General features: G+C 72.3%; 49 protein-coding genes and 1 pseudogene (1 of these 50 running past the window's edge). 23 read left to right on the top strand and 27 right to left on the bottom strand.

Annotated features, from left to right (window positions below; translation table 11 throughout):
* Nucleotides 1-425, bottom strand: partial view of a helix-turn-helix domain-containing protein gene (locus tag B073_RS0110110; protein WP_018537977.1) — the 5' portion only. Its footprint begins 409 nt before the window's first position; the window shows 425 of its 834 coding nt (coding positions 1-425); it begins with the start codon at nucleotides 423-425; its stop codon lies beyond the left edge, outside the window.
* Between the two features lie 105 nt (nucleotides 426-530).
* On the opposite strand from B073_RS0110110, the gene B073_RS0110105 reads away from it, so the two are divergent.
* The 4 genes from B073_RS0110105 (at nucleotide 531) to B073_RS0110090 (ending at nucleotide 2,654) form a co-directional block, all read left to right on the top strand.
* Nucleotides 531-725 (top strand): hypothetical protein, encoded by a 195-nt coding sequence (locus B073_RS0110105; RefSeq protein WP_018537976.1) that lies wholly within the window; start codon nucleotides 531-533, stop codon nucleotides 723-725.
* 8 nt (nucleotides 726-733) lie between these two features.
* Entirely contained in the window at nucleotides 734-952 is a 219-nt protein-coding gene (locus tag B073_RS0110100; RefSeq protein WP_018537975.1) for a hypothetical protein, read from the top strand.
* A 37-nt stretch (nucleotides 953-989) separates the two neighbouring features.
* Complete coding sequence (gene recO / locus B073_RS0110095) at nucleotides 990-1,736, top strand: DNA repair protein RecO (protein ID WP_018537974.1); 747 nt, start codon at nucleotides 990-992, stop codon at nucleotides 1,734-1,736.
* Nucleotides 1,737-1,835: 99 nt separating this feature from the next.
* Complete coding sequence (locus tag B073_RS0110090; protein ID WP_026247234.1) at nucleotides 1,836-2,654, top strand: isoprenyl transferase; 819 nt, start codon at nucleotides 1,836-1,838, stop codon at nucleotides 2,652-2,654.
* A gap of 98 nt (nucleotides 2,655-2,752) precedes the next feature.
* On the opposite strand, the gene B073_RS0110085 is transcribed toward B073_RS0110090, so the two are convergent.
* From B073_RS0110085 to B073_RS0110070, 4 genes are all read right to left on the bottom strand, one after another.
* The gene (locus tag B073_RS0110085) at nucleotides 2,753-3,196 is read right to left on the bottom strand and encodes a Fur family transcriptional regulator (protein WP_018537972.1); all 444 of its coding nucleotides are present in this window, start codon (nucleotides 3,194-3,196) and stop codon (nucleotides 2,753-2,755) included.
* 174 nt (nucleotides 3,197-3,370) lie between these two features.
* Complete coding sequence (locus tag B073_RS0110080) at nucleotides 3,371-4,267, bottom strand: metal ABC transporter permease (RefSeq protein ID WP_026247233.1); 897 nt, start codon at nucleotides 4,265-4,267, stop codon at nucleotides 3,371-3,373.
* Nucleotides 4,268-4,279: 12 nt separating this feature from the next.
* A complete protein-coding gene (locus B073_RS0110075; protein ID WP_018537970.1) occupies nucleotides 4,280-5,119 on the bottom strand; it encodes a metal ABC transporter ATP-binding protein in 840 nt (279 codons plus the stop codon).
* 118 nt (nucleotides 5,120-5,237) lie between these two features.
* Entirely contained in the window at nucleotides 5,238-6,200 is a 963-nt protein-coding gene (locus B073_RS0110070; RefSeq protein ID WP_018537969.1) for a metal ABC transporter substrate-binding protein, read from the bottom strand.
* A gap of 221 nt (nucleotides 6,201-6,421) precedes the next feature.
* Here B073_RS0110070 and B073_RS0110065 point away from each other — a divergent pair, with 221 nt between their 5' ends.
* The gene (locus tag B073_RS0110065) at nucleotides 6,422-7,804 is read left to right on the top strand and encodes a glycine--tRNA ligase (protein WP_018537968.1); all 1,383 of its coding nucleotides are present in this window, start codon (nucleotides 6,422-6,424) and stop codon (nucleotides 7,802-7,804) included.
* A 70-nt stretch (nucleotides 7,805-7,874) separates the two neighbouring features.
* On the opposite strand, the gene B073_RS0110060 is transcribed toward B073_RS0110065, so the two are convergent.
* The 3 genes from B073_RS0110060 to B073_RS0110050 all read right to left on the bottom strand — a co-directional run bounded on the left by B073_RS0110060 (nucleotide 7,875) and on the right by B073_RS0110050 (nucleotide 11,778).
* Nucleotides 7,875-8,456 carry a TetR family transcriptional regulator gene (locus tag B073_RS0110060; protein WP_018537967.1) on the bottom strand — a complete coding sequence of 194 codons (582 nt, stop codon included), beginning with the start codon at nucleotides 8,454-8,456 and terminating at the stop codon, nucleotides 7,875-7,877.
* A 681-nt stretch (nucleotides 8,457-9,137) separates the two neighbouring features.
* Entirely contained in the window at nucleotides 9,138-10,142 is a 1,005-nt protein-coding gene (locus tag B073_RS0110055; RefSeq protein ID WP_018537966.1) for an aldo/keto reductase, read from the bottom strand.
* A 163-nt stretch (nucleotides 10,143-10,305) separates the two neighbouring features.
* Nucleotides 10,306-11,778 carry an MFS transporter gene (locus tag B073_RS0110050; RefSeq protein ID WP_018537965.1) on the bottom strand — a complete coding sequence of 491 codons (1,473 nt, stop codon included), beginning with the start codon at nucleotides 11,776-11,778 and terminating at the stop codon, nucleotides 10,306-10,308.
* A 101-nt stretch (nucleotides 11,779-11,879) separates the two neighbouring features.
* Here B073_RS0110050 and B073_RS0110045 point away from each other — a divergent pair, with 101 nt between their 5' ends.
* The gene (locus B073_RS0110045; protein ID WP_018537964.1) at nucleotides 11,880-12,806 is read left to right on the top strand and encodes a helix-turn-helix transcriptional regulator; all 927 of its coding nucleotides are present in this window, start codon (nucleotides 11,880-11,882) and stop codon (nucleotides 12,804-12,806) included.
* Nucleotides 12,807-12,838: 32 nt separating this feature from the next.
* On the opposite strand, the gene B073_RS0110040 is transcribed toward B073_RS0110045, so the two are convergent.
* A complete protein-coding gene (locus tag B073_RS0110040) occupies nucleotides 12,839-14,296 on the bottom strand; it encodes an MFS transporter (RefSeq protein ID WP_018537963.1) in 1,458 nt (485 codons plus the stop codon).
* A 93-nt stretch (nucleotides 14,297-14,389) separates the two neighbouring features.
* On the opposite strand from B073_RS0110040, the gene dusB reads away from it, so the two are divergent.
* Nucleotides 14,390-15,568: a tRNA dihydrouridine synthase DusB gene (gene dusB, locus B073_RS0110035; RefSeq protein WP_106731817.1), complete on the top strand. Its 1,179-nt coding sequence runs from the start codon at nucleotides 14,390-14,392 to the stop codon at nucleotides 15,566-15,568.
* Nucleotides 15,569-15,594: 26 nt separating this feature from the next.
* On the opposite strand, the gene B073_RS39615 is transcribed toward dusB, so the two are convergent.
* Nucleotides 15,595-16,518, bottom strand: coding sequence for a helix-turn-helix transcriptional regulator (locus B073_RS39615; protein WP_018537961.1), 924 nt, complete (start codon nucleotides 16,516-16,518; stop codon nucleotides 15,595-15,597).
* A gap of 102 nt (nucleotides 16,519-16,620) precedes the next feature.
* On the opposite strand from B073_RS39615, the gene B073_RS0110025 reads away from it, so the two are divergent.
* The 3 genes from B073_RS0110025 (at nucleotide 16,621) to B073_RS0110010 (ending at nucleotide 23,216) form a co-directional block, all read left to right on the top strand.
* On the top strand, nucleotides 16,621-18,135 hold the full coding sequence (locus B073_RS0110025) for an MFS transporter (RefSeq protein ID WP_234025041.1): 1,515 nt from the start codon (nucleotides 16,621-16,623) through the stop codon (nucleotides 18,133-18,135).
* A 495-nt stretch (nucleotides 18,136-18,630) separates the two neighbouring features.
* The gene (gene ppdK, locus B073_RS0110015) at nucleotides 18,631-21,366 is read left to right on the top strand and encodes a pyruvate, phosphate dikinase (RefSeq protein ID WP_078507953.1); all 2,736 of its coding nucleotides are present in this window, start codon (nucleotides 18,631-18,633) and stop codon (nucleotides 21,364-21,366) included.
* Nucleotides 21,367-22,376: 1,010 nt separating this feature from the next.
* Nucleotides 22,377-23,216: an ArsR/SmtB family transcription factor gene (locus B073_RS0110010; protein WP_018537957.1), complete on the top strand. Its 840-nt coding sequence runs from the start codon at nucleotides 22,377-22,379 to the stop codon at nucleotides 23,214-23,216.
* Nucleotides 23,217-23,249: 33 nt separating this feature from the next.
* On the opposite strand, the gene B073_RS0110005 is transcribed toward B073_RS0110010, so the two are convergent.
* Nucleotides 23,250-24,188 carry a TauD/TfdA dioxygenase family protein gene (locus B073_RS0110005; RefSeq protein ID WP_018537956.1) on the bottom strand — a complete coding sequence of 313 codons (939 nt, stop codon included), beginning with the start codon at nucleotides 24,186-24,188 and terminating at the stop codon, nucleotides 23,250-23,252.
* A 609-nt stretch (nucleotides 24,189-24,797) separates the two neighbouring features.
* Here B073_RS0110005 and B073_RS0110000 point away from each other — a divergent pair.
* Nucleotides 24,798-25,355 (top strand): hypothetical protein, encoded by a 558-nt coding sequence (locus B073_RS0110000; RefSeq protein WP_018537955.1) that lies wholly within the window; start codon nucleotides 24,798-24,800, stop codon nucleotides 25,353-25,355.
* 254 nt (nucleotides 25,356-25,609) lie between these two features.
* On the opposite strand, the gene B073_RS0109995 is transcribed toward B073_RS0110000, so the two are convergent.
* From B073_RS0109995 to B073_RS0109970, 6 genes are all read right to left on the bottom strand, one after another.
* Nucleotides 25,610-27,493: an APC family permease gene (locus B073_RS0109995; RefSeq protein ID WP_018537954.1), complete on the bottom strand. Its 1,884-nt coding sequence runs from the start codon at nucleotides 27,491-27,493 to the stop codon at nucleotides 25,610-25,612.
* Nucleotides 27,494-27,695: 202 nt separating this feature from the next.
* Complete coding sequence (locus B073_RS0109990; protein WP_018537953.1) at nucleotides 27,696-28,634, bottom strand: oxidoreductase; 939 nt, start codon at nucleotides 28,632-28,634, stop codon at nucleotides 27,696-27,698.
* A 42-nt stretch (nucleotides 28,635-28,676) separates the two neighbouring features.
* Entirely contained in the window at nucleotides 28,677-29,033 is a 357-nt protein-coding gene (nirD, locus tag B073_RS0109985; RefSeq protein WP_018537952.1) for a nitrite reductase small subunit NirD, read from the bottom strand.
* Complete coding sequence (nirB, locus tag B073_RS0109980; RefSeq protein ID WP_018537951.1) at nucleotides 29,030-31,657, bottom strand: nitrite reductase large subunit NirB; 2,628 nt, start codon at nucleotides 31,655-31,657, stop codon at nucleotides 29,030-29,032. The genes nirD and nirB overlap by 4 nt, the downstream gene beginning before the upstream one ends.
* Entirely contained in the window at nucleotides 31,657-32,913 is a 1,257-nt protein-coding gene (locus B073_RS0109975; RefSeq protein ID WP_026247231.1) for an NAD(P)/FAD-dependent oxidoreductase, read from the bottom strand. Before B073_RS0109975 ends, nirB begins: the two co-directional genes overlap by 1 nt.
* A 336-nt stretch (nucleotides 32,914-33,249) precedes the next feature.
* Complete coding sequence (locus B073_RS0109970) at nucleotides 33,250-35,271, bottom strand: glycoside hydrolase (protein ID WP_026247230.1); 2,022 nt, start codon at nucleotides 35,269-35,271, stop codon at nucleotides 33,250-33,252.
* A 474-nt stretch (nucleotides 35,272-35,745) separates the two neighbouring features.
* On the opposite strand from B073_RS0109970, the gene B073_RS47705 reads away from it, so the two are divergent.
* Nucleotides 35,746-36,045, top strand: a complete 300-nt coding sequence (locus B073_RS47705) for a hypothetical protein (protein WP_018537948.1) — start codon at nucleotides 35,746-35,748, stop codon at nucleotides 36,043-36,045.
* Nucleotides 36,046-36,599: 554 nt separating this feature from the next.
* On the opposite strand, the gene B073_RS0109960 is transcribed toward B073_RS47705, so the two are convergent.
* From B073_RS0109960 to B073_RS0109945, 4 genes are all read right to left on the bottom strand, one after another.
* Nucleotides 36,600-37,442 carry an IS5 family transposase gene (locus B073_RS0109960; RefSeq protein ID WP_026247229.1) on the bottom strand — a complete coding sequence of 281 codons (843 nt, stop codon included), beginning with the start codon at nucleotides 37,440-37,442 and terminating at the stop codon, nucleotides 36,600-36,602.
* Nucleotides 37,443-37,543: 101 nt separating this feature from the next.
* On the bottom strand, nucleotides 37,544-38,755 hold the full coding sequence (locus tag B073_RS0109955; protein WP_018537946.1) for a M20 metallopeptidase family protein: 1,212 nt from the start codon (nucleotides 38,753-38,755) through the stop codon (nucleotides 37,544-37,546).
* A gap of 34 nt (nucleotides 38,756-38,789) precedes the next feature.
* Nucleotides 38,790-39,077 (bottom strand): DUF397 domain-containing protein, encoded by a 288-nt coding sequence (locus B073_RS0109950; RefSeq protein WP_018537945.1) that lies wholly within the window; start codon nucleotides 39,075-39,077, stop codon nucleotides 38,790-38,792.
* On the bottom strand, nucleotides 39,074-39,904 hold the full coding sequence (locus B073_RS0109945) for a helix-turn-helix domain-containing protein (protein WP_026247228.1): 831 nt from the start codon (nucleotides 39,902-39,904) through the stop codon (nucleotides 39,074-39,076). Before B073_RS0109945 ends, B073_RS0109950 begins: the two co-directional genes overlap by 4 nt.
* 206 nt (nucleotides 39,905-40,110) lie before the next feature.
* On the opposite strand from B073_RS0109945, the gene B073_RS0109940 reads away from it, so the two are divergent.
* Complete coding sequence (locus B073_RS0109940; protein ID WP_026247227.1) at nucleotides 40,111-40,413, top strand: hypothetical protein; 303 nt, start codon at nucleotides 40,111-40,113, stop codon at nucleotides 40,411-40,413.
* A gap of 16 nt (nucleotides 40,414-40,429) precedes the next feature.
* Here the strand turns inward: B073_RS0109940 and B073_RS0109935 are convergent, their stop codons facing one another.
* Together B073_RS0109935 and B073_RS43780 are read right to left on the bottom strand one after the other, a co-directional pair.
* A complete protein-coding gene (locus tag B073_RS0109935; RefSeq protein ID WP_018537942.1) occupies nucleotides 40,430-40,729 on the bottom strand; it encodes a hypothetical protein in 300 nt (99 codons plus the stop codon).
* Between the two features lies 1 nt (nucleotide 40,730).
* Entirely contained in the window at nucleotides 40,731-41,819 is a 1,089-nt protein-coding gene (locus tag B073_RS43780; protein ID WP_324608785.1) for an aldo/keto reductase, read from the bottom strand.
* Between the two features lie 121 nt (nucleotides 41,820-41,940).
* On the opposite strand from B073_RS43780, the gene B073_RS0109925 reads away from it, so the two are divergent.
* Nucleotides 41,941-42,729 carry a sulfite exporter TauE/SafE family protein gene (locus tag B073_RS0109925; protein WP_018537940.1) on the top strand — a complete coding sequence of 263 codons (789 nt, stop codon included), beginning with the start codon at nucleotides 41,941-41,943 and terminating at the stop codon, nucleotides 42,727-42,729.
* Nucleotides 42,730-42,792: 63 nt separating this feature from the next.
* Here the strand turns inward: B073_RS0109925 and B073_RS0109920 are convergent, their stop codons facing one another.
* Together B073_RS0109920 and B073_RS39610 are read right to left on the bottom strand one after the other, a co-directional pair.
* The gene (locus tag B073_RS0109920; RefSeq protein ID WP_078507952.1) at nucleotides 42,793-43,743 is read right to left on the bottom strand and encodes a class I SAM-dependent methyltransferase; all 951 of its coding nucleotides are present in this window, start codon (nucleotides 43,741-43,743) and stop codon (nucleotides 42,793-42,795) included.
* Between the two features lie 88 nt (nucleotides 43,744-43,831).
* On the bottom strand, nucleotides 43,832-44,209 hold the full coding sequence (locus tag B073_RS39610) for a hypothetical protein (RefSeq protein WP_018537938.1): 378 nt from the start codon (nucleotides 44,207-44,209) through the stop codon (nucleotides 43,832-43,834).
* Nucleotides 44,210-44,509: 300 nt separating this feature from the next.
* Here B073_RS39610 and cutA point away from each other — a divergent pair, with 300 nt between their 5' ends.
* Nucleotides 44,510-44,884 carry a divalent-cation tolerance protein CutA gene (gene cutA / locus B073_RS39605; protein ID WP_018537937.1) on the top strand — a complete coding sequence of 125 codons (375 nt, stop codon included), beginning with the start codon at nucleotides 44,510-44,512 and terminating at the stop codon, nucleotides 44,882-44,884.
* Nucleotides 44,885-44,993: 109 nt separating this feature from the next.
* Nucleotides 44,994-46,280 carry a trypsin-like serine peptidase gene (locus tag B073_RS39600; RefSeq protein WP_199788125.1) on the top strand — a complete coding sequence of 429 codons (1,287 nt, stop codon included), beginning with the start codon at nucleotides 44,994-44,996 and terminating at the stop codon, nucleotides 46,278-46,280.
* Nucleotides 46,281-46,363: 83 nt separating this feature from the next.
* Here B073_RS39600 and B073_RS0109900 read toward each other — a convergent pair whose 3' ends face one another.
* Complete coding sequence (locus B073_RS0109900) at nucleotides 46,364-47,041, bottom strand: SanA/YdcF family protein (protein WP_026247225.1); 678 nt, start codon at nucleotides 47,039-47,041, stop codon at nucleotides 46,364-46,366.
* A 226-nt stretch (nucleotides 47,042-47,267) separates the two neighbouring features.
* On the opposite strand from B073_RS0109900, the gene B073_RS0109895 reads away from it, so the two are divergent.
* Together B073_RS0109895 and B073_RS0109890 are read left to right on the top strand one after the other, a co-directional pair.
* Entirely contained in the window at nucleotides 47,268-47,723 is a 456-nt protein-coding gene (locus B073_RS0109895; RefSeq protein ID WP_018537934.1) for a gamma-glutamylcyclotransferase family protein, read from the top strand.
* A 107-nt stretch (nucleotides 47,724-47,830) separates the two neighbouring features.
* The gene (locus B073_RS0109890; protein ID WP_018537933.1) at nucleotides 47,831-48,841 is read left to right on the top strand and encodes an adenosine deaminase; all 1,011 of its coding nucleotides are present in this window, start codon (nucleotides 47,831-47,833) and stop codon (nucleotides 48,839-48,841) included.
* Here the strand turns inward: B073_RS0109890 and B073_RS39595 are convergent.
* Nucleotides 48,814-51,080 (bottom strand): annotated as a pseudogene (locus B073_RS39595) (molybdopterin oxidoreductase family protein); the annotation flags it as partial. The gene B073_RS0109890 and the pseudogene B073_RS39595 overlap by 28 nt on opposite strands.
* Before the next feature lie 161 nt (nucleotides 51,081-51,241).
* Here B073_RS39595 and B073_RS0109880 point away from each other — a divergent pair.
* From B073_RS0109880 to dnaG, 5 genes are all read left to right on the top strand, one after another.
* Entirely contained in the window at nucleotides 51,242-52,240 is a 999-nt protein-coding gene (locus B073_RS0109880) for a sirohydrochlorin chelatase (protein ID WP_018537930.1), read from the top strand.
* A complete protein-coding gene (locus B073_RS0109875) occupies nucleotides 52,237-53,571 on the top strand; it encodes a deoxyguanosinetriphosphate triphosphohydrolase (protein WP_018537929.1) in 1,335 nt (444 codons plus the stop codon). The genes B073_RS0109880 and B073_RS0109875 overlap by 4 nt, the downstream gene beginning before the upstream one ends.
* Before the next feature lie 236 nt (nucleotides 53,572-53,807).
* A complete protein-coding gene (locus B073_RS0109870; RefSeq protein WP_018537928.1) occupies nucleotides 53,808-55,070 on the top strand; it encodes an NAD(P)/FAD-dependent oxidoreductase in 1,263 nt (420 codons plus the stop codon).
* 9 nt (nucleotides 55,071-55,079) lie between these two features.
* Nucleotides 55,080-56,111, top strand: coding sequence for a pyridoxal-phosphate dependent enzyme (locus B073_RS0109865; RefSeq protein WP_018537927.1), 1,032 nt, complete (start codon nucleotides 55,080-55,082; stop codon nucleotides 56,109-56,111).
* 101 nt (nucleotides 56,112-56,212) lie between these two features.
* Nucleotides 56,213-57,671, top strand: a 1,459-nt coding sequence (dnaG, locus tag B073_RS0109860) for a DNA primase (protein ID WP_078507957.1), incomplete at its 3' end; no start/stop codon positions are given.

The following is a 57,671-nucleotide window of genomic DNA, read 5'->3' as shown; positions in this document are numbered from 1 at the left end:
AGACGAGCACGCACCTTCTCGTCGACGTACTCGTCCGTGGCGAAGGGGTTGCCTGCCAGCGTGAGGGCTTTCGCGTACGCCGCGGTCTGCAACAGCCCCGGCACCACCATCGACTCGAAGTCGCAGATCTTCGTCGCCTGGGCCTCCAGCTCCACCACCTTCGCGAAGTAATCCGCGTACCGCTGGTCGTCGATCAGCTTCCGCCACGTCCGCTCGAAAAAACCGTCGGTTTGTAGCACCTGGTCGATGCGGATCGCGACATCCAACTGCGGCCGACGGATCGCCTGCTCGAACTGCCCGATATATCCGCCGGAGACGAACACCTTCTCTCCCAGCATCTCCTGGGTTAAGGCGGCGTTCTCCCGGTGTCGCTTGAGTTCCGCGCCCCAGTACTCCCAAAGTACTTGGCGTGAGGCGTTGGCCATCGTCTACTCCCTTTCCCTGCCTGGCAGTTGCAGCGCCGGTCCTGTTGCTCAGGCTAGCTCTACGGCGTCACGCTTTCGCTGTGAATCGTGAAAAGGAGGTCGCCGGTGAAGAATCGCGCTGAGGCGGAAGTGGTGATCACGGAATTGCGCGAAGCTTTGGCCCGGGCTGGCATCATTTTGCCGTCGCTCGGCCTCGACGCGGTTTCGTACGCGCATCGCAGCATGCCCCCGCTCGTGGAATTGGGGCGCTGCAATATGGACACCGCCCGGCAGCTGGCGAAGGTGCTGGGGGAGCAGTGAGGGCGCCGGTGACGACCCCGGCGTTCGGGACGTACGTGATCGACATCCGGGACGGGCGGGTCGGGCGGGTGGTCGGCCGGGAGGGGCCGCGCCTCTGGCTGCGGCCCGTCGGGGGCGGGCCGGAGTGGGCCTGCGCCCCTGAGGTCACCCGGTGCGCCACCGCCGCCGAGCGGCTGCGGGCCGAGACCGGCTACGTCAATGCCCGCAGCCGCGGCGAGCGGGCCTGAGGGCGGCCCGGCCCGGCGGGTGCGGGAGAATGGCCGCATGACTCTGTTCCGCGACGACGGCATCGTGCTGCGCACCCAGAAGCTGGGTGAGGCGGACCGGATCATCACGCTGCTCACCCGTGGCCACGGCCGGGTGCGGGCCGTGGCGCGCGGGGTGCGGCGCACGAAGTCGAAGTTCGGGGCCCGGCTGGAGCCGTTCTCGCACGTGGACGTGCAGTTCTTCGCCCGCGGCGGGGAGCTGGTGGGGCGCGGGCTGCCGCTGTGCACGCAGAGCGAGACCATCGCCGCGTACGGTGGCGCGATCGTCAGCGACTACGCCCGCTACACCGCCGGGACGGCGATGCTGGAGACCGCCGAGCGGTTCACCGACCACGAGGGCGAGCCGGCCGTGCAGCAGTATCTGCTGCTGGTCGGCGGGCTGCGGACGCTGGCCAACGGGCTGCACGCGCCGCACCTGGTGCTGGACGCGTTCCTGCTGCGCTCGCTGGCGGTGAACGGTTATGCGCCGAGTTTCGACGCCTGTGCCCGGTGCGGAATGCCCGGTCCGAACCGGTTCTTCTCCGTGGGGTCGGGCGGGGTGGTGTGCGGTGACTGCCGGGTGCCCGGAAGCGTCGTACCCTCCTCAGAGGCCATCGGGCTCCTGAGCGCGCTGCTGACCGGCGACTGGGAGACCGCGGACGCCTGCGAGGCCCGCCATGTCCGGGAGGGCAGCGGCCTCGTCGCGGCGTATCTGCACTGGCACCTGGAGCGCGGCCTGCGGTCCCTGCGTTATGTGGAGAAGTGAGCAACAGCGCCGGACGCGACCGTCGGCCACGACGACACCGTGAACACACGTGAACACACGGCCATCGACAATCGATATTGCATAGGAGACGTGGGGCGCATGGCAGTACGCGGGATTCTGGGGCGTAATCGACGTGAATACCAGACGCCCGAGCCGCACCCCTCGGGTGCGCGTCCGCCGAAGATCCCCGGCGAGCTCGTTCCGAACCACGTCGCGATCGTGATGGACGGGAACGGGCGGTGGGCCAAGGAGCGCGGACTGCCGCGCACGGAGGGCCACAAGGTCGGCGAGGGCGTGGTGCTGGACGTCCTCAAGGGCTGTATCGAAATGGGCGTGAAGAACCTCTCGCTCTACGCCTTCTCCACCGAGAACTGGAAGCGGTCGCCGGACGAGGTGCGTTTCCTGATGAATTTCAACCGGGACGTCATCCGGCGGCGCCGGGACGAAATGGATGCGCTGGGTATCCGTATCCGGTGGGTGGGCCGGATGCCGAAACTCTGGAAGTCGGTCGTCCAGGAACTCCAGATCGCCCAGGAACAGACCAAGAACAACGACGCGATGACGCTGTACTTCTGCGTCAATTACGGCGGCCGGGCCGAGATCGCGGATGCCGCGGCGGCCATCGCGGCGGACGTCCGGGCCGGGAAGCTGGACCCGTCCAAGGTCAACGAGAAGACCGTGGCGAAGTACATGTACTACCCGGACATGCCCGATGTGGACCTGTTCGTCCGGCCGTCCGGTGAGCAGCGCACCTCGAACTACCTGATCTGGCAGAGCGCCTACGCGGAGATGGTGTTCCAGGACATCCTTTGGCCGGATTTCGACCGCCGGAACCTCTGGGAGGCGTGCCTGGAGTACGCGAAGCGGGACCGCCGGTTCGGTGCGGCGCCGCTGGAGTCGGGCGAGACGGCGACCTGAGAACGGGCCCGCGCGATGGGCCGGTGAACGGCGGACGGGCCGCCTCCCTGCGCGGGAGGCGGCCCGTCGTGCTCTGTTCCCCGGGGCGTCAGGGGCCGTCAGGGGCGCCTGCCGCCGGTCCCCGACTCCGCCTTCTCCGCGCACTCGCCGCAGGTGCCGAAGATCTCGACGGTGTGCGCCACATCGCGGAAGCCGTGCTCGGCGGCGATCTGGTCGGCCCACTTCTCCACCGCCGGGCCCTCGACCTCCACGGCCCGGCCGCAGCCGCGGCAGACCAGGTGGTGGTGATGGTCGTCGCTGCTGCACCGGCGGTAGACGGCCTCGCCGTCGCTGGTGCGCAGCACGTCGACCTCACCGGCGTCGGCGAGGGACTGAAGCGTCCGGTAGACGGTGGTCAGCCCCACCGAGTCGCCCCGGTGCTTGAGCATGTCGTGGAGTTCCTGCGCGCTGCGGAACTCGTCGACCTCGTCGAGTGCGGCCGAAACCGCGGTGCGCTGCCGCGTCGACCGGCCGCGGACCGGAGATCCCGCGCTCGTCGCCACCGTTGCCTCCCTAGGACGTCAGGACTTGACCCGCGCATGCGTTTGGCCATTGTGCCAGGTGATGACCGGGAGCCCTGTTCGGCGCTTACCTCTTTCTCCCTTATGTATCCCTCGGCCCGGGCGCCCGACACCGCCGCCGACGGCTTCCGGACGGCCGCGCGGCCGTCCCACCGCTCAGACCCTGACGTCGTCCTCGGTGGGGCGGCTGCCCGGTATCTCCAGGGTGCACCCCTTGCCGGCCGTCGCGGCGGCCGCCGCCGCGCGCCTCCGGGCCAGCGGGGCGGCCAGCGCCGTGAAGACCACGAACAGTGCGATGGCGAACAGCACGATGGTCGCGCCGGACGGCACGTCGACGTAGTACGAGGCGGTGGTGCCGGTGAGGGTCACCGCGACGCCGATCGCCACCGCGGTCACGAAGGTCACCGCGAAGCTGCGGCTGATCTGCTGGGCGGCCGCGACCGGGATCACCATCAGCGCACTGACCAGCAGCAGGCCGACGACCCGCATGGCGACCGTGACGGTGACCGCGGCGGTCACCGCGACCAGGAGGTTCAGCAGCCGCACCGGCAGGCCGGTGACCCGGGCGAACTCCTCGTCCTGGCAGACCGCGAACAGCTGGCGGCGCAGCCCCACCGTGATCGCCAGGACCAGCGCGGCCAGTACGCAGATCGTCGTCATGTCCTGTGGCGAGACGGTGGTGATCGAGCCGAACAGATACGTCCCCAGGTTGGCGCTGGAGCCCGCGTCCGAGAGGTTCATCAGCATCACACCGCCCGCCATGCCGCCGTAGAACAGCATGGCCAGTGCCAGGTCGCCGCGGGTCTTGCCGTACCAGCGGATCAGCTCCATCACGACCGAGCCGGCCACCGCGACCAGCGTGGCGGCCCACACCGGGCTGGTGTTGAGCAGGAAGCCCAGGCCGACGCCGGTCAGCGCGACATGGCCGATGCCGTCGCCCATCAGGGCCTGGCGGCGCTGGACGAGGTAGATGCCGATGGCGGGTGCGGTGACGCCGACGATCAGGGCGGCGATCAGCGCCCGCTGCATGAAGGCGAAGTCGAGCATTTCCATGGTGGCGGGCCCCTAGCTCAGCAGGCCGGTGCGGAGCGGCTCCGCGGCGGCGTCGGCGTGCGGGTGGACGTGGTCGTGGCCGGGCAGGGCGTGCTGCCCGACCGCCTCGGGCGGTGGGCCGTCGTGGACGACGCAGCCGTCCCGCAGCACCACGGCGCGGTCGATCAGCGGCTCCAGCGGGCCCAGTTCGTGCAGCACCAGCAGGACCGTGACGCCGCGGGCGACCTGCTCGCGGAGGGCCGAGGCCAGCACCTCCTGGCTCGCCAGGTCGACGCCGGCCATCGGCTCGTCCATGATCAGCAGATCGGGCTCACCGGCCAGCGCCCGGGCGATCAGCACCCGTTGGTGCTGTCCTCCCGACAGGGCGTTGACGGAGTCCCGGGCCCGGTCCGCCATCCCGACCAGCTCCAGCGCGTGGTGCACCGCCGCCCGGTCCGCCCTGCGCAGCAGGCCGAGCCGCGTCCGGGCCAGCCGGCCGGCGGTGACCACCTCGCGGACGGTGGCGGGCACCCCGCCGGCCGCGGTGGTGCGTTGCGGCACGTAACCGATCCGCGCCCAGTCCTTGAAGCGGCGGAACGGCGTCCCGAAGAGCGCCAGCTCGCCGTCGGTCAGCGGGACCTGGCCGATCACCGAGCGGACGGCCGTGGACTTGCCCGAGCCGTTGGCGCCGAGCAGCGCGACGACCTCGCCGGTCCGCACGGTCAGGTCGATCCCGCGCAGTACGGGCCGGGCCCCCAGCGACGCGGTGGCCCCGCGCAGTTCGATGACGGCCGAGAGGTCCCGGGCGGGCGGGTCCCCGGCGGGCCGGTCCGCGGCCTGCGGGGCTATGACGGGCTGGCCGGTGTCCTTCATCTGCTGACCTCCGTCGTGCGGTGCGTCCTGGGGAGCGGGGTGCGCGGGGTGCGCGCGGGATGGGCGTGGTGCGGGGCGTACGGGCTGGGCCCGGGCCGCGGGTGGGGTGCTCGGCCGGTCACTTGGTGCCGAGCGCCTTCTGCAGCGCGGCGAGGTTGGCGCGCTGCACCGAGAAGTAGTCGGTGCCGCGGGACTTGCCGGTGATGCCCTCCAGCGGGTCCAGCACGTCCGTCTTCAGGTGCAGGTCGCCGGCGAGCGTCTTGGCGGTGGCCGGGTTGGCCAGCGTCTCGAAGAACACCGTGGAGACGTGGTGCTGCGCCGCGAGGGTGTGCAGGTCCTTGATGCGGTTGGCGCTGGGCTCGGACTCCGGGTCCAGGCCGCTGATCGCCTCCTCGGTCAGGCCGTAGCGCTCGGCGAGGTAGCCGAAGGCCGCGTGCGTGGTGATGAAGGTGTCCGAGGCACGGTTCTTCAGCCCGTCCGCGAACTCCTTGTTCAGCGCGTCCAGCTTCTTCACCAGGGCGTCGGTGTTCTTCTGGTAGTCCGCCTTGTGCGTGGGGTCGGCCGCCGCGAACGTGGTGTTGACCCCCTTGGCGACCTGGGCGAACTTCACCGGGTCCAGCCAGACGTGCGGGTCCAGGCCGGGCTCGGACTCGGAGTGCGAGTGGTTGTCGCCGGTGGTGTGGTGGTGCCCGTCGACCTCGGGGCCGTGCGTCTCCAGGCCGGTCAGCTTCGCCGCGTCGGCGATGTGCTTGACCCCGGACTGGGCGATCGCGTCGTCCACGGCGGGCTGCAGGCCCTTGAGGTAGACGACCGCGCCGGCCTCGCTGAGGCGGCCGGTCTGCTGGGGGGTGAGCGAGAGGTCGTGCGGCTCGACGCCCGGCTTGGTGAGGTTGGACACCTCGACATGGGACCCGCCGATCTGCTCGGCGAGGAACTGCATCGGATAGAACGACGCCGTCACCTTCAGCTTGCCGTCGTCGGTGCGCCCGGAGGCGTCGGTGGAGCAGGCGGAGAGGGTCAGCAGACCGAGAACCGCGGCTCCGGCGACGGCGGCGGTGGATATGCGGCGACGTATGTTCATGACACTCATTTTCAACAAAGGTGGAAATGATTGTCAACAAAGTGCGCGCCAGGTCACAGGCCGCCGACAACCGGCCGGAACCGATCCCGAATCGATTTGGTCCGGGGGGTACGCCCGCCGCTACCCTGAACTATTCGCCCAGCCGTCTCGCGATCACCACACCTCACCGAGGCGCAGCGCGCCCCCTACCCACTGTCCGACGTCGTACTGAAGAGAGCACCGTGGCCGCCGACAAGATCGATACCATCGTCAGCCTGAGCAAGCGCCGTGGCTTCGTCTACCCCTGCAGTGAGATCTACGGCGGCTCCCGCGCTGCCTGGGACTACGGTCCTCTCGGCGTCGAGCTCAAGGAGAACATCAAGCGCCAGTGGTGGCGCGCCATGGTCACCTCCCGCGAGGACGTGGTCGGCATCGACTCGTCGGTGATCCTGGCCCCCGAGGTGTGGCAGGCGTCCGGCCACGTCGCCACCTTCACCGACCCGCTCACCGAGTGCACCTCCTGCCACAAGCGCTTCCGCGCCGACCACCTGGAGGAGGCGTACGAGGCCAAGCACGGCAGGCTCCCCGAGAACGGCCTCGCCGACGTCAACTGCCCGCACTGCGGCAACAAGGGCGGCTTCACCGAGCCCAAGCAGTTCTCCGGTCTGCTCTCCACCCACCTCGGCCCCTCGCAGGACACCGCGTCCATCGCCTACCTGCGCCCCGAGACCGCCCAGGGCATCTTCACCAACTTCGCGCAGGTCCAGCAGACCTCCCGGAAGAAGCCCCCGTTCGGCATCGCCCAGATGGGCAAGTCCTTCCGGAACGAGATCACCCCGGGCAACTTCATCTTCCGCACCCGCGAGTTCGAGCAGATGGAGATGGAATTCTTCGTCAAGCCGGGCGAGGACGAGCAGTGGCACGAGTACTGGATGGAGCAGCGCTGGAACTGGTACCGCGACCTCGGTCTCCGCGAGGAGAACGTCCGCTGGTACGAGCACCCCAAGGAGAAGCTCTCCCACTACTCCAAGCGCACCGCTGACATCGAGTACCGCTTCCAGTTCGGCGGCTCGGAGTGGGGCGAGCTGGAGGGCGTCGCCAACCGCACCGACTACGACCTCAACGCGCACGCCAAGGCGTCCGGCCAGGACCTCTCCTACTTCGACCAGGAGGCCGGCGAGCGCTACACCCCGTTCGTCATCGAGCCGGCGGCCGGTGTCGGCCGCACCATGCTCGCCTTCCTCCTCGACGCCTACACCGAGGACGAGGCGCCCAACGCCAAGGGCAAGCTGGAGAAGCGCACCGTGCTGCGCCTCGACCCGCGCCTGTCGCCGGTGAAGGTCGCGGTCCTCCCGCTCTCCCGCAACCCGCAGCTCTCCCCGAAGGCGAAGGGCCTCGCGGCGGACCTCCGCAAGTTCTGGAACATCGAGTTCGACGACGCGGGCGCCATCGGCCGCCGCTACCGCCGCCAGGACGAGATCGGCACCCCGTTCTGCGTCACCGTCGACTTCGACACCCTCGACGACAACGCCGTCACGGTCCGCGAGCGCGACACCATGAAGCAGGAGCGCGTGAGCCTGGACCAGATCCAGTCGTACCTGGGTGCGCGACTGCTGGGTTGCTGACCCGTCGGCCATGACGCCGGCCGGTCCCCGAGCAGGGGACCGGCCGGCGTCGTGTTTTTGCCGCGCCCGGCTAGCCGCGCAGGCCGCGGAGTACGAGGTCGCGGACGGCCTCGAAGTCGGCGGTGATCTCCGGGCGGGACCACTCGGGCGCGTAACACGGGTCGTGGAAGCGGCCGGTGGCGGCGAAGACCGCGTGCGCGGTGGTGGCGGGGGCGTCGGCGCGGAAGGCGCCCTCCGCGACACCCGCCTCGATGATCTTCGTCAACTGCGCTTCGAGATCGCTGACATGCTGGTCGACCACGCCCCCGCTCTCGCCGATCAACGTCATGTAGGTGGCGAAGAGTTCGGGATCATCGCCGGCCTTGTGCCGCTTGGTGTCGAAGAGCGTGGCCAGCCAGTGGCCCAGCCGGTCCTCGGCGGGCCCCGTGTCGTCGACGATCGCCGCCAACTGCTCGCTCGTACGGTCCAGCCAGCGCGCCGTGACCGCCTCCCGCAGCGCCGTCTTCGTACGGAAGTGACGGTAGACGCTGCCGTGGCTGACCCCCAGCGCCCGCGCGACATCGACCACCGTCGCCTTGGCCGGCCCGTACCGGCGCAGCACCTCCTCGGTGGCTTCGAGGATCCGCTCGGGCGTCAACGTCTCGGGTGGCATGATGCCTTTCTCCTGCGGATGGCTGGGCCTACGTATGGAAGGTACCTTCCCACGTTGTCGGCGTTCCCGCCGTGGGGGTTCGCGCTTGCGCCTGACGGCGCGTTTCCCGGCCCGCTTCGCGGGCGATGCGATTCCGCTGCGCGGGGCTGTTGGGTGCGGTGCCGGGTCTGCGGGGCAGGGGGTGTGTCCGGACTGCTTCGCTTTACGTCCGGACACACCCCCTGCCCCTCCGACCCGTCCCCTCCCGTGGGTGGTCATGGAAGACGGTGGGTGGGGGCTGGCCTGAGTGGTCCCGTGCCGGTCGCCCGACAATTGCGGTCACCCATCAGTCCAGAGCCTGCACCGGCCCACCGGATATGAGCCCCAACTCACCTGCAATTCGACCCTCAACGGGAGGGGGCGGGTCGGAGGGGGTGGTGTGCCGGACGTAAAGCGAAGCAGTCCGGCACACCACCCCCGNAGGCCCGTCCCCGCACCCGAAAGCCCCGCGCAGCGGACAACAATCCCGCCGCCAGGCGGGCACCGCGCCGCACCCGGCACTGTACGACCGAGCTTCGCGCAGCGGCGGGGCGCCGCCAAGCGCAGCGGACGGGCGAACCCCTACGGCGGGAAAGCCGGGTACGTGGGAGGCCGGCCAAGCGCAGCGGACAGGCCAGCAACGTGGGAGGCAGAGCCAAGCGCTCAGCGCTCGCTGTCCAGGTGCGCCATCTGCGACGACGGATAGCGGGTGCCGGAGGCCGCCCCGGCGGGGATCGCTCGTTCTATGGCGGTGAGGTCGGTGGGGGTGAGGGGGGTGTCGAGGGCGCCGAGGGCCTCGGTGAGGCGGTCGCGGCGGCGGGCGCCGATGAGGGGGACGATGTCCTCGCCGCGGGAGAGGACCCAGGCGATGGCGGTCTGGGCGACCGTGATGCCCTTCTCGTCGGCGATCTTGCGGAGGGCGTCGACGAGGTCGAGGTTGCGGTCGAGGTTCTCGCCCTGGAAGCGGGGGGACATGCCGCGGAAGTCGTTGGCGGCGAGCTTGCGGTCGCGGCTGAAGTGGCCGCTGATCAGGCCGCGGGAGAGGACGCCGTAGGCGGTGATGCCGATGCCCAGCTCGCGGGCGGTGGGCAGGATCGCGTCCTCGATGCCGCGGGAGAGCAGGGAGTACTCGATCTGGAGGTCGGAGATCGGGGCGACGGCGGCGGCCCGGCGGAGGGTGTCCGCGCCGACCTCGGAGAGGCCGATGTGGCGGACGTGGCCGGCCTCGACCAGCTCGGCGATGGCGCCGACGGTCTCCTCGATCGGGACGTCCGGGTCGACGCGGGCGATGCGGTAGATGTCGATGTGGTCGGTGCCCAGGCGCTGGAGGGAGTAGGCGGCGAAGTTCTTCACCGCGTCGGGGCGGCCGTCGTAGCCGCTGAAGCCGCCCTCGACGGTGCGCAGGGCGCCGAACTTCACGCTGAGCAGGGCCTTTTCGCGCCGGGCGGCGGGGGCGGTGCGGAGCGCCTCGTTGATGAGGAGTTCGTTGTGGCCCATGCCGTAGAAGTCGCCGGTGTCGAGGAGGGTGATGCCCGCTTCGAGGGCGGCGTGGAGGGTGGCGAGGGATTCGGTGCGGTCGGCGTCGCCGTAGAGGGCGGACATGCCCATGCAGCCGAGGCCGAGGGCGGAGGTCTGCGGGCCGGTGGTGCCGAGGGTGCGGGTCTGCACGGCGTGCTCCTGGGGGTGGAAGGGGCGAGGGGAGGCGTCGGCGGGATGGCCCGTCGCGCCGTGCATCCACCATGGCATGACGGCTGACAGATTTCAATATTTGTCATTTGTGAGGGTGGGGGGTGCCTGCCTCGGCGGGGCCGTCCCGGGGCCCCGCCGCAGGTCAGCGCATGATGCGGGGCAGCCGGAAGCCGAGCAGGGTGGTGCCCAGGACGATCACCAACTGGGCCAGGACGGTGATGAGGAGCGCGTCGCGGATGCCCGCGGAGGGGAGCAGGGCGAGGAAGAGCGTGCCGAGCGTCGCCACGCCCAGCGCCAGCCCCGACTGCTGGGTGGTGACCATCACGCCGCCGCCGACCCCGGCCTGCGCCACCGGCAGCTCGCTCAGCACGATCCGCAGCAGCACCGGCAGGACCAGCCCCTGGCCGAGGCCCAGCACGGTCATGCTCGGCGCGAGCGCGGCCACCGGGATGTCGGGCCAGCCCGCCCGGGCGGTCAGGACGAGGACGAGGAGCCCGGTGCCCTGGATCAGCGAGCCGGTGATCACCACCTTGCGTCCGAAGCGCTGCACGAGCCGGGGCCCGGCCAGCGAGGAGAGGAAGAAGGCGAGGCAGAGCGGGGCCAGGGCGATGCCCGCGGCCAGCGGCCCGTAGCGCAGTCCGCTCTGGAGGGCGACCGCCACCACGAACATGAAGCCGCCGAAGCCCACCGAGAACGGGACGATCATGGCCAGCCCGCTGCGGACCGAGGGGATGCCGAAGAGCGACGGCGGGACCAGCGGCGTGCGCCCGGCGCGCTCCGCGCGGCGCTCCACCACGACGAACGCCACGGCGGCGAACGGGAAGACGGCCAGCAGCACCCAGGACCACAGGGGCCAGCCGGCGGCGCGGCCCTCGGTCAGCGGCAGCAGCAGCGTGACCAGCGCGGCGGCCAGCAGCACGGTGCCGGGCACGTCCACCCGGCTGGGGTGCGGCGACCGCGTCTCGGGCACCGTACGCGCCGCCAGCAGCCAGGCCACCGCGGCGATCGGGACGTTCACCAGGAACACCGCGCGCCAGCCGCTGCCGGCCAGGTCGACCGAGACCAGCAGCCCGCCGAGCACCTGGCCGACGGCGCTGGAGACCCCGGCCGTGCCGCCGTAGAGGCTGACGGCCTTGGCGCGCCGCTGGCCCGTGGTGGTGGCCTGGATGGTGGCGAGCACCTGGGGCAGCAGCAGTGCGGCCGCCGCGCCCTGGGCGACCCGGGCGGCCACCAACGTCCAGGCGTCCGGGGCCAGTCCGCAGGCCAGGGAGGTCAGGCCGAACGTCGCCAGTCCCCAGAGGAAGAGGCGGCGGCGCCCGACCATGTCGCCGAGCCGGCCGCCGAGCACCAGCAGCGTGGCGTAGGCGACGCCGTAGCCGGCCACCACCATCTCCAGCGTTGCGGAGCCGGCGTGCAGATCGCGGTCGATGGTGGGCAGGGCGACGTTGACGATAAAGAAGTCGATCATCGGCAGGGCGGCGCCCAGCAGGACGGTCAGCAGGCCGAGCGGGGTGAGCAGCGGGGCGGCCGCGGGGCGGGGCCGGGCGGCGGACCCGGTGGGAGGGGTGGGGGACGGGGCGTCCAACGTGGCGGAGGCGATGGGTGTTTCACTCACGGGTAAGAGAATCCCGGGGCGCTCAGCCGGGTACCAGAGTGTCCTTATCCTGGTACCAGCGCTACCTGGCAACCGGCTGCGGGCTGCGGCACGCTGGACGCATGACGGTGGATGTGGGCGAGGCGGCCGGGGCGGCGGGCACGAGCGGTGCCGCGGGGACGGTACCGGGCCGCGACGGGCACCGCGCCCGCGACGCGGTCCGGCGGGCGGAGCTGGCCGCCTTCCTGCGCAGCCGGCGCGAGCGGATCACCCCCGAGCAGGTCGGGCTGCCGCGCGGCACCCGCCGCCGCACCCCGGGCCTGCGCCGCGAGGAGGTCGCCCAGCTCGGCGCCGTCGGCGTCACCTGGTACACCTGGCTCGAACAGGGCCGGGACATCCACGTCTCGCCCCAGGTGCTGGACGCCGTCGCCCGCGCCCTGCTGCTGGACCGCGCCGAGCGCAGCCACCTCTTCGCGCTGGCCGGCGCGGTCGATCCACTGCCGGGCAAGGAGTGCACCGGCGTCCCCCGCGCCCTACGGGACGTCCTGGAGCAGCTCTCCCCGTATCCCGCCGTCGTCCAGAACAGCCGGTTCGACATTCTCGCCTACAACCGCACCTACGGGCAGCTGTTGTGCGACCTGGACGCGCTGCCCGACGAGGACCGCAACTGCATGTGGCTGGCGTTCACCCACGCCGGCTGGCGGACGGGGCTGGCCGACTGGGAGGCCACGGTCCGGACGATGACGGCCAAGTTCCGTTCCGCGATGGCCGAGCACGTCGCGGAGCCGGCCTGGAAGGCGCTGGTGGCCCGGCTGACGGAGGCGTCGCCGGAGTTCCGCGAGATATGGGCGCAGCACGAGGTCGAGCGTCCCAGGGGTGCGGTCAAGGTCTTCCGGCACCCGGTCGTCGGCGTCCTCCAGCTGACCGGCACCAATATGTGGCTGGGCCCCAATCCAGGGGCGAAGGTACTGGCGTACACGCCGGTGGACGAGGCGAGCCGGGAGCGGCTGCAGGACTTGGAGAAGCTGGCGCACGCGGTGGCGGCGTAGGGCGCTGTTCCCGGTTGCCGCAGGCGCTCCCGTCAGGCCCCGGTGCCCGCCCGGCTGTGGTCGCGGGTGCCCTCGTCCTCGAAGAGGGCGGCGGTGTGCCGGGCGGTCGCACGGGCCCAGCGGCCCGTGGTCAGGGCCCCGAGGAGCAGGATGGCGCCGCCGCAGCCGACGAGGATCCACCAGGCCGGGTGGGCGGCGGCCAGGAACTCCGGGCGGGTGGCGCCGGCGTGCGCCCCGCCGGCCAGTACGGCGCCGAACACCGCGACGCCCAGCGACTGCCCGACCTGTCGGCTGGTGGAGGCCACAGCCGCTGCGACGCCCGCCTGGGTGCGCGGCATACCGGACACCGCGGTGTTGGTGATCGGGGCGTTGACCAGCCCGAATCCGATGCCGAAGAGGACGTATCCGGTGAGCAGCAGCGAGGTAGCCGACGCGGTGTTGAAGGCCGCGAAGAGGATACCGCTGGCGGCCATGGCGCAGCCGGCCAGCAGCAGCGGCAGCCGCGGCCCGCGCCCGCCCACCAGCCGCCCGGACAGCGGCGCGAAGATCAGCGTCATCCCGGCCATCGGCAGCATGTAGAGCCCGGCCTGGAGGGCGGACAGACCGCGGATGTTCTGCAGATAGAGGGTGTTGACGAAGAGGAAGCCGCCGAGCGCGGCGAACGCGCAGACCGCTATCACGGTGGCGCCGGCGAACGGGGCGCTGTGGAAGAACCGCAGGTCGATCAGCGGTTCCCGGCGCCGCCGCTCGTAGCCGATCAGGGCCGCCAGGGAGGCCAGCGCCACCACCGCGAACGTCAGGATCTGCGCCGACCCCCAGCCCGCGTCCGGCGCCTCGATGATCGCGTACGTCAGCGAGCCGAGCAGCGTGATCACCAGCAGCTGGCCCACCGGATCGACCCGGCGCGGCCGGGGCGCACGGGACTCGGGCACCCAGCGGAGGGTGAGGACGAGGGCCAGGGCGCCGATCGGGACGTTGATCCAGAAGATCGAGCGCCAGCCGACGCTCTGCACCAGCAGCCCGCCGATCACCGGCCCGGCGGCCATGCTGATGCCGACCACCCCGCCCCACACCCCGATGGCGCGGGCCCGCTCCCGGGGGTCGGTGAAGGTGTTGGTGATGATCGACATGGCGACGGGGTTCAACATCGAGCCGCCGACCGCCTGCACCATCCGGAACACCACCAGCCAGCCCAGGCCGGGCGCCAGGCTGCACAGCAGCGAGCCGAGCGAGAAGACCACCAGGCCGGCCATGAAGACCCGGCGGCGGCCCAGGCGGTCCGCGGTCGAGCCGGCGAGCATCAGGAGCGCGGCCAGCACCACGGTGTAGGCGTCGATCGTCCACTGCATACCGGAGACCGAGGCGCCCAGTTCGTGCTGCATCGACGGCAGGGCGACGTTGAGGACGGTGTTGTCGAGACTGACGATCAGCAGGCTCAGGCAGCAGATCGCCAGGACGAGCAGACGCCGCCGGCGGCTGAGGTCGGTCATGGTTGAACGCTACAACGATCCCGGCCGGGCAGCCCCTGGCGGGGTGACCGGTCAGGTGCGGGACAACCGGCCGGGTGCGGGACAATGGGATTCATGACTTCGCTGCAGATCGGCCCGCACACGGTGCAGCCCCCCGTGGTCCTGGCACCGATGGCCGGGATCACCAACGCCCCGTTCCGGACGCTGTGCCGGGAATTCGCCGAAGGCGACGGCTGGGGGTCCGGGGGTCGTCCCCCGGGAGATCGCAGCAGTGGCGGCAAAGGGCTCTTCGTCAGCGAGATGATCACGACTCGGGCGCTGGTCGAGCGCAACGAGAAGACCATGCAGCTGATCCACTTCGACGCGAGTGAGCGGCCGCGCTCGATCCAGCTCTACGGCGTGGATCCGGCCACCGTCGGCAAGGCCGTCCGCATGATCGTCGAGGAGGACCTGGCCGACCACATCGACCTGAACTTCGGCTGCCCCGTCCCGAAGGTGACCCGCAAGGGCGGCGGCTCCGCCCTCCCGTACAAGCGGCCCCTGCTGCGCGCCATCCTCCGCGAGGCGGTCAGCGGCGCCGGTGACCTGCCGGTGACGATCAAGATGCGCAAGGGCATCGACGACGACCACCTCACCTACCTCGACGCCGGCCGGATCGCCGTCGAGGAGGGCGTCACCGCCGTCGCCCTGCACGGCCGCACCACCTCCCAGCACTACGGCGGCACCGCCGACTGGGACGCCATCGCCCGGCTGAAGGAGCACGTCCCGGAGATCCCGGTGCTCGGCAACGGCGACATCTGGTCGGCCGGCGACGCGGTGCGGATGATGCGGGAGACCGGCTGCGACGGTGTCGTGGTCGGCCGCGGCTGCCTGGGCCGCCCCTGGCTCTTCGGCGATCTGGTCGCCGCCTTCGAGGGCACCGGCGCGCCGAAGGCCCCCGCCCTGCGCGAGGTTGCCGCCGTCATGGTGCGGCACGCCACCCTGCTCGGCGAGTGGCTGGGCGACGAGGCCCGCGGGGTGATCGACTTCCGTAAGCACGTCGCCTGGTACCTCAAGGGCTTCGCGGTCGGATCCGAGATGCGCAAGCGGCTGGCGATCAGCTCGTCGCTGGCCGAGCTCGAGGAAGGGCTGCACGAGCTCGACCTGGATCAGCCGTGGCCGGCCGGCGCCGACGGCCCGCGCGGCCGGACCTCCGGCAACAACCGCGTGGTGCTCCCGGACGGCTGGCTGCGCGACCCGTACGACTGCGCCGGCGTCGGCGAGGACGCCGAGCTGGACACCTCCGGCGGCTGACGGGCGCCCCTCGGACGGCCGGGCGCTCAGGCCCCGGGCCGGGCCCGGCCCGCCGCCCCGGCCAGCAGCCCGGCCGCGCCGACCTCCCGGTAGCGCGCCAGCAGCTCGTCGAGCACCCGCGCCGCGTCCGGGTCCGCCGGCGTGTAGATCCACATCTTGGCGTCCGGCGCCTCGGCGCGGGTGAAGCCGGTGGCGACGACGGTGACGTGGCGGCCGTCGACCGCCCGGAACGTCTTGCGGTGCGCGGCCGGCGCGGAGACGTCATGGCGCGCCCACATCTCCGCGAAGCGCGGGGACGCCTCGGAAAGCCGCCGGATGTACGCCTGCCACTGCGGGTCCTGGAGCCGGCGGCCGAACTCGTTCCGCAAATGTCCCAGCATGACGGACACTTCACGCTCCCAGTCCACCAGCGGCTGGGATTCCTCGTCCGCGGTGAACAGCCGCCACAGCACGTTCCGTTCCGCCGGCGGCAGCAGCGCCACCCGCGGATCGAGCGCGGCATAGGCGTCGTTGAAGGCGAGGACGTCGTAACGGGCGCCGACCAGGCCCGCCGGCAGCGGGTTCAGCGCGTCGAGGATCGTCTGGAGCGTGCGCTCGCCGGGCGGCGGGTCGACGGGCGCGGGCGCGGCGGCGGCGCCGGGGACGTCGGCGAGCCGGTGCAGATGCGCGCGCTCCGCCGGGTCGAGCAGCAGCGCCCGGGCGATCGCGTCCAGCACCTGCACGCTGGGGTTGATCGGCCGCCCCTGCTCCAGCCACGTGTACCAGGCCACCCCGACGCCCGCCCGTTCGGCGACCTCCTCGCGGCGCAGCCCCGGGGTGCGGCGCCGCGGGCCGACGGGCAGCCCGACGTCCTGGGGGGCGAGGCGTTCCCGGCGGAGCCGGAGGAACGCGGCGAGTTCAGCGCGCCGGGCGGCTGCGGTGACGGCGGGGCGAAGGGTGGTCGCGGACACCGCACCATCATCGGCGACGCCCGCGGACGTCTGCCAGATACCACCGGTACCAGGATCACCGCGTCCTGGTACCCGCATGCGCCGCCGATGATGATCGCCGTCATGAACGGAACAACGCACGCCCCCGGAAGGGGAATTGCCGGGGCGCCGACGCACGATTCACCTTCGGCACACCGCGACACCGGAATTCTCGTCGTCATTCTCGGTGCGGTCTTCATGGCGCTGCTGGACGCCACCGTCGTCAACGTCGCGACCCCGGCAATCCGCGGCGATCTGCGTACCACCGGCTCCGCGCTGCAGCTGATCGTCTCCGGCTACACCCTGGCGTACGCGGCGCTGCTGATCACCGGGGCCCGGCTCGGCGCCCGGCACGGCTTCCGGACCGTCTTCCTGCTGGGCCTGACGGTCTTCACCCTCGCCTCGGCCGCCTGCGGGCTGGCGCCGGGGGCGGCGGCGCTGATCGGCGCGCGGGTGGTGCAGGGGCTGGGCGCCGGGCTGATGGTGCCGCAGATCTACAGCCTGATCCAGGTCACCTTCGAAGGACGGGCGCGGGCCCGGGCGTTGAGTCTTTATGCGACGGCGATCGCGGCGGCGGTGGTGGTCGGGCAGGTCACCGGCGGGCTGCTGGTCAGCGCGGACCTGTTCGGCACCGGCTGGCGCCCGGTCTTCCTGATCAACGTGCCGGTCGGGGCGGCGCTGCTGGCCGCCGCGGCCCGGCTGCTGCCGCGGGAGCCGGCCCGCACGGCCAGGGCGCTGGATCTGCCCGGTGTGGTGACGCTGACCGCCGCGCTGCTGTTGCTGGTCGTCCCGCTGGTCCTGGGGCACGAGCGGCACTGGCCGCGGTGGACGGGGGCGTGCCTGGCCGCCGCGGTACCGGCGGCGGTGCTGTTCGTCCTCGTCGAGCGGGCGGTGGCCCGGCGCGGGGGCGCGCCGCTGGTCCCGGCGCGGGTGCTGCGCTCACCGGACCTGGTGTGGGGCGCGACGGCGCTGTTCTTCTGCATGTCCGGCTATGCCGGCTTCCTGTTCGCCTTCTCCCAGCATCTCCAGACCGGCCTGGGGGAGTCCGCGGTGCGCGCCGGGCTGACCTTCGCGCCGCTGGCGGTGGGGGTGGCCGCGGGCAGTCTCACCTGGCGGCGGCTGCCCGCCCGTTGGCACCTGCCGATGATCGCCGCGGCCTGCGCCCTGGCCGCGGCCGGCTATCTCGGCCTCGGCCTGGTCCTGCGCGGCGGCGGCACCGGCGGCCCGGCCCTGCTGCTGCTCCAGCTGGTCTGGGGGCTGGGCCTGGGCTTCACCACCAGTCCGCTGCTGACGCTGGCGCTGTCCGGGATCGCCCCGGCCGACGCCGCCGACGCCAGCGGGGTGTTGACCACCGTCCCGCAGCTCGCCCAGGTGATCGGCGTCGCCGGGTACGGCAGTGTCTTCCTGACCGGGGCGGCGGGCCCGGGCGGCCGGGCGGCGGCCTCGGCGCACGCCCTGTACGCGACCGCGCTCCCGGTGGCGGCCGGCAGTCTGCTCGCCGGGCTGGCGGTGCTGCCGCTGCTGCGCCGGTCCTCCGGTATACGACTCCGGACGCCGAGCCGGCGTTCCCGCAGGCGGCGAACTATGGCCCGATCCTGATGCCCGGCGTGTGGCGGCCGGCGCCCGTCCGCCCCGGAGCGGCCGGTGGCCGAATTGCGCGCCGATCTGCCGCCGTTCGAAATCGGGCCCGCGTTCCGGTCGCCGCGTTTCTTGATCACGTGGCCGTGCAGGGTCCAGATGATGGACCTGCCTCACACATGAGCGCGTGATTCTCGCCACCCCTGATAGGGGTTGCGCTCAGATGAGCGCCAAAGGTCGGGCTCCATCTCTCGCAATGGTGGCACCCGGTGCCACCATTGTTTCGTTCAACCCATCAAGTGAACCGTGCCGTTCCGTAGTCATCACGGCTATCGCGACTACGGAGTGCAGCAATGCATTCAGGTTGTAAACGATGATCGAAACGCATGATCACTTTCGATCTGCTGGCTGACACCGGGTTACGCACGTATGTCGACCAAGTGGACGTACCCATACGCCTTCGATCTGGGTATGTTCCTCGCCGTCAGGGCAGCCCGTCGGCGAGGAGTCAGAGCCGTGCCGGAAACACAAGATCCCCACGTAAGCCAGTCTTCTTCCGTGAAGTTCGTCTACGACTTCACCGAGGGCAACAAGGACCTCAAGGACCTCCTTGGCGGCAAGGGCGCCAACCTCGCGGAGATGACCAACCTGGGGCTTCCCGTCCCGCCCGGCTTCACGATCACCACCGAGGCGTGCAAGGTCTACCTGGAGAGCGGCAGTGAGCCCGAGGCACTCCGTGCCGAGGTCTCCGAGCACCTCGACGCCCTCGAGCGGAAGATGGGGAAGAAGCTCGGCCAGGCCGACGACCCGCTGCTGGTCTCGGTCCGTTCCGGTGCGAAGTTCTCGATGCCCGGCATGATGGACACCGTCCTCAACATCGGCCTCTCCGATGCGTCGGTTTCCGGCCTCGCCGCGCAGGCCGGCGACGAGCGGTTCGCCTGGGACTCCTACCGCCGCCTCATCCAGATGTTCGGCAAGACCGTGCTGGGCGTCGACGGTGAGCTCTTCGAGGAGGCCCTGGAGGACGCCAAGCGCACCAAGGGCGTCACCGTCGACGTGGACCTGGACGCCGCCGACCTCCGGGGGCTGGTCGACAGCTTCAAGCAGATCGTCACCAAGGAGACCGGCCGGGACTTCCCGCAGGACCCGCGCGAGCAGATGGACCTCGCCGTCCGCGCGGTCTTCGACTCCTGGAACACCGACCGCGCCAAGCTCTACCGCCGCCAGGAGCGCATCCCCGGCGACCTCGGCACCGCGGTCAACGTCTGCTCCATGGTCTTCGGCAACCTCGGCCCCGACTCCGGCACCGGCGTCGCCTTCACCCGCGACCCGGCCAGCGGCCACCAGGGCGTCTACGGCGACTACCTGCAGAACGCGCAGGGCGAGGACGTCGTCGCGGGCATCCGCAACACCGTCCCGCTCGCGGACCTGGAGTTGATCGACAAGAAGTCGTACGACGAGCTGATGCAGATCATGGAGACGCTCGAAACGCACTACAAGGACCTGTGCGACATCGAGTTCACCATCGAGCGCGGCAAGCTGTGGATGCTGCAGACCCGGGTCGGCAAGCGCACCGCCGGCGCCGCCTTCCGCATCGCCACCCAGCTCGTCGACCAGGGCCTGATCGACGAGGCCGAGGCCCTCCAGCGGGTCAACGGCGCGCAGTTGGCGCAGCTGATGTTCCCCCGCTTCGACCTGGACGCGAAGTCGGAGCTGATCGGCCGCGGCATCGCCGCCTCCCCGGGCGCGGCGGTCGGCAAGGCCGTCTTCGACTCCTACACCGCCGTCAAGTGGTCGCGCTCCGGCGAGAAGGTCATCCTGATCCGCCGCGAGACCAACCCCGACGACCTCAACGGCATGATCGCCGCCGAGGGCATCCTCACCTCCCGCGGCGGCAAGACCTCGCACGCCGCGGTCGTCGCCCGCGGCATGGGCAAGACCTGTGTCTGCGGCGCCGAGGAGCTGGAGGTCGACACCAAGACCCGCAAGCTGACCACGCCGGACGGCACCGTCATCGAGGAGGGCGACGTCGTCTCCATCGACGGCTCCACCGGCAAGGTGTACGCCGGTGAGGTCCCGGTCGTGCCGTCGCCGGTCGTGGAGTACTTCGAGGGCCGGATGCACGCCGGCGCCGACGACGCCGACGAACTGGTGCAGGCCGTGCACCGGATCATGGCCTACGCGGACCGGGTGCGCCGGCTGCGCGTCCGGGCCAACGCCGACAACGCCGAGGACGCCGCCCGCGCCCGCCGGTTCGGCGCCCAGGGCATCGGCCTGTGCCGCACCGAGCACATGTTCCTCGGCGAGCGCCGGGAGATGGTCGAGCGGCTGATCCTGGCCGACACCGACGCGGACAAGGAAGCCGCCCTCGCCGAACTCCTCCCGCTCCAGAAGGCCGACTTCATCGAGCTGTTCGAGGCGATGGACGGCCTGCCGGTGACGGTCCGGCTGCTCGACCCGCCGCTGCACGAGTTCCTGCCCGACATCACCGACCTCTCGGTGCGGGTCGCGCTCGCCGAGGCCCGCAAGGAGCCGCACGAGAACGACCTCCGGCTGCTCCAGGCCGTGCACAAGCTGCACGAGCAGAACCCGATGCTGGGGCTGCGCGGCGTCCGCCTCGGCCTGGTCATCCCCGGCCTGTTCGCCATGCAGGTACGGGCCATCGCCGAGGCCGCCGCCGAGCGCAGGAACGCCAAGGGCGACCCGCGGGCCGAGATCATGATCCCGCTGGTCGGCACCGTCCAGGAGCTGGAGATCGTCCGCGAGGAGGCCGAGCAGGTCATCGCCGAGGTCGAGCAGGCCCGCGGCGTCAGCCTCAAGCTCACCCTCGGCACGATGATCGAGCTGCCCCGCGCCGCCCTCACGGCCGGACAGATCGCCGAGTCGGCCGACTTCTTCTCCTTCGGCACCAACGACCTGACCCAGACCGTCTGGGGCTTCTCCCGCGACGACGTCGAGGCCAGCTTCTTCACCGCCTACCTGGAGAAGGGCATCTTCGGCGTCAGCCCCTTCGAGACCATCGACAAGGACGGCGTGGGCTCCCTGGTCCGCAGCGCCGCCGCGGCCGGCCGGGCCACCCGCCCCGACCTCAAGCTCGGCGTCTGCGGCGAGCACGGCGGCGACCCGGAGTCCGTCCACTTCTTCCACGAGGTCGGCCTGGACTACGTCTCCTGCTCCCCGTTCCGCATCCCGGTCGCCCGCCTGGAGGCGGGCCGGGCGGCGGCCGAATCCCAGGGCAGCGACAGCCGCTGACCCGCCGGGGACCACGTCCCTGCGAACCACCGGAGCCGGCGGCGGCACCCTGCCACCCTCAACGCCCGCCGCCCGCTCCGGCTCCCTACGAGGGCGGCACCTGTGCGGAGGTGCCGCCCTCGGCTTTGTGCGGGCGGGGGGAAACTCCCGGAAAGCGCCGCCCCGTTGGGAGTGGGCGGCGAGGGAATTGTGACGGCAGCGGCCCGGCCGCTTTTACATGGTCCGCTTTTGAATAATTCAGCGTTCGAATCGTTCGCCCCTGGATTGTCCGGCGTCGAAGCGTCCAGGTGAAATGTCCACCCCTGGATCATCGGTCCCGAATCGTCCGGTCGTGAATCGGCCGCGCGCGAATCGTTCCGAGCCGGTACGACGTACCCGCATCGTCCGGGGCGGAATCGTCCGGACGGAAACCATCCGTACCGGAACTGTTCCGCGGGGCTTGCGACAGTCGGTTGTCGGCCGTTCCCGCAGCGCCGCGGTGGGCGCGCGGATGGCCGGGCGACCGGCGGGTCCGTGCGCGTCCGGACGGGTACGGCAAGGGCGGCACCTGTGCGCACAGGTGCCGCCCTTGCTTTCTCCGGACTCCCCCCTCGGGAGCTGCCGCCCTCCCAGTCGGCGTGGGAGGCGGCCTTCAACGGGGCGCAGCCCGGCCGGTTGTTTGCCCATCACCCCCCACGGGATCGAGCAATCCGCGCCGTGCACACCGTCGTCGAATTGCCTCCAGCATTCCGTCCGGGTGGGGTCCCGCGCGACCCTTTTCAACTCTGGCCAAAAGGGCATGGTGACCGCGCGTGTCGGCGTGCATACTCAGGCGTGCCGGGGGCCGAGGGAGATAACCAAAGAGTGGGGGTTCGGTGTTACGCGTCCATTTCAGTGGACTCGATCTGGCCCGCGTGCGGATTGCCGCACGCCCCGATGCGCTGTGGGAGACGGTCTTAAGCTTTCACCGACTTCGCGACCGGCGCGACGATTCCACGTTCGGTGGTTGGCGATCGGAAACCCGCGGAAGGTTGAATGGCGAAGCGCGGCTGCTGGCGCCGCTGGTGCCCACGCGCGGCTATTTCCCGGATTTCCTGACGCCGGCCGAGGGCCTGCTCGGCATGGACGAGGCGCTCGCCGCGCTGCGCGAGACGCCGGCCGCCCGGCTGCACGTCGAACTGGGCCGGCTGGCGCCCGCCGCGGGCCGCCCGCTGCCGGCGTGGATACAGGCCATGGCGGACGGCGAGACCCGCTCGCTGGGCCGGCTCGCCGGGATACTCCAGCGCTACCACGACGCGGCCGTCGCCCCGTACTGGCACCGTGTGCAGAGCCGCATAGAGGCCGACCGGGCCGCCCGTGGCCGGGCCTTGCTGGACGGCGGCGCGGACCGGCTGCTGGCCTCGCTGCCGCCGATGATGCGCTGGCGCCCGCCCGTCCTGGAGGCCGACTACCCCGTCGACCGGGAGCTCCATCTCGGCGGCCGCGGGCTGCTCCTGCTGCCCTCGTACTTCTGCCGCCGCACCCCGGTCACGTTCTACAACCCGGATCTGACGCCCGTCCTGGTCTACCCGGTCGAGCACCCGGCGCCCCGCCTCACCCCGCAGGTACCGGCCGCCCGCTCGCTGGGCCGCCTCGTGGGCCAGACCCGCTCGGCGATACTCCAGGGCATCGGCGTCGGCTGCACCACCAGCGAACTCGCCCGCCGCGTCGATGTCTCGCTGGCCTCCGCCAGCCAGCACGCCACCGTCCTGCGGGACGCCGGACTGCTGTCCACCCTGCGCCAGGGCAACGCGGTGCTGCACACCCTGACGCCGCTGGGCGCCGCCCTGCTGCGCGGCGGCGCCCAGATGGACGGGACGGCGGCCTTGTGACGGCTGGATGAGTGGGGCCACCGGGGACCGGGCCTAGTAGGGCCGGTCCCCGGCGATCGCCACCCGCTCCGCGACCCGCCGCCGCGTCCCGTAGTCGAACACCGCGTAGTGCTGAGTGGCACGGTTGTCCCAGAACGCGACGTCCCCGGCCCGCCAGCGGAACCGCACCTGGAACTCCGGCACATGCGCCTGCTGGAACAGCAGCCGCAGCAGCCGGTCGCTCTCCGCCTCCGGCAGCCCCACGATCCGGGTGGTGAACGACGCGTTGACGAACAGCATCCGCCGTCCGGTCTCCGGGTGTCGGCGTACCACCGGATGCTCCACGGGCGGGAACTCCCCCTGGAATGGGGCGAGTTGAGCCGGAGAGCGGAAGCGGGCGAAGCCCGGGAGATAGTCGTGCACCGCCCGCGCGCCGTCGATCCGCTCCCGGATTTCCGGCGGCAAATTGTCGTACGCCGCCGCCATGTCGGCCCACAGGGTGTCCCCGCCGGCCGGCGGGACCTCGCGCAGTTGCAACACGGCGCCAAGTGCGGGCCGCTCGCGGAAGGTTACGTCCGTGTGCCATACGTTCTCGAACGTCGGGGTCCCGTCGGCGCCCTTGTCAAACCGGACCACCTCCTTCGAGTCGCCCCGGGCCAGCAGCGGGTTGGTCTCCAACTCCCCCCAATTGGCGGCGAATTGACGCTGGGCGGCGGTGGTCAGGTGCTGGCCGCGGAAGAACAGAACCTTCCACTCCAGCAGCGCCCGGTTCAGCTCCGCGCGCAGCGCCGGGGACAGCGGGCGCGACAGCTCCAGCCCCCGGATCTCCGCGCCGATGGTGGCGGCCTGCGGGACGACCTCGAACAACTCGTAGGGCCGGTCGATCCAGCCCTCCGGGGTGCGGCGCAGGACCCGGCGGCCCTCGTGGAGGCCGTCGGCGGGGATGCGGTGGGGGCGGAGTGCGGGGGTGGTGGCGTCGGCGATGGGCGTCAACTGGTCCTCCTTGGAAGGGAGTTGGCGGGGTGCGTGGGGGTGCCCGGGCTGCGGCGGAGGAAGAAGGGAGGGAGCGGCGGACGGCTCGTGCAGGGGGTGCGGCCCATCCGGGCGCGGGGCGCGGTCCTCAGGACACGCGGGGACAGCCGGCCGGGGGCGAACCCACTCGGCCGCGGCGGCGCAGGAAGCTCAGGCCGCGGGGCGCGCACGTACCGTGAGGGCCGCGGTCGCGCGGCGCCGCCTCACGGGTGACCGGGTACGTGCGCATGGCACGCACCGTATCGCACATGGCCTGGCGGCCGGGGCGCATTGGGCATCGAGCCCGCGCCTGTCCGGGCGCCGGAAGGCGAAATCCGGCCAAGTTTGGGTGTGTTGGGCGGTGGCGCCCGGTGTGTGGTGGGTGGCGGGTGTGGGGCCTCCGGGGTGGGTGTTCGGACTGCTTCGCTTTACGTACGAACACCCACCCCTCCGGCCCCCCACCCTCCCGCCGGTGGTCGCGCCCCCGCCCGGTGGGGGAGAGGTGGAGGCCGTCGTGGGTGCGGAAATCGTTCGTCCGGGGGTGGTGGGGCCTGGCAGCCTGGCGGGGGAAACGATCAGGAGGGGGCCTGGATGGTGGGCAGCGGCGGGGTGGCCGGAGCCGAAGTGTTGCTGATCGGGGGGCGCGCCGGGGTCGGGAAGACGACGGTCGGGTGGGAGGTTTCCGCGCTGCTGCGGGGCGCGGAGGTCGGGCATGCCGTCATGGACGGGGACTTCATGGGGCAGGTGCATCCGGCTCCGGAGGGCGATCCGTCGCGGTCCGCGATCACCGAGCGCAACTTGACTGCGGTGTGGGCGAATTACACCCGGATCGGATGTCGGCGGATGGTGTACGTCAACACCGTCAGTGTGCTGCCGGAGAGCACCGGGATGTTCGAACGGGCCATGGGGACTCGCGTGCGGATCGTTCGGGTGCTGCTCACCGGCACCGACGCCACCGTCACCGAGCGGCTCACCGCCCGCGAGCAGGGCTCGGAACTGGCCCGGGAGCTGGCGAACAGCGCCCGTAAGGCGCGGCTGTTGGACGAGCGGGTGGCCGCGGACACACTGAGGGTGGCGACCGACGGCCGCTCGGTTCCGGATATCGCCGGAGAGGTGGTCGCGGCCACGGGGTGGTTGGCTCGAAGCTGATCGTTCCCGTAGCCGCCCCGCCCGGACGGCTTTCCTCACCTCTCCCCCACCGGGCGGGGGCGCGTCCACCGGCGGGAGGGTGGGGGCCGGAGGGGTGGGTGTTCGGACGTAAAGCGAAGCAGTCCGAACACCCACCCCGGAGGCCCCGCACCCGGCACCCACCACGCACAGAGGCGGCCCCGCCCCAACAACCCCCTCCGCCGAAGGCGGAGAAGAGCCCCACCACGGTGGGACAGCCGACGACGTACGGGAAACTACGGCGTGAGCCGGAACCGCAACCGGCAGATCACCGCATCCGTATCCCGTCGCACCGCATGCGCCACCACTCCGCCCCGCTGGTTCTGCAGCAGCCGCTGCCACACGTGGGCGGGCTCGGCCTCGGGGATCAGGACGGTGACCCGGGCGTCCGGGCGGCGGGCCGTCAGGTCGCGGACGTAGGAGGCGATCGGGCGGCCCAGGGAACGGGTGGGGGAGGGCAGTTCGAGCAGGTCGACGCCGGGGTTCCACAGTTCCCAGTCGCGGCGCAGTGCCTCCGCGGCGGGGCGGTCCTCGGCGTGGGTGACGGTGACCGCGATCACCTCGTCGCCCATCGACACCGCCGCGTTGAGCGCCTCGCCGGTCAGCCGGGACAGGTGGGAGACGGGGACGACGACCAACGAGCGGGCGCGGCGCGGCGGTTCGGGCACCCGGCCCAGGCCGAGGCGGTCGCCGATCCGGGCGTAGGCGCGGTGGACGGCCTCGAAGGCGAGGACCAGCAGCGGTAGCGCGATCACGATCAGCCAGGCGCCGTCGGTGAACTTGGTGGCGGTGACCACGAGCGCCGCGGCGGCGGTGAGCACCGCGCCGAAGCCGTTGAGCAGGGCCTTGCCGAACCAGCCGGCAGACCGCTCCAGGTGCCAGTGGCGGACCATGCCGGCCTGGCAGAGCGTGAAGCCGACGAAGACGCCGATGGCGAACAGCGGCACCAGCGTGTTGACGTCGCCGCCGGAGAAGACGAGCAGCGCGGCGGCGACCGCGGCCAGTGCCAGTACGCCGTGGCGGTGGACCTGGCGGTCGGCCTTCAGACCGAAGACGTGCGGCAGGTAGTTGTCGCGGGCCAGCAGCCCCATCAGCACCGGCAGCCCGCCGAAGGAGGTGTTGGCGGCCAGCGCCAGCAGCACCATGGTGGCGAACTGGACGACGTAGAAGGCCCAGTTGTGGCCGAGCGAGGCGTCCGCGAGCTGGGCGAGGACGGTGACGCCCTCGACCGGCTGGAGGTGGAAGCGGCCGATGAGCAGCGACAGGCCGATCAGCATCGCGCCGAGCAGGGCGCCGAGCGCGACCTCGGTGCGCTGGGCGCGCCGGGCGGCGGGGGCGCGGAAGGACGGCACGGCGTTGGCGACCGCCTCCACGCCGGTCAGCGCCGAGCAGCCGGACGCGAACGCCTTCAGGAGCAGCAGCGCGCCGACGGAGGTGGCGTTCTGGGCGAGCACGGAGGCGTGGCCCGCGGCGGTGGCGGTGGACGCCGGCGCGTCGCGGAACAGGCCGACCACGATCATCGCCAGGATCGAGGCGACGAAGACCGCGGTGGGCAGCAGGAATGCCCGCGCCGAGTCGGCGATCCCGCGCAGGTTGATGCCGGTCACCAGGACCAGCACCGCCAGGCAGATCCACACCCGGTCGCCGTAGAGGCCGGGGAAGGCGGAGGTCAGGGCGGCGACACCGGCGGTCACCGACACCGCGACGTTGAGGATGTAGTCCAGGACGAGCGAGGCGGCGGCGACCAGGGCCGAGCGGCGACCCAGGTGGGTCTTGGCCACCGCGTAGGAGCCGCCGCCGTTGGGGAAGGCGGCGATGACCTGGCGGTAGGACGCCACCAGCACGGCCAGCAGCGCGGCGATGGCGAGTGTGACGGGGAGGGTGAAGCCCAGGCCGTAGGCGCCGGCCGTGGCCAGCACCAGCACGATCGACTCCGGTCCGTACGCGACGGACGCCATCGCGTCGAGGGAGAGGGCGGCCAGGCCCTGGAGGGCGGTCAGGCGGTGCCGGTCACCGGCCGGGTCGGGACCGGCGGCCGGGCCGGCGGCGGCGCCTGAGCCGGGGGCGGTCGCCGGGGGCGGCTGCTCCGGCCGGTTTGCGGGCTGCGACACCGTCGACATCGTTCGTCGTACCTCCGTGCGGCACTGGCTGGGACCTGGCCAGCCTGGAGGCCGTTTCGGCGGCCGACGAGCGGTTTTGGCGCGCCCTTGGCGGGCGGCGCTGCGATCTTCACGCGATGTTGACGGTGCACACGGGAATGCGCGCCTCATGAGGCCCGCGGGCGCGCCCCTTTGGGCACGGGCGCGCCCGGCGGGCCGGGGCTCACGCCCCGGGGACGGTGAAGTCGTACCGCACCTTGGTGAGCTCCTCGGACGCCGTCCAGAGGCGCTCGGCGGTGGCGTCCTTGCGCGTCCAGGGGGCGCGGAAGGAGCGGGCGGGGGCGCCGCGGAGCCCGTTGCGCGGCCCGATGAAGGCGTCCGGGCGCATGTGCGGGGCGGTGGCCGCGCACAGCGTGCCCAGGGCGCCGCCGTCCGCGGGCTGGGCGATGACGCGGTTGCCCAGCTCCACCAGGCGCTCGGCGGTCCGGCGGCCCTCCATGCGGACGCCGGCCGTCTGGAGGTTGGTCTGCGCGTAGCCGGGGTGCGCGGCGGCCGCGACGACCTGCGAGCCGGCCGCCGCCAGCCGCCGGGCCAGCTCGTGGGTGAAGAGCAGGTTGGCGCTCTTCGACCGGCCGTAGGCGATCCAGCGGTGGTAGGAGCGCTCGCCGTCGAGGTCGTCCAGATTCACGTCGGCGAGCACGTGCAGCATGCTGGAGACCGTCACGATCCGCGCCCCGGGCGTCGCCAGGAGCCTGGGCAGCAGCAGCCCCGTGAGCGCGAAGTGCCCCAGGTGGTTGGTGCCGAACTGCATCTCGAAGCCGTCCGCGGTGGTGCGGTACGGCAGCGCCATCACCCCCGCGTTGTTGATCAGCAGGTCGAGCCGGTCGCCACAGAAGTCGCCGAGGTCCTCGGCGAAGTGCCGCACCGACGCCAGGTCGGCGAGGTCCAGCGGCCGGAACTCCGCCTCGGCGGCGGGGACTTCGGACCGCAGCCGGGCCAGTGCGGCTTCGCCCCGCTCCGCGCTGCGACAGGCCAGCACCACGCGGGCGCCGCGTCGCGCCAGCTCACGGGCGGTGACATAGCCCAGGCCGCTGTTGGCGCCGGTGACGACCACCGCGCGGCCGGTCTGATCGGGGATGTGGCTGGTGTTCCACCGCGTCACGCCGTACTCCTCGGTAGGGGAATTCCAGCGTACGCCCGGCGCTCACACGGCGCGCGCCCGCACCCGGTACGCCCGTACGGACACCGACGGGTCGTCCAGGCACACCCCGGTCTCCAGGTCGAACCGCTGCTTGAGCAGCGGCGACGCCACGAACGGGCGGCCCGCGGCGGTGCCGGTCAGCCCCCGGGCCAGGACCGGGGCGCCGGTGAACGGGTCGCGGTTGTCGATGGCGTGGAGCCGGTCCCCGCGGCCCCGGAACAGCGCCACCTGGCGGCCGTCCGGCAGCAGGGCGGCGACCCCGCGGCCGGGGGCCAGCCGGTGCAGGTCGCAGACCGTGAACCAGTCATCACCCAGGCGGATTTGGACCTGGAGGTCGGTCGTCTCAAGTGTCAGGGTCATCGCTGGGAGGTTCCTTCCAGTGCGTCGTCCAGGGGGCGCCGGCCGATGGCCAGCAGCGGCAGGTCGGGCTTCATCTGGTCGCGTTCGGGGACGAAGGCGACGACCGGGTCGGGGGTGTCGGGGGCGTTCACGAAGGACACGAACCGGGCGAGCTTCTCGGGGTCGTCGAGGGTCGCGGCCCACTCGTCGCGGTAGTGCGCGATGTGCGTGCGCATCAGCCGCTCCAACTCGTCGCAGATGCCCAGCGAGTCGTGCACCACCACGTCGCGTACGTGCTCCAGGCCGCCGGGAATCCGCTCCAGCCAGGTCGAGGTGCGCTCCAGCCGGTCCGCGGTGCGGATGTAGAACATCAGGAAGCGGTCGATCAGGCGGACCAGTTCGGCGTCGGAGAGGTCCTGGGCCAGCAGGTCGGCGTGGCGCGGGGTCGCGCCGCCGTTGCCGCCGACGTAGAGGTTCCAGCCGTTGGCCGTGGCGATCACCCCGAAGTCCTTGGACTGGGCCTCGGCGCACTCGCGGGCGCAGCCGGATACGGCGGACTTGAGCTTGTGCGGGGAGCGCAGCCCCCGGTAGCGCAGCTCCAGGTCGATCGCCATCCGGACCGAGTCCTGTACGCCGAAGCGGCACCAGGTCGATCCCACACAGGACTTCACGGTGCGCAGCGACTTGCCGTACGCGTGCCCGGACTCGAAGCCCGCTTCCACCAGCCGGCCCCAGATCTGCGGGAGTTGCTCCACCCGGGCACCGAACATGTCGATCCGCTGACCACCGGTGATCTTGGTGTAGAGACCGAAGTCCCGGGCGATCTCGCCGATCACGATCAGCTTCTCGGGGGCGATCTCCCCGCCGGGGATGCGCGGTACGACCGAGTACGAGCCGTTCTTCTGGAGGTTGGCGAGGAAGTGGTCGTTGGTGTCCTGGAGGGCCGCCTGCTCCCCGTCCAGGACGTAGCCGCTCGCGCCGATCGACGGGGCGAGGGAGGCGATGATCGAGGCCACCGCCGGCTTGCACACCTCGCAGCCCTCGCCGCCCCGGGCGCCCTCCCGGCCGTGCCCGTCCAGCAGCTCCCGGTACGAGGTGACGCCCAGCGCCAGGACGATCTCGTACAGCTCCCCGCGGGTCTGGGCGAAGCAGCCGCACAGGCCCTTGTCGACCTCGATGCCGGACGCCTCCAGTTCGGCGGTGACCAGCTGGTCGAGCACCTTCACGCAACTGCCGCAGCCGGTACCGGCCTTGGTGCACTTCTTCACCTCGGGCACGGAGGTGCACCGGTGCTCGGTGACCGCGCCGCGGATGGTGCCCTTGCTGACGTTGTGGCAGGAGCAGACGACCGCGTCGTCGGGGAGCGCGCCCGGGCCGAGCTGGGCGCCCCCGCCGGCGCCGGCGGGCAGCACCAGCGACTTCGGCGCGACCGGCGGCACCGAGCCGGTGAGCGCCCGCAGCGTCCCGTACGCCTCCGCGTCGCCGACCAGGACGCCGCCGAGCAGGGTGCCGTCCGCCCCGATGACCAGCTTCTTGTACAGGCCCGCCCGGGAGTCGGAGTAGACCACGTCGAGGCAGCCCTCGGCCGTGCCGTGCGCGTCGCCGAAGGACGCCACGTCCACGCCGAGCAGCTTGAGCTTGGTGGACAGGTCGGCGCCGGTGAACGCCAACGGCTCGGCCCCGTCGTCGGCGATCGCGGCCGCCGCGGTCTCGGCCTGCTCGTAACCGGGCGCGACCAGCCCGTACACCCGGCCGTCCGCGGCCAGCGCGCACTCGCCGATCGCGAAGACGTGCGGGTCGGTGACGGTGCGGCACTGCTCGTCGACGCCGATGCCGCCGCGCTCGCCGACCGCCAGTCCGCAGTCGCGGGCCAGCTGGTCGCGGGGGCGGACGCCGGCGCTGAACACCACCATGTCGGTGGCGAGTTCGGAGCCGTCGGACAGCTTCATGCCGGTGACGGCGCCGGCCGCGTCGGTCACGATCTCCTGGGTGCCCACGCCGGTGTGGACCGTCAGGCCCATCTCCTCGATGGTCCGCAGCAGCGCCGCGCCGCCGCCCTCGTCCACCTGCACCGGCATCAGCCGCGGCGCGAACTCCACGATGTGCGAGGTCAGCCCGAGGCCCTTGAGCGCCCCCGCCGCCTCCAGCCCGAGCAGCCCGCCGCCGACCACCGCACCGGTCGTGGCGCGGTCCCTGGCGTACTCCTCGATCGCGAGCAGGTCCTCGATCGTGCGGTAGACGAAACACCCGGTGGCGTCCTTGTTCGGCACCGGCGGCACGAACGGGTACGAGCCGGTGGCCAGCACCAGGGTGTCGTACTCGACGGCCAGGCCGGAGCGGGCGGTCACCTTCCGCGCCGCGCGGTCGATCGTCTCCACCGGGTCGCCGAGGTGCAGCTCGATGCCGTGCTCGTCGAGGAACGCCGGGTCGGTCAGGGAGAGTTCCCCGGGCGTCTTCCCCGAGAAGTACGAGGTGAGCTGGACCCGGTCGTACGCCGGGCGCGGCTCCTCGCACAGCACGACCACGCGGTGCGTGGCGGTCAGGCCGCGCCCGGCCAGTGCCTCCAGGAAGCGCTGGCCGACCATGCCGTGGCCGACGAGCACGATCGTGGGGCGGGACCGGTCACGAAAAGCCGTCGTGGACATCAGGAGCCTCCGTCGTTGGTGAGCAGGTGGAGCAGGGGGCCGCCGGACGGGAGCGGCTCTGCTCCCTCCCAGGCGCGGGCGAGCGTGCCGACGCTGCCGAGCGCGCCGAGGAGCACCCCGCCGACCAGGCGGTCGCTGCGGACCACGACCTTGCGGTAGGTGCCGCGGGTGGCGTCGGCGAGCCGGACGACGTCGTCGCCGGGGCGCGCCTCGGGCTCGCCGAACGCGGCCAGGTCCAGCGCGTCCCGCCCCGGCAGGGTGAGCCGGGTCAGGGTCCGGGTCCCGGTGTAGGCGGGCGCCGCGGGCCGGGGCCCGGTCAGCACCCGGGCCAGTGCGTCGGCCTGTTCCTGGGCGGCGCCGGCCAGGCCGTACACCGTCCCGCGGTGCTCGGCGCAGTCGCCGACGGCGTGGATGTGCGGGTCGCTGGTGCGCAGCGCGCCGTCCACCCGGATGCCGGCGCCGACGTCCAGTCCGGCGTCCCGGGCGAGCCCGGTACGGGGGCGGACCCCGCACGCCACGACGACCACACCGGCGTCGAGCACATGCCCGTCGGCCAGTTCGACGCCGTGCACCCGCCGCCGGCCGTCGGCGCCGGTCACCGGCCGGGGCCGCACGCCACGGGCCCGGCACTCGGTGTGCACCTCCACGCCTAGGCCGACGAGGTGCTCCCGGAGCAGTTCCGCCGCCTCCGGATCGAGGTGACGTTCCATCAGATACCTGCCCTGGTGGGCCAGCAGGACCCGCGCCCCGCACGCCGCCAGCGCCCGGGCCGCGGACACGCCGAGCAGCCCGCCGCCGATCACCACCGCCGGCAGGCCGGGCCGGACCGCCGCGGCCAGCGCCGCACAGTCGTCCAGCGTGCGGAACGGATGCACCCCGTCGGGCAGCTCCCGCCCGCCGGGCCCGAACAGGCCGCGCAGCGGCGGCAGTACGGGATTGGCGCCGGTGGCCAGCACCAGCGCGTCGTAGCCGAACTCCCGCCCGTCCGCACACCGCACCCGCCGGGCGCCCCGCTCGATCCGGACCACCCGTACACCGCCGTGCCAGGCCACTCCGGCGGCCGGCGCCGGCAGCGCGATGACCTGCGCCGGGTAGCGGCCGGCGAGCACCTCGGCGAGCAGCACCCGGTTGTAGGGCGGGTGCGGCTCCTCGGCGAGGACGGTCACCCGCGGCGGACGCCCGCCCGTACCGTCCGCCACCGCGGCCAGCTGCTGGACGAGCCGGGCGGCGGCCATCCCCCCGCCGACCACCACCACCCGCGCCGCCGCCCCGGCCCCGGGCGCGGACGCGGGCCCCGCCGGCGCGGCGCCGGTACCCGTCGTGCCGCGGGGCGCGGTGCCCGTGCGCGCCATGCCCGTCAACGTCATACCGACAGCCTGCGACGCCGCTGTTACCCGCCGGGATCGCCCGCGTTTCCCCGGCGGAACGCGAGCCTCAGCGGGGGGCGGGGCGGGGTGTGAGGGGACGCCGGGGCGGCCGGAGCGCTATCGGGTGACGGCCCGGCAGCCGTGGCCACCGGGCCGTCGCCCTTCAGGGGAGCCCGTTGAAGATCAGCTGTTGCAGCTCAGCTGCTGAAGATCGGCTGATGCAGCTCAGCTGTCGACCTTCGCCGGGCACAGCCGCCGCGCCTGCGCCTCGCCCCGCAGCCTGGCGTCCACACAGCCGCCCGGCAGCCCGTCGTGCGCCGCGCTGCCGAAGTTGGCGGTCACGGTCAGCGTCCCGTCCCCGAACACCGACCGCTGCACGCTCCGGTCCGCCGTCAGCCACCGGAACGACGCCATCCGCTCGGTCCCCGCGGCGCGGTGCAGCGGCCCGAAGTACTTCTGCAGCGCCGCCAGCTCCTTGCCGTTCTTCGCCAGCGAGGGCCCGTCCAGCGAGAAGTTCAGCGGGGTGTTGTAGAGCATCCCCAGCAGCGCCCGGGTGGTCTTCTGGTCCGGGAGCTTGTCGTAGGACAGCTCCCACCGCTCCACGTTGACCAGCGACTCGTGCAGCGCCGTCTCGTACAGCGGCACCCGGTACTTCGGGTCGTACATCGCGGTGGCCAGGTCCGCCGGCAGCGACACCGGCATGAACGCGTTCTTCGGGGCGTTCTGCGGGAAGTAGCCGCCCCACTTCTCCTTGTCGCGCTCCAGCTTCCACAGCCCGTCGCCGACCGGCGTGGCCGAGCCGTGGTCGTAGGCCAGCACCTGGTTCGCCCACGGCTGTGCGGACTCCGAGCCCAGCACGAACCGCTTCGAGAGCCGCCGCATCCGCGCCAGCCGGTTCTCCCGGTCACCGGCCTTGGTCATCTCGTGGCCCTTACCGTGATCGCGGAACACCTCACCGGTCGCGTCCACGTCCAGGAAGTAGCTCTCCGCCCCGTTGGCGGTCATCGCGCGGGCCCGGTCCGCCAGATGGTGCGTGGTCGGCTCGGCCTGCTCGAACGCCTGCGAGCTGAGATAGCACCCGCGGTTCCCGAACCCGGTCTCCGGCTTCCCGTCCGCCTTCCGGACACAGAAGTCCGGATACACCGTCCCCGGCCACTTCGACGTGGGGCTGTCGGCGGTCTTCGGGTCCTGCCCGTTGGCGTACGTGTCGTACGGCCCGACGAGATACCCCGCCCGCTTGGCGGCCGCGACCGCCTTCGCGTCCATCGGGTTCGGCCCGGAGTCGTAGCCGAGCCACATCCGGTCCACGCCCAGCTTCTTCAGCTTCTCCACCCCGGCCGCGGTCCGCGCCTCGCCCCACAGATAGGCGTGGAACGCCCCGAGCAGCTTCCCGGTCGCCGGATTCCGCCGGATCTTCTCCCGCAGGCTGCCGAGCTGTCCGTGCTGCGCGAGATACGACCGGTAGTCGGCCGCCGGCGCGACCGGATTCCCGTCGGTCAGCGCGAACGACACCTCGTAGTCCCGCGTCCCCTCGCCGGCGTCGAAGTCGTGCCCGGCCGTGGCCCGCAGCGCCCCGCCCCGCGACGCGAACTTCAGCGACGTCCCGATGTCGGTGGGCGTCAGATAGCTCACCCCGTGCCGGGCCGTGTCGCCCTTCGGGGCGCCGCCCTTCGGGTCCCCGCTCGCGCCGCCGCCCATCGCGTATCCCCACAGCGGCAGCGACAGATCCGCCCCCACGTCCGTCGTGCTTCCGGCCAGCCCGCCCCGCTCGGAGTTCCAGAACGCGTCCCGCACCGGGATGTCCAGCCCCTCCCCGCGCGGCACCTGTACGGACGACGCCGCCCGGTCGGTCCCGGTCACCGGCCAGTTCACCGACTGCTTGCGATCGGACCGGATACCGATCCGCAGCCGTCCCTGCTCCGAACGCGCCGTCACCGACAGTCCCTTGGCCGGATACGTCCAGCGCGCCCCGTCGGCGGTACGCGTCACCGGCCCGGGCGCGCCGAGCCCGCCCGCGGCCGCCTCGGACAGCACCAGCGACGTCCCGTCCCCGGCCCGCGCGCTCACCGCCAGCGTGGCGGTGTCGACCGTGGCCGTCCCCCCGGCCACCGGCAGCGTCAGCCGCCCGCCCTGCAACGTCCCGGCCTCGGCCGTCCCGCACCCGGAGAGCCCGACGGACGCGGCCGTCAGCGCCAGCGAGGCGGCGATCACTCGTGTGAGCCGTGAGCTTTTGAGCTTCGATGTCATGCCCACGTGGATAGTGCCGGGGCTTAAGAACGTTCTAAGAGGGCGGTTCGTGAGTTGATGCCCGTTTCCAGGTGAGGTTGGGGCAGGGCTACTGGTCGCGGGCCTTGGCCTTTTACAGCTTCCTGGCGAAGCAGCCGGGTCGATCTCGGTGAGGATGCCGAGTTTGACCAGGCGTTTCAGCTTGGCGCGAGTGCCTTCGATTTTCGATCAAGACCGCCCGCCGGCCCACACCGGCGGCTCCCCTCGCCCTCGCATATGAGCCCCCTCTCGGCTTGACCCCGGCCCGAACGGCACCAGACCCGGTAAGAACCTCGAACCGATGGCGAGGCATCAGGCAAGGCCCGGGACGGCCGGCGGATCGATTCCAGCCAACTCGCGGTGACTTTTGTGAACGCCAGGCGTGGTTAACACTGAGGGTGCAGGCTTTCCCGTCGGAAGAGGTTCGATCATGCGGGGGAGAGAGAAGGTTCTGCCATGCTGACCAGCACTCATGCCACTCACGCGAACCACACGCACCAGCACGGGACGGACTGCGGCCACGTCGCGGTACCGCACGGCGACCATGTCGACTACGTGCACGACGGGCACCTTCACCGGATCCACGGCGACCACGCCGACGAGTGCGAGCCGGCGGGCCACACGGTCCACCAGGATCACGACCACCGGCACCAGCCCGGATGCGGGCACGTCGCCATACCGCACGGTGACCACATGGACTACGTCCACGACGGGCACCGCCACGCCCTGCACGACGGGCACTGGGACGACCACTGATCCCGTACGCCAGTAGCGCTCGGCACGTGCGCTGTTGCACGTGCCGAGCACCGGGCCGTGGCGGTCCGGGCGGGTTCTCAGAGGGCGGTTCGTGAGTTGATGCCCGTTTCCAGGTGAGGTTGGGGCAGGGCTACTGGTCGCGGGCCTTGGTCTTTTACAGCTTCCTGGCGAAGCAGCCGGGTCGATCTCGGTGAGGATGCCGAGTTTGACCAGGCGTTTCAGCTTGGCGCGAGCGCTTTCGATGTTCTTCGGCAGCAGTTCGTGGTCGAGGGCTTCGCAGACATCGCGGGCCCTCAGCGGGCCGGTGACCTCGTTGAAGACAGCAAGGATGCGGGGGTAGTCCGGGTGGTCGGGCGGTTCGGGTGAGGTGCCCTGGGTGGGAAGCCGGTCGGCGAGGGCGGTGACGGTCTTCCGGGTGATCGCCAGGTGCTCGAGGTGGGTCTCGGCCTCGTGCAATCGCCCCTGCAGTTCCGTGATCTGGGTGCGGAGATCGTCGCCCGGGGCCCGGGCGGCATCCTCCTGGAGGCCAAGCGCGTCGGGCAGGGGCTCGATGTTCACACTGTCACCGCCTCGCGCCAGGTGGGGGTGTTCGCGCCGGTGAGGCGTCGGGCCATGACATGGCTCATTGCCCAGTAGACGCGGGAGGCGGACGAGGCGGTGCGGTGCTCGTAGTCACGGGCCAGACGCCGGTGCAGTATCAAGATCCCGTAGGTCTGTTCGACCCTCCACCGCTTCGGCTGCGGCAGGAATCCCCTGTGCCCGGGGTCGCGTGCGACGATCTCGACGTCGATGCCCAGGCCGGCTCCATGCGCGACGACCTGGTTCTTGAAACCCTGGTCGACCAGGGCCTTGCGGACGGTGCCGCCGGCGTGCTCGGCGACCTGGTCCAGCAGAGCGATGCCCGCGGCGTTGTCGTGGGTGCTCGCGGCCAGCACGATGACGGCGATGACCAGCCCGAGCACGTCGAAGGCCAGGCCCCGCTTGCGGCCCGGCATCCTCTTCGCCGGATCCCGGCCGGTCGTCGTGGCGGGGACCCCGGAAGCTGCATGGACACTCTGGGTGTCCAGAACCACCAGGGTCGGGTTCTCTAATCGCCGGGCCCGTTCACGAACCTGGCAGCGCAGGAGCTCGTGGATGACCCGGTCGGTACCGTCGTCCCGCCAGGCCGCGAAGTAGTAGTGCATCGCGCTCTTCGGCGGCAGATCGTGCGGCAGGTAGGCCCACTGACAGCCGGTCCGGCCCTGGTAGAGGATCGCGTTCACGATCTCCCGCATCGCATAGGCGCCCTGGTGGCCGCTGACTGAGCGGTGCCGGTCCTTCCACGCGGTGATCACCGGCTCGATCAGAGCCCACTGATCGTCCGTTAAGTCGCTTGGGTACGGCTTGCGTTCACTCACCCCGCCACACCAGCAGACCACCGGTTGCGGACCGGCGGATTCCGCTCGTGCCCACACCATCAGGCGACGACACAGTCACTCAAAAACTCACGAAACGCTCTCTAAGAACCGGCCCCCAGAAGGGAGGGCTCGGCCAGCCTCCGCACCGCCAACTCCGCGTACATCGCCGCCCCGTCCGCCAGCACCGCGTCGTCGAACTCCGCCAGCGGCGAATGGTTGTTGGCGCTCCGCTCCGGATCCGCCCCGGCCGGCGGCGCCCCCAGCATCATCATCACGCCCGGCACCTCGTCCAGCACCCGCGAGAAGTCCTCCGACACCGTCAGCGGATTGCGCTGCGGCGCGAACCGCTCCTCGCCCAGCGCCTCCCGGACCGTGTGCGCCGCGAACTCCGCCTCCGCGTCGTCGTTCACCGTCACCGGGTATATCTCGACGAACTCCGCGTCCACCGCCACCTCGTGGGCCGCCGCGACACCCCGGCACACCTCGACCGTGCCGTCCTTCACCCGCGCCTGGGCCGCGGCCGAGAAGCTCCGCACCGTCGCGTCGAAGACCGCGGTCTCCGGGATCACGTTCCGCTGCGTGCCCGCGTGGAACGTGCCCACCGACAGGATCACCGGGTCGAAGACGTCGAAGCTCCGCGTGATCCACGCCTGCAACGCCGTCACCATCGCACACGCCGCCTGCACCGGGTCCTTGGCGCGGTGCGGCATCGACCCGTGCCCGCCCGTCCCGCGCACCGTCACCCGCAGCCGGTTGGACGCCGACATCATCGGCCCGCCGCGCGTTCCGAAGACCCCGCTCGGCTGCCCCGCCGACAGCACATGCAGCGCATACGCCGCCACCGGGCGCCGCCCCGCGGCCTCCAACACGCCCTCCGCCAGCATGTGCCGGGCCCCGTCGAACCCCTCCTCGCCCGGCTGGAACATGAACACCACATCACCGGCGAGCCGGTCCCGGTGCGCGGACAGCAGCTTCGCCGCGCCCGTGAGCATGCTGGTGTGCAGATCGTGCCCGCAGGCGTGCATCCGCCCGTTGTCCGAAGCGAAGTCCAGATCGAGCCGCTCGGCGACCGGCAGCGCGTCCATGTCACCGCGCAGCAGCACCACGGGACCGGGCTCGGCCCCGCGCAGCACCGCCGTCACCGAACTCAGCTGCTCGCCGGTGCGCACCTCCAGCGGCAGCCCGTCGAGCGCGGCGAGCACCGCCTCCTGCGTACGGGGGAGTTCGAGCCCCGTCTCCGGAATCCGGTGCAGCGCCCGCCGCATCCGCACCAACTCGTCGGCCAGGGCTCGGGCATCGTCACGCAGATCCACGGACGCTCCTCCTCAGACGGTCCTCAGCCGGACCTCAGACGGCGAACTCCCCATTCTTGACCGCCGAGACGAACGAGGACCAGCCGTTAACGGACATGATGATCGGGGGCTGGTGGGGGGCCTTGCTGTCCCGGACGGGGACGACGCCGTGGGTGGTGGTGTGGGCGGGGGAGAATTCGAGGCAGTCCCCACCGTTTCCTTCGCTGTAGGAGGACTTGATCCAGGCGAAGTCGCGGGAGAACTCCAGACAATCGCCCCCGTTGGCGTCGCTGTAAGACGACTTGATCCACCGGGCCGCCGTGAGATCCAAGTCGGCACTCATGTGCGGTACTCCTTCAGCAGAGTCTTGATCAGGGCCGTTGACGCACCAAGAGACAGCGCGTTCGCCCTGAGGAGATCATAGTCATCCAGGGCCGATTCGACCGTTTGTGCGGAGTCATGCATCCTGCCTCCTACCCGTGTCTCGGTGTAGAGCACCGTCGGGGCATCCGTGAAACGCAACACAGTGAACGGCCTTGTGGATGCAGCCGGAGCGCCCGCCGAAAAGGGCATCACCTGGAGGTTGATGCGCGGCGCGGCGGCTGCTGCCAACAGGTACTCAAGCTGCCCGGCCATGACCTCGTTGCTACCTACGACGGTGCGCAGGCACGCCTCGTGCACGATGGTCCACAGGAACGGTGGCGACTCCCTTTCAAAGACCTCACGCCTCCGCAGTCGCGCGGCGACCTTGCCCTCGATCACCTCTGCTTCCTCTTGGGCGTAGTACGAGCAGAACATGGCCCGCGCATAGTCGTCGGTCTGCAGGATCCCCTTCAGCACGTTGGTCGAGTAGTCCAGGATCCGCGACGCCTTCCGCTCCAGATTCAGGTAGGGGACGAACCATGACGGGTGGTCGCCCTCGTCAATCCTCCGCAGCAGATCCGTGAACAACTCACCCGTTCCGAAGGCGACATCGCAACCCCGGGCGAACTTCTCACTCGGCCGGGGCAGCAGCTTCCCCGCCTCGACTCTGCTGACGTACGCCTCGGAGTATCCGGTCGCGGTGCCCAGCTGCTTCTGCGTCAGCTTCCGTGCGAGTCTCACCTGTTTGACGTCGCGCCCGAAGCGCTGGAGTGGGTTCAAGTGCTGCGGTGGGGTTGTCTCGTCCAAGGCTGTGACCTCTCGCCATGTGGCCGCATCCAGCATCGCGGCAGGCAGCGGACTTGCACGCCGCGATTCAAGTCCCCTGATTCTATTGCCGACCCATCCTGCGCGTGACCGAATGACTACAACCGGTACGCAAGCGCCAAAGACCCCCGCAACCGATGTGCGTCGGTCCGGGGGCGTGGCCACCAACCCCACGGAGGTTGATGACGATGACCGACGCTACCCCGCGGCTTCTGCCGTGGTCGAGCCTCGACGGCAAGCCCTGCTTCGTCCTCGGCGACGGGACCGGCTTTGTCTCCCGTATGGCCGACGACATCGAGGAGGCCCAACTCCTCCTCGCCGACGGCCTGATCGATGACGCGCGACGTCTCCTCGCCGGCCGCAACTGGACGTCGGGCGAACTCCAACTCCTCACCGTCGAGTTGACCGAGTCCCTGACGGAGGTCCGCCGGGTCGCCAAGAGCCGCGGCGCCCGTCTGTGGGCTGCCTCCCGGGCGGACCGGCCGAACTGAGCCCGGACCCGTTCCGTTACGCCTGCGCCTCCCACTGCCTACGGAAGAGGGCGATGGCCGATTCCGTAGGCAGGTTGGGCACGGTGACCGTCTCGCCGGTGGCCTTCACCACGACGACCTTCGAGCCGCAGGGCGGCGCCGGCCGCGGCGGCCCCGCCGCATCGGTGCTCTCGGAAAACCACGGGTACACCAGATATCCGGTGTCGAATTCATGGACATGCAGCGGCGCCGGCGAGCCGTCCGCGAGCTTCGGCTCCGCAAAACGGCTCCGGACGAGGGCGAGCGCATCCTCGGCGCTCGCGGGTGGGGGCGACATTTCAGCGACGCGGTCGCTCTCTCCTCGTTGTCGTGGTGCTCGGGCCGTCCAACCCCTCCAGCCCGCCCAGGCCGTCCAGCCGCGCCAACTCCTCCTCCGTGAGGGAGACCCGGGCCGCGGCCAGGTTCTCGTCGAGGTGGGCGGGCGAGCCGGTGCCGGGGGTCGGGAGCAGGACGGGGGAGCGGTGGAGCAGCCAGGCCAGAGCAATCTGACCGATGGTCGCCCCGTGTGCCGCAGCGACCGAGGCCAGAGCGTCGGTGGGTCCGACAGGACGGCCAACGGTGCCGGCAGGACCAACGCTGCCGGCGGAGCCAACGGTGGCGGCCGCACCGACGCCACGAGGTGAACGGCCGTTGCCGCCGCCCGTCAGTCTGCCGTTGCCCAGCGGGAACCACGGCAGGAACGCCGTCCCCGTTTGCTCGCACAGCTTCAGGACGTCCTCGGAGGTGCGGTCCAGGAGGTTGTAGCGGTTCTGTACGGACGCGATCGGGGCCAGTGCGCGGGCCCTGGCCAGCTGGTCGGCGTCGATGCTGTCCAGGCCGATGTGACGGATCTTGCCGGCCTGTTGAAGTTCCAGCAGGGTGCCCAGCTGGTCGGCCATCGGGACCTCGGGGTCCAGCCGGTGCAGCTGGTAGAGGTCGAGGGTGTCCGTCCTGAGGCGCCGCAGGCTCGCCTCGCACATGGCGCGCAGCTGCTCCGGGCGGCCGGCGATGTGCCAGACGTCCGGGCCGGTGCGGACCACCCCGCCCTTCGTCGCGAGGACCAGCCCTTCCGGATACGGGTGCAGGGCGCGGGCCACCAACTCCTCCGCCACGTCCGGGCCGTAGTTGTCGGCGGTGTCGATCAGAGTGACGCCGCGGTCGACGGCCCGCCGCAACACCGCCACGGCCCGCTCGGGGTCTTCGTGCCGCGGCCCCCAGTACCCGGGGCCGACGAGACCGCCCGTGCCGAACCCGAGCCGCCCGACGACCGTCGTCCCCCCGAGGGAGAAGGCGGGGCGCGCCCCCGCGGCCGTCCGCGTCGCGACTTCCGCGGGCTCCCCGCACTGCTCGGCGTCCATGGGCACTTCGGGGCTCGTCGGCGTCTCCATGCCCCGGAGCATAGACAGGCCGCGGGTGAATGCTCGTGCGCACTCCCGGCGCCTCCTTGCTCGCCTCCTCGCTCGACGTTATTCGCCGGTCCGGCTCGGAACTCCTTCATAAGATCCCCTGGTGCCCTCTGACATATCGCTGTTCACACTGGCTCTGCTCTGCCTGGCCGCCCTCGCCGCGGGATGGATCGACGCCGTGGTGGGCGGTGGGGGCCTGCTGCTGCTCCCGGCCCTGCTGGTGGGACTCCCGCATGTGCCCACCGTGTACGTCCTCGGCACCAACAAGTCCACCGCCGTGGTCGGCACCACCGCGGCCGCCGTCACCTACCTCCGCAAGGCGCCGATCGACGTCGGTATCGCCCTGCGGATCGGCGCAGCGGCGATGGCCGGTTCGCTGGGCGGGGCGTTCTTCGCGGCCGGGATCAACAGCGCGGTGCTGCGGCCGCTGATCATGGCCGTCCTGCTGGGCGTGCTCGTCTTCGTCCTCGTCCGCCCGGCCTTCGGCACCGCCGCCGTGCCGTCCGGCCCGGTCACGCGGCGGCGCGTGCTCGCCGCCATCCTGATCGCGGGGCTGGGGATCGGCTTCTACGACGGGCTGATCGGCCCCGGCACCGGTGCGTTCCTCGTCGTCGCGCTCGCCGCCGTGCTCCATATGGACCTGGTCACCTCGTCTGCTACCGCCAAGGTCGTCAACGTCTGCACCAACATCGGGGCTCTGACGATGTTCGCCCTCCAGGGCACGATCCTGTGGCAACTGGGCGCGCTGCTCGCCCTCTTCAACCTCGTCGGCGGCACGGTCGGGGCCAGGATGGCCCTGAAGCGGGGCACCGGCTTCGTGCGCGGTGTGCTCGTCCTCGTCGTCATCGTCCTCCTTTGCAAGCTGGCCTATGACCAGTGGTTCGCCGCCTGAGGGGAGAGAAGGCCCGGGCCGGGGGAGGCTTGGGGGAGCAGGGGCGGAGCGTCAACCTTCCCGTCAGAAACGGCAGTTGTAGAGCCGGGACATCTCCCGGAGGCCGGGTATGAGGTGCGCCAGGCGGGCCGGCACTCGATAGCGGGCGGGGAGCCGGACGATGTCCGGTATCTCCAGGGCGCCGAAGGTCTCGACGATTTCCAGCCCGGGGCGCAGCCGGGCGATGTCGGCGGGGCCGCCGCCCCAGTGGAGCGTCGAGCCGGTCCGGACGATGACGGTGTTCAGGCGCACCGCGCGGACTGCGAACCGGCTGAAGAAGTCGAACGCCAGCCCGCCGCCGGGCGCATGGGCCATCAGCCGGCGGAGCAGCGCGGTGCCGTCCCGTTCGGTGAGGTACATCAGCAGTCCCTCGGCCACGATCATCGTGGGCAGGTCGGCCGGGATGCGGTCCACCCAGGCCGGGTCGGTGACGGACGAGGGGATGGCGGTGTAGCCGGGCGGTTCGGGGAAGAGCCGCCGCCTGAGGTCGATCACCTCGGGGAAGTCGACGTCGAACCACCGCACCCCGGGGCCGGGGCCGAGGCGGTGGACGCGGGTGTCCAGTCCGCAGCCCAGGTGCACCACCGTCGCCTCCGGGTGCTCGCCGAGGAAGCGTGCCGTCCAGAGGTCCAACTGCCGGGCGCGGAGGGCGACTGCCGCCGCGCCGCCGGGGCCGATCCGCAGCCGCGCGAAGTCGTAGTCGAGGCGGCGCGCGGCGTCGAGCGCCATGGTGTCGCCGAGGATCGGGCGCCGCGCCCGGCAGTCGAGAGCGCGGCCGTAGAGCGTCGCGAGCAGGGTCTCCTTCGCACCGGTCAACCGCACTGGCCCGATCGACCGCCGCGGTTCGATCGACCGCACCGGCGGCCGGGGACCGGCGATCCTCGGTGAGTTGGGCGGTTCCGGAGGGGGCGGCGGATTCGGCACGTTCGGCAGATTCGACAGGTTCGGCAGCTTCGGCGGATTCGAGTGGGTCATGACTCAAGGCTACGGAAGATTCAGAAAAATGTGAAGACTGCGAAGAGGGTGGGAAGTGGAAGGTTCGCTTCACCGCGGAAGATCGGCTTCAGGTGCGGACCGTCGTCGTGCTCGGCGCGCCCGCCGCGACGCTCCGTGGCCGCTCGGGCACCTCCGTGACGGCCGTCAGCAGCACCACGGAGTCCTCCAACGCGCGCAGGCCGTGCCGCGCGTGCGGGATCGCCGCGACATGCCCGGCGCGCAGCTCCTGGCCGCCGCCCGGCCCGGTCAGCCGGACCCGGCCGCGCAGCACCTGAAGGCTCGCCGCCGGCGGCGCGTTGTGCTCGTCCAGCACGGTGCCGGCGAGCAGCGCGATCACCGTCTGCCGCAGCGGCCCGTCGTGCACGAAGAGATGGGCGCTCCGTCCGTGGGCGGAGGCCCGGGCCTCGTCGAGCTGGTCGCGGACGAGGATTTCGAGGTTCACCATGGCGCTCGCCTTTCGCGTGCGGACCAGCTTGCGGGCTGAGCCGATTGCTGGGCTTCCCTCTTCATCGTTCTCCGTGCCCCGCGCACCGCAACCGGGACGTTCCCCGCGGCGTCTGCGGACCGGAGGCAATGGGACGTCCGGGTGCTTGCCGGTAAAGGGCGGCCCGCCGTGCGCCAGTTGATCTCTGCGGTCCGTACGATGCGAGGCGATCCCTTGATCGAAAGATTGAAAGATCGATGGGCCGGAGGCCGAAACGTGCGACCCACCCACCCCCACCCCGACCGCGAAGGCTGAGTAACCGTGGCCGACCCCACCGCCCTCAACGAACCCTCCGCCGCCCCTGCCCGGACCGGGCCCTCGGCGCGATTCCTGACCGTGATGACGACCACCGACAGCGCGCGGAAGGCCGAGCAGCTGGCGCGCGGCGCCATCGAGGGCCGGCTCGCCGCCTGTGCCCAGATCAGCGCGCCGGTGACCTCGGTGTTCCGTTGGAACAGTGCCGTGGAGACCAGCCAGGAGTGGCAGGTGCTGTTCAAGACGGCGAGCGCACGCTACGCGGCGCTGGAGGCGTACCTCCTCGACGCGCACGACTACGACACCCCGGAGATCATCGCCACCCCGATCACCCACGGTGGTGCCGGCTATCTCGCCTGGGTCGCAGAGGAGACGAGCTGACGTGCCGAGGACGACCGACGTGTCGAGGACGGCTGACGTATCGAGAAAGGGTGACGTGTCGAGGACGGTTGACGTGCCCGGCGCAACTGACGCGCGACGGAAGGGCGACGTGCCGACGACGGACGCAGGACGGGCGCGCCGACTCAGCAGGGCGGTGACCCTCGCCCTCGGTATGGCCTTCGGCCTCGCCGGCACCCCCGTGGGACACGCCGCCGAGACCGACCCCGGAAACCACGGCCACCGCGGCAATCACCCCACCGTCACCCACGAGTCCCACTCCGGCGACGGGTGGACCAACAAGGACGCCAAGGCGTTCTGGACCCCGCGGCGGATGGCATCGGCCGCCCCGCCCGTGCGCGGCGGCACCGGTAAGCCCGCCGCGGCGTCCCAACACGCGCCGACCGCCGAGCACTTCGAGGGCATCCCGTCCGTCGGTGTGCTGTTCTCCGTCGACGGGGAGGCCCGCGAGCACCACTGCACCGCCAGTGTGGTGCACAGCCCGCACGGCAATCTGATCCTCACCGCGGGGCACTGCAACGCGGGCGCGCGCGCCGCGTTCGTCCCCCAGTACCAGTCCGGCGAGGACAGTCAGCCCTACGGAGTGTGGGCCATCGAGGACAACTACGCCTACGCCGACCGCGCCACCACCGGGGGCGGCGCCGACCTCGACTTCGCCTTCGCCACCGTCGCCCCGGACGACAGCGGCCGGAATATCGAGGACGTCACCGGCGCCAACACCCTGACCGCGACGCCCGGTTACCGCAACCAGGTCATGGTCATCGGCTACCCCAGCGTCCACAGCGACCCGGCGGACCGGGCCGTGCGCTGCACCACCACCTCTCAGCGCCTGGCGGGCACCCGTCAACTCCGCATGGAGTGCAATGGGTTCTACGGCGGCACCTCGGGCAGCCCCTGGCTGGCCGGCTACGACCCGCGCACCCGGACCGGCCGGGTCATCGGCGTCATCGGCGGCGTCAACGGCGGCGGCCCCCGGGGCCCGCACAGCGACCGGACCTCCTACAGCCCGTACTTCGGGAAGGAGATCCTCAGCCTCTACGACCGCGCCACACAGGCCGGTGAGGCGCCCCAGGCAACGGGTAAGTCCCAGGGCTCGGGTGATACCCAGAGCAGCGCCGACCCCCAGGGCGGGGGCGGAACCCAGGACAGCCAGGGCGAGGGCGACACCCAGAGCGGCGGTGACACCCAGAGCGGCGCCGACCCCCAAGGCGGGGGCGGAACCCAGGACAGCCAGGGCGGGCAGGACAACCAGGACACCCAGGGCGGCGGCGGAACCCAGGACAGCCAGAACGGGCAGGACAACCAGGACGGGCAGGACAGCCAGAGCAGCCAGAGCAGCGACGGACCCCAGACCGACACCGACGGACAGAGCGGCTGACGGCCACGCGCCATAGAGCCACACGTCACAGGGCCATACGCCACACAGCCACACGCCACAGAGGAGGGCCGGGCGGCGGCGCGCTAACGGAGCGCCTGCGCCAGGCCCTTCTCCTCGGGGCCGAGGAAGTGCGGATCGGGCCGCAGCGCCGCCTCCGCGGCCGCCTTGCCCGCCGCGAAGATCTCCCGCACCTCGCCGTACGCCCAGGTCACATCGTGCTTGTCGGAGACCCCGACGCCGTACGCGTCGATCCCGGCGGCCGTGCACAGCGCCAGCGCCCGCCGGATGTGGAACCCCTGGCTGACCAGCACCGCCCGGTCCACCCCGAAGATGCGGCGGGCGCGCGTGCAGGAGTCCCAGGTGTCGAACCCCGCGTAGTCGCCGACGATCTTGTGGGTGGGGACGCCGTGCCGCACCAGATAGCCGCGCATCGCGTCCGGCTCGTCGTAGTCGTGGCGGCTGTTGTCGCCGGTGACCAGGACGGCGCGCACCCGGCCGGCCCGGTAGAGCTGCACGGCCGCGTCCAGCCGGTGGGCGAGGTACGGCGACGGCTCTCCGTTCCACAGGCCGGCGCCGAACACCACCGCCACCGGGGCGGCCGGCACATCGGCGACCGTACGGACGCGCGGTCCGGCGGTGGCGTTCAGCCAGGTCGCCGGCAGCAGCGCGAGCACCGAAAGCGCCACGACCACCTGGAACGCCCGGCGCTGCGCGCGCCGCGTCCGCGGCAGCCGCACGCGCCGTATCCACCCCGGCCGCATCCACTCCCGCAGCGCCCGCCGCCCCATGACGTCCCCCGTTCCCCGGTACCCGCCGCCCGCAGCGCCGGGAAGAGTTCCCGTGATCAATATCGCAAGCTGCGACGTGCCACGGACTGGCATGGTTGCAGTCGGGGGACGGCCGTAGGCGACATCACAGAGGCCGCGCCGGGCCCGGGGCGCCCCGATTGCCGACACCGCATCGCCGCACCGCCCGTGGAGGGGCCAGATGACCACCGAGGCCGAGCGCCTGCCGTTCTTCGTCTACGGGACGCTGCGACCCGGCGAGGTCAACTACGTCCGCACCCTGCGCGGCCGGACCGCCGCCGAGGAACCGGCCCGGATCGCCGGCGCGGTGCTCTACGAGGGCCCCGGCTACCCGTACGCCACCACCGGGCCCGCCGACGCGGTGGTGCACGGCGCGCTGATCCACCCCCGCGAAGCCGACTACGACGCGGTCCGGGCCGCGCTGGACCACTTGGAGGGCTACACCCCGGGCACCCCGGCCGGCGCCGGCAACCTCTACGAACGGGTGGCCACCGAGGCCGTCCGCCCGGACGGCAGCACCGTCCGGGCCTGGGTCTACCTGGCGGCCGAGCCCCTCGCCGCCCGCCTGCGGGCCGGCGGCACACCGATCGCCGGCGGTCACTGGACCGGCCGCGCCGGCGGCACGTCCCCCGGATAACCTGGACGACTCGTCCCGTCAGGGCGACTCGTCCACCAAGGGCGCGCCGTCCGCACGGCCCGAAAAACAGGAACCCGCCCCGCAGCACAGCAGAACAGGTGTGACCCGTGCCCTCCACCCCCGCGAGCGCCCCCGCCCACCGCCCCCTCCCCAAGGCCGAACTCCACCTCCACATCGAGGGCACCCTGGAGCCCGGCCTGGCCTTCACGCTCGCCGAACGCAACGGCGTCACCCTGCCCTACGCCACCGAGGACGACCTCCGCCGCGCCTACTCCTTCACCGACCTGCAGTCCTTCCTGAACCTCTACTACGCGCTGATGGAGGTGCTGCGCACCGAGGACGACTTCGCGGACCTGGCGCACGCCTATCTGGCGCGCGCAAAGGAGCAGGGCGTACGGCACGCCGAGATCTTCTTCGACCCGCAGGCGCACACCTCCCGCGGCGTCCCCCTGGGGACGGTCGTCCGCGGCCTCTGCCGGGCGCTGGACGCAGCCCCGGAGGCGTACGGCATCACCACCCGGCTGATCATGTGCTTCCTGCGCGACGAGAGCGCCGAGTCGGCCCTGACGACCTTCGAGGCGGCCCGCCCCTACCTGGACCGGATCACCGCCGTCGGCCTGGACTCCGCCGAGGTCGGCCACCCGCCGTCGAAGTTCCAGGAGGTCTTCGCGCTGGCCCGGGAGGCCGGCCTCAAGTGCGTGGCCCACGCGGGCGAGGAGGGCCCGGCGGCCTACGTGTGGGAGGCGCTGGACCTCCTCGGCGTGGACCGGGTCGACCACGGGGTGCGCTGCATGGAGGACGAGCGCCTGGTCGCCCGCCTGGTCGCCGAACGCATCCCGCTGACCGTGTGCCCGCTGTCCAACGTCCGCCTGCGGGTCGTCGACGACCTCGCCGACCACCCGCTGCCCGCCATGCTGGACGCCGGCCTGCTGGTCACCCTCAACTCCGACGACCCGGCCTACTTCGGCGGCTACGCCGACGACAACTTCACCGCCGTACGGGACGCCCTCGGCCTGGACGAGGAGACGCTGCGGACGCTCGCCCGCAACTCCTTCCTGGCGTCCTTCCTGGACGAGGAGACCCGCGCCGCCTACCTCAAGGAACTCGACGCCCACTGACGGCACCCCGGGCCCCCGCGGGCCGTCGGGCGGGTCCTACGGCGCCGGCCGCTCGACCCGTACGGCGCACACCTTGAACTCCGGCATCCGGGACACCGGGTCGAGCGCCGGGTTGGTCAGGGAGTTGGCCCGGCCCTCGCCCGGCCAGTGGAACGGCATGAACACCGTGTCCGGGCGGATCGCCGGGCTCACCCGGGCCGGCGCCACCGCCCGGCCGCGCCGGGAGACCACCGCGACCGGCTCGCCGTCGGCTATCCCGAGCCGGTCCGCCAGCCGCGGGTGGAGCTCGACGTAGGGGCCGGGCTCGGCGGCGTTCAGCGCGGCCACCCGGCGGGTCTGCGCGCCTGATTGGTACTGCGCCAGCACCCGCCCCGTGGTCAGCACCACCGGGTAGCCGGCGTCCGGCTCCTCGTCCGCCGGGCGGTGCGTGACCGGCACGAAGCGGGCCCGGCCGTCGGACGTCGCGAACCGGTCGAGGAAGAGCCGCGGCGTGCCGGGATGGCCCGGGGCCCCGGCCGGCTCCCCGCAGGCCGCCTGAGCCCCCGTCACGGCCCGCGTCGCGCCCTCCGCGGTGTCCGCCGGACCCGCCGGTCCCGCAGCGCTCGCCGGACCCGCCGGGCACGGCCAGAACACCCCGTCCTCCGCCGCGATCCGCGCGTAGCTGATCCCCGAGTAGTCCGCCGGCCCGCCCGCCGACGCGCGCCGCAGCTCCTCGAAGACCGCCTCCGGGTCGGCCGGGAAGCCCGCCGGGTGCCCCAGGCGCGCCGCGAGCCCGCGGAGCACCTCCAGGTCCGTGCGGACCCCGGGCGGCGGGGCCAGGGCCCGGCGGCGCAGCAGCACCCGGCCCTCCAGGTTCGTCGTCGTCCCGGTCTCCTCCGCCCACTGGGCCACCGGTAGCACCACGTCCGCCAGCGCCGCCGTCTCGGACAGCACCACGTCCGCCACCGCCAGGAAGTCCAGCGCCCGGATCCGCTCCTCCACATGGGCGGCGTGCGGCGCCGACACCACCGGGTTGGAGCCCATCAGCAGCAGCGCCCGTATCTCGCCGCCCAGCGCGTCCAGCAGCTCGTAGGCGCTGCGGCCCGGCCCGGGCAGCGCATCCGGGTCCACCCCCCCACACCGCCGCCACATGCCTGCGGGCCGCCGGGTCGTCCAGCCGCCGGTAGCCGGGCAACTGGTCGGCCTTCTGGCCGTGTTCGCGGCCTCCCTGGCCGTTGCCCTGGCCGGTCAGGCAGCCGTAGCCGGACAGCTCCCGGCCGGCCCGCCCGGTGGCCAGGCACAGGTTGATCCACGCCCCCACGGTGTCGGTGCCCTTCGCCTGTTGTTCCGGGCCGCGTGCGGTCAGCACCATCGAGGACGGCGCGTCGCAGAACAGCGCCACGGCCTGGCGGAGTTGTGGCACCGGCACCCCGGTGATCCGCTCGACCAGCTCCGGCCAGTGCGCCATCGCCGCGGCCCGCGCCGCCGGCCAGCCACTGGTGCGGGCCGCGATGAACTCCTCGTCCGTGCGCCCCTCGGCGACCACCAGGTGCAGCAGGCCCAGCGCCAGCGCCAGGTCCGTACCGGGGCGCGGCGCGAGATGCAGATCGGCCTGTTCGGCGGTGCGGGTCCGGCGGGGATCGACGACGATCAGCCGCCCGCCGTTCTCCCTGAGCTCGGTCAGATGGCGCAGCGCCGGCGGCATGGTCTCCGCCAGGTTGGAGCCGACCAGCAGCACGCACCCGGTCCGCGCCACATCGGCCAGCGGGAACGGCAGCCCCCGGTCCAGCCCGAACGCCCGGCCCTGCGCCGCCGCGGCCGACGACATGCAGAACCGGCCGTTGTAGTCGATCTGCGACGTGCCCAGCACCACCCGCGCGAACTTCCCCAGCGCATACGCCTTCTCGTTGGTCAGCCCGCCGCCGCCGAACACCCCGACCGCGTCCCGCCCGTACACCGCGCCGGCCCGCCGCAGGCCCTCCGCGACCCGGTCCAGGGCCGCGTCCCAACCGGCCGGCACCAGCTGCCCGGTGTCCGCGTCGCGCACCAGGGGAGTCGTCAAGCGCGCCCCGGGGGCGAGCAGTTCGTGCGCGGTGCGCCCCTTGCCGCACAGCGCGCCCCGGTTCACGGGGAACGCGGGCCGCTCCACAACCTCCACCGCAGGGCCGCCCGGCCCGGTGGTGGGCCGCAGCCCCATGCCGCATTGCAGGGCGCAGTAGGGGCAGTGGGTCTCGACCGGGGCGGTGGCGACGGCGTCCATACCGGTCAGCGTGGAACGGGCGTGTTACGCCGACGGATCGCCCCCGTTTCCGGCGCGCGGCGGACTCCTCCCACGGGACCGCAGGCCGGCAGAGGGGTCGCGGTACACGGATTTCCCCGGCGGGAAACGGAACCGCAACGACCGGGTGCCAGCCTCGCTCCATGACGGCGTCGACAGCGAACCAGCCCACCCAGGAGCCCGGCCTCTCCGCCCCGGCACCCGGGCCGTCCGCCCCGCCCTTCGCCCCCCTGGCCGCCGCCGGTCTCGCCGCCGAGATCACCGATGTCCTCGGCAACCGCCTGCGCACCGTCCGCCTGCACCGCTTCCGCCGCCCCGCCGCCCCGCCACCCGCCCTCGTGGCCGTCGCCCACGGCAGCCGCCACCCCGGGGCCGCCCCCGCCGTCCGGGCCCTCCTCGCCCGGATCCGGGCGCTCCGCCCCGGCCTCCCCGTCCACCTCGGCCACCTCGAACTCGACCGGCCGCTGCTCGCCGACACCCTCGCCTCACTGCACGGCACCTCCGACGCCGTCGTCCTCGTGCCGCTGCTCTTCGGCCACGGCTATCACGTCACCCACGACCTGCCCGCCGCGCTCGCCGCCGCCCCGCACCTCACCGGCCGGACAGCGGCACCCCTGGGCCCGCACGCCCTCCTGGCCGAGGCCCTGCACGGCCGCCTCCTGGAGGCCGGCTTCCCCACCGGCCCCCACGCCGGCCGCCGCCCCGCCGTCGTCCTGGCCGCCGCCGGCTCCCGCGCCCCCCGCTCCGCCCGCGACACCGCCCGTATCGCCCGCCTCCTCTCCACCCACCTCGGCGGCGTCCCCGTCCTGCCCGCCTACGCCCACCCGTCGCCCGCCACCACCCCGGGCGGAGACGCTTCGCGTCGCCCCTCCCGGATAGCCGCCGCCCTCAGCGTCCCCGAAGCCGTCCGCGCGCTGACCGACCGCGGCCACCACCCCGACGACATCGCCGTCGCCGCCTGCTTCGCCGCCCCCGGCCGCTTCGCCGACCGGTGCGCGGCCCTCGCCCCCGGGCCCGCCGCCGCCCCGCTGGGCGACCACCCCGCGCTGGCCCGCCTCGTACTGCACCGCTACGACCAGGCGCTCTCCACGCGCACCGGATCCGGCACCGACGTCCCCAGGGCGGCTACCGTCGCCGTATGACGGGCACAACACGGGCAACCCCTCCCAGTCCCGGCGAGGACCCGCGCGCGGCGCTCCCCGGCTACACCGCGGCGGACACCGAACGCTGGGTCCCCGAGCCGGACAAACGCCCCGGGCGCACCGCCTTCCAGCGCGACCGCGCCCGGGTCCTGCACTCCGCCGCACTGCGCCGGCTCGCCGGCAAGACCCAGGTCGTCACCCCCGGCAGCGCCACCCAGGCATGGGACGCCAGCCCCCGCACCCGTCTGACGCACTCCCTGGAGTGCGCCCAGGTGGGCCGCGAACTGGGCGCCGCCCTCGGCTGCGACCCGGATCTGGTCGAGACCGCCTGCCTGGCGCACGACCTCGGCCACCCGCCCTTCGGGCACAACGGCGAACAGGCCCTCAACGAGGTCGCCGCGCCCTGCGGCGGCTTCGAGGGCAACGCCCAGTCGCTGCGCCTCCTGGCCCGCCTGGAACCCAAGCGGTTCGTGCCCTCCCCGGACGGCGCACCGGTCAGCGTCGGTCTCAACCTCACCCGCGCCGCCCTGGACGCCGCCACCAAGTACCCCTGGCCGCGCGGCGCCCACCCCGACGGCCCGGACGCCGTGAAGTTCGGCGTCTACGCCGACGACCTGCCCGTCTTCGCGTGGTTCCGGCAGGGCGCCCCGTCCGGCCGGCGCAGCTTCGAGGCGCAGGTCATGGACTGGGCCGACGACGTCGCCTACTCGGTGCACGACGTCGAGGACGGGCTGCACGCCGGCCACCTCGACCCCAACGTGCTGCTCGCCGACCCCGAACGCGCCGAGATCTTCGCGGTCGCCGCCGAGCGCTACGCCCCCGGTGCCGCCGAGGCGGCGCTGGCCGCCGCCCTGGACCGCCTCCTGGAGCAGGAGTGGTGGCCGCACGGCTACGACGGCTCGGCGCTCGCCCAGGCCCGCCTCAAGGACGCCACCAGCCAGCTCATCGGCCGCTTCTGCCTGGCCGCCGAGGGCGCCACCCGGGCCCGCTTCAGCACCGGCCCGCTCACCCGGTACGCGGCGGAGCTGGTGGTTCCGGCCGAAACCCGCCTGGAATGCGCCGTTCTCAAGGCCGTCGCCGATCGCTACGTGATACAGCGCCCGGACCAGGAAGCGCTCCGCGCCGACCAGCGTGTGGTGATCGCGGAACTCGCCGAGGCGCTGCTCGCCCGCGCCCCCGACGGCCTTGACCCGCAGTTCCGTTCGCTGTTCGACGCGGCCCCCGACGACACCGCCCGGCTGCGGGCCGTCATCGACCAGATCGCCGCGCTCACCGACGCCTCCGCGCGTAATCTTCACGCTCGTCTCACACGTCCCCCTGGTAACGGTTAGGGCAACCCAGGGTGACCCTGGGGAGGCGGCCCCTCTTCCCCCCTCACGCTCCGTGCGGGACGCTCGTCCCCGCGACGGCATACGGGAACCCGAAAACCGTCGAACACATCAAGGGAACGAGAGAGACACGGGAGGCACCGCAAAACGGGGGCGGCAGCGGGGGAAACAACGGGGACCAACAGGGGCGTTCACGGACGCGGACGCGGACGTACGGCACCGCAACGAGGAGGAAGCAAGTGGTCGACACGCACCAGACGTTCGTCATCGTCGGGGGTGGCCTGGCCGGAGCGAAGGCCGCGGAGACGCTCCGCGCGGAAGGGTTCACCGGCCGGGTGATCCTCATCTGTGACGAGCGCGACCACCCCTACGAGCGCCCCCCGCTCTCCAAGGGGTACCTGCTCGGCAAGGAGGAGCGGGACAGCGTCTTCATCCATGAACCCGCCTTCTACGCCCAGGCCCGGATCGAGCTCCACCTGGGCCAGCCCGCCGTCCACCTGGACCCCGCCGCCCGGACCGTCCGCCTGGGCGACGGCACCCTCATCGCCTACGACAGGCTGCTGCTGGCCACCGGCGCCGAACCCCGCCGCCTGAACATCCCCGGCACCGGCCTGGCCGGCGTCCACCACCTCCGCCGCCTCGCGCACGCCGAACGCCTCCGCGGCGTCCTCGCCTCCCTGGGGCGCGAGAACGGCCACCTGGTCATCGCCGGCGCCGGCTGGATCGGCCTCGAAGTGGCCGCCGCGGCCCGCTCCTACGGCGCCGAGGTCACCATCGTCGAACCCGAACCGACGCCCCTGCACGGCATCCTCGGCCCCGAACTCGGCGCCCTCTTCACCGACCTGCACCGCGAGCGCGGCGTCCGCTTCCACTTCGGCGCCCGCCTCACCGAGATCGTCGGCCAGGACGGCGTGGTCGTCTCCGTCCGCACCGACGACGGCGAGGACCACCCCGCCCACGACGTGCTCGCCGCCATCGGCGCCGCCCCCCGCACCGCCCTCGCCGAACAGGCCGGCCTCGACGTCGTCGACCGCGCCGACGGCGGCGGCATCGCCGTCGACGCCGCGCTGCGCACCTCCGACCCGTACATCTACGCCGCCGGCGACGCGGCCGCCGCCGACCACCCCCTCCTGGACACCCGGCTGCGCGTCGAGCACTGGGCCAACGCCCTCAACGGCGGCCCGGCCGCCGCCCGCGCCATGCTCGGCCAGGACATCAGCTACGACCGCGTCCCGTACTTCTTCTCCGACCAGTACGACCTCGGCATGGAGTACTCCGGCTACGCCCCGCCCGGCTCCTACGACCAGGTCGTCTGCCGCGGCGACGTCGGCAAGCGGGAGTTCATCGCCTTCTGGCTCAGCGAGGGCCGCGTCCTGGCCGGCATGAACGTCAACGTCTGGGACGTCGCCGAGCACGTCCAGCAACTGATCCGCTCGGCTGCCCCGTTGGACCCCGAGAGGCTGGCCGATCCCACCGTTCCCCTGACCTCGCTGCTCCCGTAACGTGCCCGTATGACCTCTGGTCCCACGCGCCTCACCAGCTCCGACGGCAGCGCCGGCCCCGGTGGCAGCGGCACCCCGGGCGTCACCCTCGACGACGTCCGGGAGGCCGCCCGCCGGCTGGCCGGCGCGGCCCACCGCACCCCGGTACTGCGCTCCCGCACCCTCGACGCCCGGACCGGCACCCGGGCCTTCCTCAAGTGCGAGAACTTCCAACGGGCCGGCGCCTTCAAGTTCCGCGGCGCCTACCACGCCCTCTCCCGCCTCACCCCCGAACAGCTGGCCCGCGGGGTCGTCGCCCACTCCTCCGGCAACCACGCCCAGGCCCTCGCCCTGGCCGCCCGGGAACGCGGCACCCGCGCCGTCATCGTCATGCCCGCCGACGCCCCGCGCGCCAAACGGGATGCCACCGCCGGCTACGGCGCCGAGATCGTCACCTACGACCGCTACACCGAGGACCGCGCCGCCCTCAGCGGCCGCATCGCCCAGGAGCGCGGCCTGACCCTGATCCCCCCGTACGACCATCCGCACGTCATCGCCGGACAGGGCACCACCGCCCTGGAGCTCCTGGAGGAGACCGGCCCGCTCGACGCCCTCCTCGTACCCGTCGGCGGCGGCGGGCTGATGGCCGGCTGCGCCACCGTCGCCACCGCCCTGGCCCCCGGCATCCGCATGATCGGCGTCGAGCCCGCGGCCGGCGACGACACCCGCCGCTCCCTGGCCGCCGGCCACCGCGTCGCCGTCCCCGTGCCGCGCACCATCGCCGACGGCCAGGCCGTCGACACCCCCGGCGAGCTGACCTTCGCGATCAACCGCCGGCTGGTCGACTCCATGGTCCTCGTCACCGACGACGAGATCCGCGCCGCCATGGCCTTCGCCTTCGAACGCCTCAAGATCGTCGTCGAGCCCAGCGGCGCCAGCGCCCTCGCCGCCCTGCTCTCCGGCCGCCTGGAGCCGTCCCCGGGGCCCGAACCGGCCCGTATCGGCGTGATCGTCTCCGGCGGCAACATCGGCCCCGACCGCTTCCGGGAACTCCTCGGCTGACCCGCCCCGCACCGCCCCGGCCCGGGTCGGCCCGCCCCGGCCGGGGCTCCTCCCACGGGCTTCCGGCGGGGACTGTCGGACCCCCACCGTAGACTTCACGCGTGGCAGGCAGGATCAACGATGACGATGTGAAGGCGGTGCGGGACGCGGTCCCGATCGACGCCGTCGTGTCCGAGTACCTCCAGCTCCGCAACGCCGGCGGCGGCAACCTCAAGGGCCTGTGCCCCTTCCACGACGAGAAGTCCCCGTCCTTCCACGTCAGCCCCGCCAAGGGCCTCTACCACTGCTTCGGCTGCCAAGAGGGCGGCGACACCGTCGACTTCGTCATGAAGATCGACCACCTCTCCTTCGCCGAGACCATCGAACGCCTCGCCGCCCAGGCCGGCATCACCCTGCGCTACGAGGAGGGCGGCTACACCCCCGGCCGCCAGCAGGGCGAGCGCACCCGCCTGGTCGAGGCCCACAAAGCCGCCGCCCAGTACTACACCGAGCAGCTGGAGAGCCCCGAGGCCGCCGTCGCCCGCACCTTCCTCGCCGAGCGCGGCTTCGACCAGGCCGCCGCCGGGCACTTCGGCGTCGGCTACAGCCCCGCCGGCTGGGACCACCTCACCCGCTTCCTGCGCGGCCGCGGCTTCACCGACAAGGAGCTGGTCCTCTCCGGCCTCTCCCAGGAGGGCCGCCGCGGCCCCATCGACCGCTTCCGCGGCCGCCTGATGTGGCCCATCCGCGACATCTCCGGCGAGGTCGTCGGCTTCGGCGCCCGCAAGCTCCGCGACGACGACAACGGCCCCAAGTACCTCAACACCCCCGAGACCCCCCTCTACCGCAAGTCCCAGGTCCTCTACGGCATCGACCTCGCCAAGAAGGAGATCGCCAAGGGCAACCGCGCCGTCGTCGTCGAGGGCTACACCGACGTCATGGCCTGCCACCTCGCCGGCGTCACCACCGCCATCGCCACCTGCGGCACCGCCTTCGGCGAGGGCCACATCAAGATCCTCCGCCGGCTGCTGATGGACAACTCCGGCTCCGAGGTGGTCTTCACCTTCGACGGCGACGCCGCCGGCCAGAAGGCCGCCCTGCGCGCCTTCGAGGACGACCAGAAGTTCGCCGCCGAGACCTCCATCGCCATCTCCCCGGGCGGCATGGACCCCTGCGACCTCCGGCTCGCCGAGGGCGACCAGGCCGTCGCCGCCCTCGTCGAGTCCCGCACCCCGCTCTTCGCCTTCGCCCTGCGCTCCATCGTGACCCGCTACAACCTCGACACGGAGGAAGGCCGGATCGCCGCCGTCGAGGAGGCCGTACCGGTCGTCGCCGCCATCAAGGACCGCGGCCTGCGCGACCGTTACGCCATCCGCCTCGTCGGCCTCGTGGGCATCACCAGCCAGGCCGAGGAGCAGGCCATCGTCCGCCGGGTGCGCGGCCTGGCCCGCAGCCGCGACGACCGGGCCCCCCAGGCCCCCGCCCGCACCGCCGCCCGCGGCCCCGCCGCGCCCGAAGAGCGCGGCCCCGCCCTCAACCTCCGCAGCCCCGCCCGCATGGTCGAGCGCGAACTCCTCAAGC

The organism is Streptomyces sp. MspMP-M5 (genome assembly GCF_000373585.1).
GTDB lineage: Bacteria > Actinomycetota > Actinomycetes > Streptomycetales > Streptomycetaceae > Streptomyces.
This window is presented reverse-complemented; position numbering and strand designations above follow the sequence as displayed.

Bases quoted from the DNA above. Each gene is read 5' to 3' on its own strand.
- B073_RS0110075 (WP_018537970.1), bottom strand. From the start codon at position 5,119: ATGAAGGACACCGGCCAGCCCGTCATAGCCCCGCAGGCCGCGGACCGG.
- B073_RS0109875 (WP_018537929.1), top strand. From the start codon at position 52,237: ATGACGGGCACAACACGGGCAACCCCTCCCAGTCCCGGCGAGGACCCG.
- B073_RS0109865 (WP_018537927.1), top strand. From the start codon at position 55,080: ATGACCTCTGGTCCCACGCGCCTCACCAGCTCCGACGGCAGCGCCGGC.
- B073_RS0109940 (WP_026247227.1), top strand. From the start codon at position 40,111: ATGACCGACGCTACCCCGCGGCTTCTGCCGTGGTCGAGCCTCGACGGC.
- B073_RS0110080 (WP_026247233.1), bottom strand. From the start codon at position 4,267: ATGGAAATGCTCGACTTCGCCTTCATGCAGCGGGCGCTGATCGCCGCC.
- B073_RS0110090 (WP_026247234.1), top strand. From the start codon at position 1,836: ATGGCAGTACGCGGGATTCTGGGGCGTAATCGACGTGAATACCAGACG.
- B073_RS0109895 (WP_018537934.1), top strand. From the start codon at position 47,268: ATGACCACCGAGGCCGAGCGCCTGCCGTTCTTCGTCTACGGGACGCTG.
- B073_RS0110025 (WP_234025041.1), top strand. From the start codon at position 16,621: ATGAACGGAACAACGCACGCCCCCGGAAGGGGAATTGCCGGGGCGCCG.
- B073_RS0110045 (WP_018537964.1), top strand. From the start codon at position 11,880: ATGACGGTGGATGTGGGCGAGGCGGCCGGGGCGGCGGGCACGAGCGGT.
- B073_RS0109970 (WP_026247230.1), bottom strand. From the start codon at position 35,271: ATGACATCGAAGCTCAAAAGCTCACGGCTCACACGAGTGATCGCCGCC.
- B073_RS47705 (WP_018537948.1), top strand. From the start codon at position 35,746: ATGCTGACCAGCACTCATGCCACTCACGCGAACCACACGCACCAGCAC.
- B073_RS0109920 (WP_078507952.1), bottom strand. From the start codon at position 43,743: ATGACCCACTCGAATCCGCCGAAGCTGCCGAACCTGTCGAATCTGCCG.
- B073_RS0109935 (WP_018537942.1), bottom strand. From the start codon at position 40,729: ATGTCGCCCCCACCCGCGAGCGCCGAGGATGCGCTCGCCCTCGTCCGG.
- B073_RS39610 (WP_018537938.1), bottom strand. From the start codon at position 44,209: ATGGTGAACCTCGAAATCCTCGTCCGCGACCAGCTCGACGAGGCCCGG.
- B073_RS0109880 (WP_018537930.1), top strand. From the start codon at position 51,242: ATGACGGCGTCGACAGCGAACCAGCCCACCCAGGAGCCCGGCCTCTCC.
- B073_RS0109995 (WP_018537954.1), bottom strand. From the start codon at position 27,493: ATGTCGACGGTGTCGCAGCCCGCAAACCGGCCGGAGCAGCCGCCCCCG.
- nirB (WP_018537951.1), bottom strand. From the start codon at position 31,657: ATGTCCACGACGGCTTTTCGTGACCGGTCCCGCCCCACGATCGTGCTC.
- B073_RS43780 (WP_324608785.1), bottom strand. From the start codon at position 41,819: ATGGAGACGCCGACGAGCCCCGAAGTGCCCATGGACGCCGAGCAGTGC.
- nirD (WP_018537952.1), bottom strand. From the start codon at position 29,033: ATGACCCTGACACTTGAGACGACCGACCTCCAGGTCCAAATCCGCCTG.
- B073_RS0109900 (WP_026247225.1), bottom strand. From the start codon at position 47,041: ATGCGGCCGGGGTGGATACGGCGCGTGCGGCTGCCGCGGACGCGGCGC.
- B073_RS0110060 (WP_018537967.1), bottom strand. From the start codon at position 8,456: ATGCCACCCGAGACGTTGACGCCCGAGCGGATCCTCGAAGCCACCGAG.
- B073_RS0110040 (WP_018537963.1), bottom strand. From the start codon at position 14,296: ATGACCGACCTCAGCCGCCGGCGGCGTCTGCTCGTCCTGGCGATCTGC.
- B073_RS0110000 (WP_018537955.1), top strand. From the start codon at position 24,798: ATGGTGGGCAGCGGCGGGGTGGCCGGAGCCGAAGTGTTGCTGATCGGG.
- B073_RS0109950 (WP_018537945.1), bottom strand. From the start codon at position 39,077: ATGAGTGCCGACTTGGATCTCACGGCGGCCCGGTGGATCAAGTCGTCT.
- B073_RS0110070 (WP_018537969.1), bottom strand. From the start codon at position 6,200: ATGAACATACGTCGCCGCATATCCACCGCCGCCGTCGCCGGAGCCGCG.
- recO (WP_018537974.1), top strand. From the start codon at position 990: ATGACTCTGTTCCGCGACGACGGCATCGTGCTGCGCACCCAGAAGCTG.
- dusB (WP_106731817.1), top strand. From the start codon at position 14,390: ATGACTTCGCTGCAGATCGGCCCGCACACGGTGCAGCCCCCCGTGGTC.